The following is a 57,671-nucleotide window of genomic DNA, read 5'->3' as shown; positions in this document are numbered from 1 at the left end:
GAATGGTCCAATCGTGGCCCATATGCTGTCAAACCAGGCATCAGGGTCGCGCACGCTCAAAATGATTTTGGCATCTGGATAATGATCAGAAAGTTGGCGCCAGTATGCGGCGCCTGGCCAGTCGACTTGCGCGCGATAGCCGTGAAACATGGCATCCCAATCAGCTTGCTCGCCATGTGCGGCACGGTTCCAAGCAGGCAATTGTTCGGGATTGTCCCGCACTTCGAACATGTGGTGACAGGGTCCGAAATTCAGCTGTTCCAAAGCAAGCTTCAGCGAATTCGTCCCAGTGCGGCCGAATCCAGCGCCAATCACTTCCAAAGTCATTTTGGGTAACTCCAATTCGTGTAAATGCCATAAAATAGCACAACACACAGGTATCCCCCAAACTTCGCCCCGGTCGGGGTCAGGCGTTTTTCACAATCAGGAACACGCGCGCGGGACCGTTGGGCGATGCGATCGAGTGCAAGACGTCTGCCGCATACCGCGCTGTATCGCCTTGGTTCAACTCCATTGTGGCCGATCCCGATGTGACGCGAACCGACCCGTCCAAAACCGTCAATTGCTCTTGCGCGCCGCGCGTGTGGGGCTGGCTTTTCAATGCGCCGTCTTTGTCGAACTGAATGTCATAGACTTCATGCCCGCCCGCTTCTTCGGGGGGGGACAGGATGCGAATCCGGCAGTTTTGCCCCATATTGTCGATGCTTGGCACTTCAGAGTTTCGCAGCACTTCGATTTGGTTTGCGGTGCCGGTCTCCTCCAGCAGACCGGCGAAATCCACCTGCAAGGCCCGGGTCAGGTTCCACAGGGTTGAGATGGTAGGGCTGCTTTCCCCCCGTTCGATCTGACTAACCATTGAACGCGACACACCGCTGAGATTAGCCACGGCTTCAAGCGACAGGCCCTTGGCGCGACGTGCCTCTTTCAGGCGAGCGGGAAGGCGTGTCAGGATATCGTCTGTATTCTCCGTCATGACGGAATTTCATGCGCCTTGTATATGTGGTTGTCAATTCCATCCGTGACGGGACGTCCCATAGGACAGGGCGACGTGGTGTATGCATACTGCGCGCAAATGCACGAGGAGTGATCCATGACTGATATCGTAATTTTGGACGGTGCCCGCACCGCTATTGGAACCTTTGGCGGCGCGCTGGCTTCGACCGCTCCGATCGATCTGGCTACGGTTGTCACCGAAGCCGCGCTGGAACGCTCGGGTGTTGAAGGTGGTCAGATCGGGCATGTGGTGTTCGGCCACGTGATCAATACCGAGCCGCGGGACATGTACCTGTCGCGCGTTGCCGCGATGCAGGCGGGGATCCCAAATGGTACACCTGCGATGAACGTGAACCGGCTGTGCGGGTCGGGCGCGCAAGCGATTGTCTCGGCGATGCAGTCCCTGATGCTGGGGGATGCCGAGTTTGCCGTGGCCGGCGGGGCCGAGAGTATGTCGCGCAGCCCTTATATCGTGCCGCAGGCGCGCTGGGGTGCGAAGATGGGCGATGTCACCTCGTTGGATATGATGCTGGGCGCGCTGAATTGCCCGTTTGGCACCGGACATATGGGTGTGACGGCCGAAAACGTGGCAGACGAACACCAAATTACCCGCGAGCAGATGGATCAATTCGCCGTGACCAGTCAGACCCGCGCGGCAGCGGCGATTGAGGCGGGGTATTTCGACAGCCAGATCGCGCCCGTGCAGGTCAAGGTCAAGCGGGACATGGTTGATTTCAAGGTCGATGAACATCCCAAGGCCACCACTGCCGAGACCCTGGCCGGATTGCGACCGGTATTCCAGAAGGACGGGCGCGTGACGGCGGGCAATGCCTCGGGCATCAATGACGGGGCGGCGGCGATGGTATTGGCAACAGCGGACGCGGCCGAGAAAGCCGGGTTGAAGCCCAAGGCGCGCGTGCTGGGGTATGCCCATGCGGGTGTTCGCCCCGAGGTTATGGGCATTGGACCGGTTCCGGCGGTGCGGAACCTGATGGAAAAAACCGGCCTGTCGGTGGATAATTTCGATGTGATCGAAAGCAACGAGGCCTTCGCGGCGCAGGCTCTGGCTGTGAATCAGGAACTGGGATTGGACGCGTCGAAGGTTAACCCGAATGGTGGCGCGATTGCCTTGGGTCACCCGGTTGGGGCGACCGGCGCAATCATCACCATGAAAGCGCTGTATGAGCTGGAGCGCGTAGGTGGGGCCAAAGGTCTGGTGACTATGTGCATCGGTGGTGGGCAAGGTATTGCACTGGCTATCGAGCGGCTTTGATTTCGCACCGTGCAGGGGGGCTGTCTGCCCCCCCCATCGCGCGCAGGCGCGACCCCCCCCCGAAGGTATTATTGGCCAGAAGAAGCAGGCGGTCTGGCTCAGCTGAGCGCGTTGACAATCAGGACAAGCGCAGCACCGGCAGCGGCACCGATTGCGGCAGGTAGGGCCGCGGACCATAGGGATGACTTTTGCGGGTCGTCTTTTTGCGTCTGGGCGATCAGGGCATTTTCAACCAGACCCGGCAATCGTGGGCCAAAGCGGGCCAGAACCATGGCGGTTTTGCCGAAGTCCCGCAGCGCGGCGCGGGGACCGATGGATTGCTTTATGTAATCCTCGACCACGGGGCGGGCGGTTTCCCAAATGTTCATATGTGGGTCGAGCGAGCGTGCGACGCCTTCGACCACAACCATCGTACGCTGCAACAGGATCAGTTCGGTCCGGGTTTCCATGCCAAAGCGTTCGGTGACCTCGAACAGGTAGTTCAACAGGCGGCCCATTGAGATATGCGAGGCGTCCATGCCAAAGATCGGCTCGCCCACCGCTCGCAGCGCGCGGGCAAATTCGTCGACATCCTGATTGGCGGGGACGTAACCGGCCTCGAAATGCACCTCGGCCACTCGTTTATAGTCGCGGCGGATGAACCCGAACAGAATCTCGGCATAGACCCGGCGGGTGTATTCGTCGATGTGACCCATGATGCCGTAGTCATAGGCGATGATATCGCCATTTGCGGCGACCTTCAGGTTGCCCTGATGCATATCGGCGTGGAAATAGCCATCACGCAGGGCGTGCAGCAGGAACAGGTGCAGGACCCGCTCTGCCAGATCGCGGCGGTTGTGGCCCACCGCATCCAGTGCAGCATTGTCGCCCAGCGGTATACCATCCGCCCAGCTGAGCGTCATCACCCGGCGCGCGGACAGTGACCACACAACGGGGGGCAGCCAGAAACCGGCATCGTCCTTGGTATTGGCGGCATATTCCGAGGCAGCGGCGCTTTCCAATCGCAAGTCCAACTCACCCCGTACAACGCCGTCGAAATGTTCGATCACGTCCATTGGTCGCAGGCGGCGCGCGCCGGGGGCGAACAGGTCGACAATACGGGCGGCGAAATAGAACGCATCGACATCCTTGTGAAAGGCACGCTCGATCCCCGGGCGCAGCACTTTGACGGCGACATATTCGCCAGTGCTGACCAGCCGGGCCTTGTGAACCTGCGCAATCGACGCTGCGGCGATCGGTTCGCTGAATTCCTCAAAAACCTCATCGACAGACTGGCCGAGTTCCTTTTCCACCTCGGCCATGGCTTCGGCGCGGGAAAAGGGTGGCAGCTTGTCCTGCAACACACGCAATTGGGCGGCCAGTTCTTCGCCCACCACGTCGGGGCGGGTCGAGAGAATCTGACCGAATTTGATATAAGCCGGGCCAAGCGCCGTCAGCGCTCGGGTGGCGGGCGGCATATTGGGATCGCCCTTGTAACCCAGCCATTGAAACGGTTTGCCTAACGCATGCGCCAGAAATCGCAACGCGCGGGGGGCCTCAAAGGCGTCCAGCACTACGTTCATGGCGCCTGTGCGTTCAAAGGTGGCGCCTGTACGGATCAGGCGAATGATGTTGTGGGGGCCGCGCATAAATCAGATCTTCCAGCCGGAATGCAGCGCGGCGATGCCCATGCTGAGGTTGCGGTATTTGGCGTTTTCGAATCCAGCGGCACGAACCATGTCCAGAAAGGTTTCCTGATCGGGGAAATTGCGGATCGATTCGACCAGATATTGATAGCTGTCGTAATCATTGGCGATCAGCTTGCCCATGCGGGGAATGACGTTGAAGCTGTACAAGTCATAGAGCTTTTGCAGCCCTTCATTGGGCAACTGGCTGAATTCCAGCACCATCAGGCGGCCACCGGGCTTCAGAACTCGGAAGGCTTCATTCAACGCCTCTTGCGGGCGGGTCACGTTCCGGATGCCGAAGGAAATGGTGTAGACGTCAAACGTGTTGTCCTCGAACGGCAGGGCCATCGCATCGCCTACCACCCAGTTCAGGCTGTCGGACATCTGATCTGCCTCGGCGCGCTGGCGGCCTTCGACCAACATCGGCTCGGTCAGGTCCAGAACGGTGGCGTGGCCGTATCCCGCGCGTTTGAGAAAGCGGAAAGAGATATCGCCCGTTCCACCGGCCACATCCAGCAGACGTTGACCAGGGCGCGGGGCCAGCCAGTCCATCATCGCGTCTTTCCAGACCCGGTGGATGCCCATCGACATGACATCGTTCATCACGTCATATTTTGAGGCGACCGAGTTGAACACGCCCTGCACACGACCGGCCTTGTCGGCCTCGCGCACGGTTTCAAACCCAAAATGAGTGGTCTTGTCGCTGTTGTCGGACATAAGCCTTGCCGTTTGTCGAATTTCGTCTCTGTTATAGGGCTCTGGAACCGGGGCACAATGCGGCCCTTTGAATTAGGAGCCATCTAATGCCCGAATTGCCCGAGGTCGAGACAGTAAGACGCGGCCTGAGCCCCGCAATGGAGGGGGTCGTGATCGAACGGGCAGATGTGAATCGCCCCGATTTGCGCTGGCCGTTCCCGGACCGCATGGCCGAGCGGCTGACCGGGCAACGGGTGGATCAGCTGCGGCGGCGGTCGAAGTATATTCTGGCAGATCTCAGCAGCGGTGAAACTTTGTTGATCCATCTGGGTATGTCTGGGCGGATGACAGTATCGGGTGATCCGCTAGGGCAGTTCGTGCATGAGCATCCCATGCCCGAAAAACACGACCACGTGGTGTTTCACATGGCCAATGGCGCGCGTGTGACATTCAACGATCCGCGGCGCTTCGGCGCGATGGACCTGTTGCCCACGGCTACAGCCGAGGATCACAAGCTTTTATCCGTTCTGGGGCCAGAGCCGCTGGGCAATGATTTTCACGAACAGCACCTGATCGAAGCGCTCAAGGGCAAGAATACTCCTGTCAAATCTGCACTGTTGGATCAGGGAATCGTTGCCGGATTGGGCAATATCTATGTTTGCGAGGCCCTTTATCGCGCGGGTGTGTCGCCACGTCGCAAAGCAGGACAAATTTCTGCCGCCCGTGTCGGCGCGCTGGTTCCGATCATTCGGCGGGTACTGCAGGACGCGATCGACGCGGGTGGTTCATCCCTGCGCGATTTCCGCCAAGCCGATGGAGAACTTGGATATTTTCAACACAGCTTTGACGTTTACGGACGCGAAGGCGAACCCTGCAGAACCCAGGGATGCAGTGGGGAAATAAAGAGAATCACTCAGTCCGGTCGCTCATCCTTCTATTGTGCGCAATGCCAAAGATAACTTGATCCAGATAAATCGCGTGATAAGGAATCGTACTTGAACGGAACAACCGGAAGCTTACACCTCATGGCTTTTGAGACGATCATCGTCGAAATCGAAGACCACGTCGCCCTTATCAAGCTCGACAGACCCGATGCGCTGAATGCGCTGAATTCGCAGCTGGCGCAGGAACTGTGCATCGCATTGGAAGACGCGGATACCAACGACAAGGTGCGCTGCATCGTCATTACCGGTTCGGACAAGGCGTTCGCGGCCGGCGCGGACATCAAGGAAATGTCCGAGATGAGCTTTGTTGATGTCTACAGCTCAAATCTGTTTGGTGCTCTGAATGACCGTGTTTGCGCGATCCGCAAGCCGATCATTGCAGCCGTTGCTGGCTATGCGCTGGGCGGTGGGTGCGAGTTGGCCATGCTTTGCGATTTCATCATTGCTGCGGATACCGCCAAGTTCGGCCAGCCCGAAATCAATCTGGGCGTCATTGCAGGACTGGGTGGTTCGCAGCGCCTGACGCGTTTCGTTGGGAAGTCCAAATCGATGGACATGAACCTGACCGGCCGCTTCATGGATGCCGAAGAGGCCGAGCGTTCGGGTCTTGTCAGCCGGGTCGTACCGGCCAAGAAACTGATGGAAGAGGCGATGGGCGCCGCCCAGAAGATCGCTGAGAAATCGCAGCTGAGTGCAATGGCGGCGAAAGAAGCTGTGAACCGCAGCTATGAGTTGCCTCTCAGCGAAGGGATGCTGTTTGAACGTCGCGTGTTCCACTCGATGTTTGCGACAGAAGACCAGAAAGAAGGCATGGCGGCCTTCCTGGAAAAACGCGCGGCTCAGTTCCGCGACAAGTGAAGCGCGTAAGCGACCGAAACAGGCGGGCTTGGCCCGCCTTTTTTCATGACTGCTATGCGGCGCAAAAGAATCGGCTTGGCAAATCCTGCAAACTTGGGTAACTAGCGCCGCTATACATGCGCGTGCGGCCCGCTTGGCCCGACTCACACTCGTGATTCTGATCCGGTGCGGATAGTCCGTGACGCGCAACCATTGATAACCGTACCGAATGAAGGTCAGAAACACATGGCAAACTCGCCTCAGGCTAAAAAGCGCGCTCGTCAGAACGAAAAGCGTTTTGCTATCAACAAAGCACGTCGCTCGCGTATCCGTACTTATCTGCGCAAGGTCGAAGAAGCGATTGCTTCTGGTGACAAGGACGCAGCAACCGCAGCTCTGCGTGCCGCTCAGCCCGAACTGATGCGTGGCGTCACCAAAGGCGTCTTTCACAAGAACACCGCTTCGCGGAAAATGTCGCGCCTGTCGGCACGCGTGAAAGCACTGGGCTAATCGCTCAGGTTGACCTTGCGTCAACAAAACAAGGTTGAATTGTTCTCAAAGGCGTCACAATGCGTGGCGCCTTTTTGTTGCTGTTGCCGGAAAGTCGCGCCTTCACAAAACCGAGAGATTCTTTCTGCAAAAGACCCGAGTCAATATCAGAGTTTCGTTGCCGTACGCCTTGGCCTCTTGCTACCACTGTTACAGCGATTCACTCGCTTGGGGGGACAGGCTGTTTCGGCGATCTGACTGACGGGCATCAGGACGGTCACGAAACGAATGTTGGCAATCGGTCACGGCTGATTTGCTGATCTGCTAAAGGTCTTGGGGTAACCGAAGATCTGAGCCCTGTCTAAAAATTTGATTGCGAAGCGCAACCCGGTTACGGGGCGCCCGGATTATGGGTGCCTGATTGCTGGGCTGTGCAAACTTTCGGGACAGTCCCGCCAATCCCATGTGGTTTGGCGATGGGTATCCTATTGCGGTGAATGCTTAAGAACCGGGCAACCGGGCCAGATCAATAAGGCCGACAGGCCAATAAAGAATGGGATGCGTGAGGCGCTTGATGACACAAGAGAAATGGGGACAACTGCGTAACAAACTGCTCAAGGCGATCGGCAAGAACAACTATACCACCTGGATCGAGCCTCTTGAATTCCAAGAGCTGCAGGATGGCGTGGCCACGTTCTCGGTTCCGACCAACTTCATGGGCAATTATGTTAGTCAAAACTTTGCGGACTTGATTCTGTACGAGATGAACACCGCAGGGGAATCGGTCCAGCGCCTGGCGTTTCGCGTCGCAGCCAATTCGCCGGTGCGTCCGTCGGGTGATGTAGAACCTGCGCCGTCTGTTGTTCAGGACACGACTCAGCCGCAGTCCCTGTCACAGCGGGCCGAACCCGCGAATGATGCGCTCGAATCCCTTCAGGCTGCACCGCTGGACGCCCGTTTCACCTTTGACAGTTTTGTGGTGGGCAAACCCAACGAGCTGGCCCATGCCGCCGCGCGCCGTGTTTCTGAGGGCGGCCCCGTCACGTTCAACCCGTTGGTTCTGTATGGCGGCGTTGGTTTGGGTAAAACCCACCTGATGCACGCCATCGCGTGGGAGCTGAAAACCAAACGCCCCGAACTGAACGTGCTGTACCTGTCGGCGGAACAGTTCATGTATCGCTTTGTACAGGCGCTGCGCGAACGTCGGATGATGGACTTCAAACATCTGTTCCGTTCCGTCGATGTGCTGATGGTGGATGACGTGCAGTTCATCGCAGGCAAGGATTCAACTCAAGAAGAGTTCTTTCACACGTTCAACGCGCTGGTTGATCAGAACAAGCAGATCATCATTTCGGCTGACCGCGCGCCGGGCGAGATCAAGGATCTAGAAGATCGCGTGAAGTCGCGCCTGCAATGCGGTCTGGTCGTCGACCTGCACCCCACCGATTACGAACTGCGCCTGGGCATCTTGCAGAACAAGGTGCAGCAATACAGCAGCACCTATCCCGATCTGACCATCGCCGATGGCGTGCTGGAGTTTCTGGCCCACCGTATCTCGACCAACGTGCGCGTGCTGGAGGGTGCCCTGACCCGTCTGTTCGCCTTCGCCTCGCTGGTGGGACGCGAGATCGACATGGAGCTGACGCAGGACTGTCTGGCTGACGTGCTGCGCGCGTCCGAGCGCAAAATTACTGTCGAAGAGATTCAGCGCAAAGTGTCGGACTATTACAACATCCGTCTGTCCGACATCATCGGCCCCAAGCGCCTGCGGTCTTATGCCCGTCCGCGACAGGTGGCGATGTATCTGTGCAAGCAGTTGACCAGCCGATCCCTGCCCGAGATCGGGCGTCGCTTTGGTGGTCGCGATCACACCACCGTCATGCACGGTGTCAAACGCATTGAAGAATTGAAAGTCACCGACGGCCAGATCGCCGAAGATGTGGAAATGCTGCGCCGTTCGCTGGAAGCCTAAGGGTCATCCTATCATTCAAGAAACGCCCCGGACCCTCACGCCCGGGGCGTTTTCTTGTGCGCTTAAATCCACGGTTGAATAGGAACTGTGCCCGCCCGGCCACGCGCCCCTTGACCCTTTGGCCGTTCCGACCCAGAAAACCATAAAAAATCCTTGTGCCTCAGGGTGGAACCGCTAACGTGCCAGTCCCGCCTGTTTTCGGCACGCAAGTCAGAGGAATTGAGGGTATGAAGATCAGCATCGAACGCGGCACCCTTCTTAAGGCCGTTTCGCAGGCCCAATCTGTTGTAGAGCGCCGGAACACCATTCCCATCCTTGCCAACGTGCTGATCGAGGCCGAAGGCGATCAAGCCATGTTCCGTGCCACCGATCTGGATATCGAGGTGGTGGATAAAGCCCCGGCGCAGGTCGAAAAGGCAGGGGCCACAACCGTTGCAGCGACGACCCTGCACGAGATCGTGCGCAAACTGCCGGATGGGGCACTGGTGACGCTGACCTCTGACAGTGCGGCGGGCCGCCTGACGGTTGAAGCAGGCCGGTCGAATTTCTCGCTGGCAACGCTGCCGAAAGAGGATTTCCCGGTGATGGCGTCCTCGGAATATCAGTCGAACTTTACGGCTTCGGCAGCACTGTTGCGACGGCTGTTCGACAAATCGAAATTCGCCATCTCGACCGAAGAGACCCGGTACTACCTGAATGGTGTCTACATGCATGTGGCTGACGGGTCCGAAGGCGGCAAGGTGCTGCGCTGTGTGGCCACCGATGGCCACCGTCTGGCTCGCATTGATGCAGATTTGCCGGATGGTGCCGCAGACATGCCGGGCGTGATCGTGCCGCGCAAAACCGTGGGTGAGCTGCGCAAGCTGCTGGACGATGATGAGATGGATATCGCCGTCTCGGTCAGCGAAACCAAGGTGCGTTTCGCAACGCCCGATATCACACTGACCTCAAAAGTGATCGACGGCACCTTCCCCGACTACACCCGCGTGATTCCGCAGGGCAATACGCGTCAGCTGGAAGTGGACGCTGCTGAATTCGCGCAGGCCGTGGATCGGGTTGCTACCGTTTCGTCGGAACGCTCACGCGCTGTGAAACTGCAACTGGATGCGGACAAGCTGGTTCTGTCGGTCAACGCCCCCGATAGTGGTGCGGCTGAAGAAGAACTGGCCGTGGCCTATGGCGACGAACGGCTCGAGATCGGCTTCAACGCCAAATACCTGCTTGAGATCGCCAGCCAGGTGGATCGTGAAAACGCCGTGTTCCTGTTCAACTCGGCCGGTGATCCGACCCTGATGCGGGAAGGCAATGATCTAAGCGCAGTCTATGTTGTCATGCCGATGCGCGTCTGATCGACCCCGCGGGGTGTTTTTTAACGAAAGGGATGGGTCATGAGTTTGGCCCTGACCGAACTTACGGTCTCGCATTTCCGGTCCCACAAGCTGGCGCGGTTGTCCTTTGACGGGCGGCCGGTGGCGATACATGGGCCGAACGGGGCGGGCAAAACCAACATTCTTGAGGCAGTGTCGCTATTTTCCCCCGGTCGCGGAATGCGCCGGGCCAGCGCGGCTGAGATGACCCGGCGACCCGAAGCGCTGGGCTGGAAACTTTCCGGCCTGTTGCAAGCACAGGGCCGGAATTACGAGATCGAGACCTGGTCCGAAAGTGGCGCGGCGCGGCAGGTTCGGATCGATGGCAAAGCGTCCAATCAGATAGATCTGGGTAAACTGGCGCGGGTGGTTTGGCTGATCCCCTCGATGGACCGGCTGTGGATCGAAGGGGCTGAGGGGCGGCGCCGCTTTCTGGATCGGATTGCGCTGAGTTTCGACCCCGCCCATGCCGAGGCCTCGCTGACCTATGAAAAATCCATGCGCGAGCGCAACCGCCTGCTGAAAGAGCAGGTGCGCGATGCCCATTGGTATGCAGCGCTCGAAGGGCAGATGGCCGAGACCGGCCATAGAATTCACTCCGCGCGGCTGGCCGCGTTGGAACATCTGCGAAGGGCGCAGGAACAGGCGGAAACGGCGTTTCCGTCCGCTGATCTGGAATTGGTGCAAACCGAAGGCGCGATGCCCGAGGCAGCTGAGGATTTGCGCGAGGCCTTGAATGAAAGCCGTTTCCGCGATTTGGCGGCAGGGCGCACATTGGTCGGGCCGCATCGGTCGGACCTGTATGGTGTGTTTGCCGCCAAAGGTGTGCCAGCCAAAGATTGCTCGACCGGAGAGCAAAAGGCGCTGTTGGTGTCGCTGATCCTGTCAAACGCGCGGGCGCTGGCCGGGATGGTTGGCGCGCCTCCGATCGTGTTGCTGGATGAGGTGGCCGCCCATCTGGATGCGGGGCGGCGGGCGGCGCTGTATGATGAGATTTGCGCGCTGGGCGCCCAGGCCTGGATGACGGGCACCGGGCCTGAGCTGTTTGCGGAACTGGGCGACCGGGCCCAGACGTTGATCGTGAGTGATGGCCTTGAGGGCTCGGTCGTTTCCGCTTAGGCGGGTTCGCTGACTTTGCGTTCCCACAGGAAGCCACGCATGACCTCGTCAACCGGCGTTTGTGCCATGTGGTTGACGTAGTTCGACATGGTTTTCTGCGCCAGACCCAGCACCACGTCCAATACAGCGCGGTGCGAGTAGCCTGCATCAAAGAAGGCCTGCAGCTGTTCCTCGGACGGGTTGCCCCGGGTTTCCATCATTTGCAGGGTGAACGTGCGTAACGCCTCAAGCTTGGCATTGGGCAGCGGGGTTTCGTTGCGCAGGGCCTCGGTGATCTCGTCCGAGACCTTCATCATCTTGGCAATGCCGGTATGCGCTGGCACGCAGTAATGGCATTCGTTTTCCACGTTGATGGTCTGCCAGACGACGGTTTTTTCGTCATTGTCGAAATCTGTCTGCACGAACAGATGGTGTAGCACCTGATAGCCTTCCAAATGCTGGGGGCTTTCGGCCATCACTTTGTGCAAACCGGGCAGGCGGCCAAACGCGGCCTGAGATTTTTCCAGCAATGGTTTGGAACCTTCAGGGGCGGATTCGAGGTCGTGTGAAGGGAAGTTGGCCATTTGGGAATTCCTTTTTTCTGGCGGCTGAGTCCGAAATAGCCTTTCTTGAGCGTTCGCTCAAGTATATATTTGAGCAACCGTTCAAGAATTGGTGAAGATGATGCCCCGCAAACCTGCCTATGACCGAGATACCCTGATCGCACAGGCCCGAGATATATTCTGGCGTCACGGTTGGGCCGGAACATCGTTGAAGGACCTAGAGCGTGAGTTGAAGTTGAAGCCAGGCAGCTTTTATGCGGCGTTTGGTTCGAAAGATGCGCTTTATGCGCTGGCAATGGAACGCTATGCGCAGGATGGCGTCGCCAATATGATGGCCTTGGCGCAGCATCTGGGCCCCTTAGAGGCGCTCAAGGCCCAGCCGCGACTGGTGGTCGAGGCGTCTGTGTTGCCTACCAAGGCTTGCATGTTGTCCAAAACCTATGCCGAATTGCAGGCGCGCGGCCATGAATTGGCAGGCCAGGCCCGCACCCACATGATCGCAATGAAGACCTGTTTTGCAGACCTGTTTCAACGCGCGCAAAAGGCCGGTGAGATCGGTTCGGAACATGACCCGGAGCGTCTTGCCGCGCGGTATCAATCCGACCTTCTGGGCCTGCGATTGTCGGCCGAGCGGGATGATGTGAACGCAGCGGAAATTGCCGCAGATATCGCGGCCGACCTTGATCGGCTTTGATCCGCAAATCAAGGTCATCCAAACCACAAAATCTTGGGGGAGCGCGTGACATTCCCCACCAGAAAACGTATAAGTTACCAAAATAATATAGGTACTGACTGAATGTCCGACGACGCACAGGCACCCCAGGAATACGGTGCTGATTCCATTAAAGTTCTCAAAGGCTTAGAGGCGGTTCGCAAACGTCCGGGCATGTATATCGGCGACACGGACGATGGCTCGGGTTTGCACCACATGGTCTATGAGGTTGTCGACAATGGTATTGACGAGGCGTTGGCCGGTCATGCTGACCATGTGACAGTGAAAATTCACGCCGATTCCAGCGTTTCGGTCAGCGACAACGGGCGTGGTATTCCGGTGGATATTCACCCCGAAGAAGGTGTCTCGGCGGCTGAGGTCATCATGACGCAGCTGCACGCGGGCGGTAAGTTCGACAGCAACTCGTACAAGGTGTCGGGCGGTCTGCACGGTGTGGGCGTTTCGGTTGTGAATGCCCTGTCCAATTGGCTGGAACTGCGTGTCTGGCGAAATGGCAAAGAGCATGTCGCCCGGTTCGAAGGCGGCGAAACGGTCGAGCACCTGAAAGTAGTCGAGGAGTGTGGCGACCGCACCGGAACTGAGGTGCGGTTCCTGGCCTCGACCGACACGTTCTCGAATCTGGAATACTCGTTTGAAACGCTGGAAAAACGCCTGCGCGAGCTGGCCTTCCTGAACTCGGGCGTGCGCATCATCCTGATCGACGAGCGCCCGGCGGAACGGTTGGAAACCGAGCTGTTCTATGAGGGTGGCGTTAAGGAGTTCGTCAAGTATCTGGACCGCTCGAAATCGGCGGCGATGCCAGAGCCCATTTATATCAAAGGCGAACGCGACGATATCGGCGTGGAAATCGCTATGTGGTGGAATGACAGCTATCACGAGACGGTCCTGCCCTTCACCAACAACATCCCGCAGCGCGATGGCGGCACCCATGTTGCCGGTTTCCGGGGTGCGTTGACCCGCACGATCAACAACTATGCGCAATCCAGCGGGATCGCGAAAAAGGAAAAGGTCAGCTTTACCGGCGATGACGCGCGCGAAGGTCTGACCTGTGTGTTGTCCGTCAAAGTGCCCGATCCGAAGTTCTCGTCCCAGACCAAAGACAAGCTGGTGTCGTCCGAGGTGCGCCCAGCGGTTGAAGGTCTGATGAACGAAAAGCTGGCAGAGTGGTTCGAAGAGAACCCGAACGAGGCCAAGACCATTGTCGGCAAAATCATCGAGGCTGCTCTGGCGCGTGAGGCCGCGCGCAAGGCACGCGAACTGACCCGCCGCAAAACGGCGATGGACGTGAATTACCTAGCCGGCAAGCTGAAGGACTGCTCCGAGAAGGACCCATCAAAGACCGAAGTTTTCCTGGTCGAGGGGGACTCGGCTGGCGGATCAGCTCAAACGGGTCGGGATCGTCTGACCCAAGCGGTGTTGCCGTTGCGCGGGAAAATCCTGAACGTGGAACGGGCGCGGTTTGACCGGATGCTGTCTTCGCAGGAGATTGGCAACCTTGTCATGGCGCTGGGCACCGGTATTGGCCGCGATGAGTTCAACATCGAAAAGCTGCGCTACCACAAGATCGTCATCATGACCGATGCGGATGTTGACGGCGCGCATATCCGGACGCTGCTGCTGACCTTCTTCTATCGGCAGATGCCGGAACTGATCGAAGGCGGATACCTCTATATTGCGCAGCCGCCGCTTTACAAAGTTTCACGCGGTAAATCAGAGGTTTACCTGAAGGATCAAGCTGCATTGGATGACTACTTGATCAATCAGGGCGTTGAAGGGGCCGTGCTGAAACTGGGCTCGGGTGAAGAGATCATCGGTCAGGACCTGACTCGCGTCGTGGACGAGGCGCGTCAATTGAAACGCGTATTGGACGCATTCCCGACCCATTATCCGCGCCACATTCTGGAACAGGCCGCCGTTGCCGGTGCCTTTGTGCCGGGTGCTGTGGATGCTGACCTGCAGGGTGTGGCCGACAAAGTTGCCGCCCGTTTGGACCTGATTGCGCTGGAATACGAACGCGGCTGGCAAGGTCGGATCACGCAGGATCACGGCATCCGTCTGGCCCGTATCTTGCGCGGTGTTGAAGAGGTCCGCACGCTGGACGGCCCCATGCTGCGCTCGGGCGAGGCCCGCAAAACCGGCAGCTTTACCCAAAGCCTGCAAGAGATCTACAACACCCCCGCCACCCTCATTCGTCGCGACCGTAGCCAGATGATCCACGGCCCGCTGGACTTGTTGCGCGCCATTCTGGAAGAGGGTGAAAAGGGTCTATCGCTGCAACGCTACAAAGGGTTGGGAGAGATGAACCCCGACCAGCTATGGGAAACCACGCTGGACCCGGACGCACGGACTCTGCTGCAGGTGCGGGTGGACGATATGGTCGAGGCAGATGACCTGTTCACCAAGCTGATGGGCGACGTGGTGGAGCCGCGTCGTGAATTCATCCAACAAAACGCGCTGAGCGTCGAGAATCTGGATTTCTAAGTCTCTGTAGGTTTGCGCATAGCACTTCGCACACCCTATAAGTTTGCGTAGTTTGCCCATAGTTTTGCGCTCCGCGCTTGTCCGCCTTAGCGATGAATTCAATCAGTTTTGACGTAGTCGTTGCGTTTATGGCGCTTTGCGGGGCTCAACCCCGCAAAGGGTCTCCCTAATGCTGCGCGTTCAACGAAGGTCAGCTTGACGAGGCAAAGCGCCAAAACGTTTGCCAGACGAAATTTGAACATAGGCGCGAAGCCATCCTCATGCTAATTTTAGAGAGGATTTGTAGGGCGGGAAGCTGTTGGATCGCCAGCACACAAAAGAGATTGACCGTGTCTTAAGCGGGTTCGATACAGGGAGAGACCGGCTTGTCGCGGACAGCTGGCAGCGCTGTGTTGAAACCTATGGTATGGATCCCTCACGGCAGGAACCCGCGCATATCCTGCCTGACACCAAATTCCGTGAACATCTGGAGCAATCCGAACGTCTGATCGCAACAGCGCGCTCGGGGCTGCAATCGTTGTTTGCGCAGGTTGCAGGGCAGAACTACGTCCTGCTGCTTGCGGATGCGGATGGCGTCTGCGTCGATTTCTTTGGCGACCGGAACTTTGAGGACGAACTCAGAACTGCCGGTCTTCATCTGGGATTCAAGTGGACGGAAGAGTTGGCAGGAACGAACGGGGTAGGGTCGTGCATCGTTACAGGTCAGCCGGTGACGATCCATCAGGGGGATCATTTTTCGATCACGCATACGCCGCTGTCTTGTACGGCAGCGCCTATTTTCGATACCAAAGGTGGTCTTGCGGCTGTTCTGGATGTTTCGTTGTTGCGTGGCCCTTCGCCTAAGGCGTCGCAGAATCTGGCCATGACATTGGTGACGAATTCCGCCCGTCGCGTCGAGATGGCAAACCTGATGGCATCGACCCGGCGCGATTGGGTCCTGCGCTTTTCAGCAAGCCCCGAATTTCTTGAGGTCGATCCTGAAGCGGCGGTTGCAGTGGACGGAAGCGGCAAGATCATTGGTATGACCTCGGGGGCCCGACGCGCACTGGACCCGGACGGTTCGGGCCACCTGATCGGGTCGCAATTGCAGGACTGGCTTGAAATCAGTGTTGATGACATGCCGGAGTTCATGCGCGGCAGACCGTCCGAAGACCGCGTTCTACACCTCAAGGACGGGCGCGCGCTCTATGGTCATGCCGTTGCGCCACAGACGTCGCAGATGACGGCGGCCCTGCGCAAGCGAGAACAGGTTCTGCCCGGAGCCCTTGGCAGTTTTGCGGGGCCGGATGCGGACCTTCAGCAGCTTTTGAACAATGCTGCACGTCTTGCACCGACCAGCCTGCCGCTTTTGCTGACTGGTGAAAGCGGCACGGGCAAGACCAAACTGGCGCGTGCGATCCACATGGCCGATCCTGCGAGACAGGATTTCCACACAGTGATCTGCTGCGATACCGAGACATTCGATTTCTGCCAAACCATCGACCCCGGCACGCTGTTCCTGCGCGGTGTTGAAGACCTGAGCGAGCCTGCACAGGCCTCTCTTTTAGCAGTGCTTGAGCGGCGGGCTGATCTGAGGATCATTGCCTCATGTCGGCAGCCCCCGGCGGGATTGCAGGGCGGTCTGCGTGAAGATCTGCTGCACCGGATTGCGGGGGCCACATTTTCTCTGCCGCCTTTGCGTCACCGAGCGGATCTGGATTGGCTAATTGATCGCCTGCTTCGACGGTTTGCAAGCCAGGATATTCACCTGTCGACAGTCGCGCGCGCCGATCTGAAATCACGACTATGGAGCGGCAATATTCGTGAACTGGAACATCTGCTGCACAGCGCGGTCGCCCTGTGTCAGGACAACATCATCGACTTGACGGATTTGCCAGCCCCGGCGCTCGCCCCTGCGCAAAAGCTGGACTCAGATGATTTGGAAGCACTGCTGCGTGCTTGCGATTGGAACATGTCTCAAGTGGCGCGACGCCTTGGCGTGAACCGGTCGACAATCCTGCGCCGTGTGCGAAAGGCCGGGCTTATTCCACCTGCATAAACGCACATTCCTTCGTGTTGCGCCCTTGTTGCGCGCGCAACAAGTCTTGGTGTTTTTGGCCTAGGTCAAGCGTTGAGCCGCCAAATCGACTTGCCCGAAGGGACGCGGATTTGCCAGCCTTTTGCTCCGTGGAGATAGGGAGGATGACATGCTCGACACAACACTCTCGGATCAGGTGCAGGGGTTCCTGGATGACTTCGGTGCGGCTTTGTCCCAAGGCGATATCGATGCCGCCTGCGATATGTTCCAGGACGATTGCTATTGGCGCGATCTGGTCAGCTTTACCTGGAATATCAAAACGGTCGAAGGCAAGGCGCAGGTGGCAGATATGCTCGCGCATCAGTTGGCCACAACCAAGCCGAGCGGTTGGAAAATAGCCGAAGGTGAAGTGCCCACTGAAGACGGCGGAATAACCACCGCATGGATCGAGTTCGAAACCGAAGTGGCACGCGGCTATGGGTTAATCCGCCTCAAGGATGGCAAGATATGGACCTTGCTGACCACGATGGTCGAGCTGAAAGGTCATGAAGAGCCCAAAGGGTTCAACCGCCCACTTGGGGCCAAGCATGGTGCGGGTAAACACAGGACCACATGGGCGGAAGAACGGGCTCAAGAAGAGGCTGAACTGGGCTACAAAACACAGCCCTACTGCGTCATCATCGGCGGTGGTCAGGGTGGGATCGCCATGGGTGCGCGGCTGCGACAGCTCGGCGTCCCGACGATCATCGTTGAACGGAATGACCGGCCTGGCGACAGTTGGCGCAATCGCTACAAATCCCTCTGCCTGCATGATCCGGTCTGGTATGACCATCTGCCTTATATCAAGTTCCCGGAAAACTGGCCCGTGTTCTCGCCCAAGGACAAGATCGGCGACTGGCTTGAGATGTACACCAAAGTGATGGAGCTGAATTATTGGACGCGCACGACGGCCAAATCCGCCACCTTCGATGAAGACAAGGGCGAATGGACCATCACGGTGGACCGGGATGGCGAAGAGGTGGTGTTGCGGCCCAAGCAGCTGATCATGGCGACGGGTATGTCCGGCAAGAAACGCATGCCTGATTTTCCGGGTATGGATGTTTTCAAGGGTGAGCAGGCACATTCCTCGGAACACGACGGGCCGGCCAGATGGGCAGGCAAGAAGGTTGTCGTGGTGGGGTCCAACAACTCGGCCCATGACATCTGCGCCGCGCTTTGGGAAAACGATGCCGATGTGACAATGGTGCAGCGGTCCTCAACCCATATTGTCCGCTCGGACACCCTCATGGAAATCGGACTGGGCGATCTTTATTCTGAACGTGCGGTGCGGTCTGGCATGACGACCGAAAAGGCCGATCTGATCTTTGCATCACTGCCTTATCGCATTCTGCATGAATTCCAGATTCCGGCCTATGCCGCGATGAAAGAGCAGGACAAAGAGTTTTATGACGGTCTGGAAAAGGCCGGGTTCTGGCTGGATTGGGGCGATGACGAAAGCGGGCTGTTCATGAAATACCTGCGCCGCGGATCAGGCTATTACATCGACATTGGGGCCAGCCAGTTGATCATTGATGGTGAGATCAAGCTGAAACGCGGTCAGGTCACTGCGCTTGATGAAACTGGAGTTATCCTTGACGACGGAACGCATCTGGATGCCGATCTGGTTGTCTATGCGACCGGGTATAATTCGATGAACGGCTGGGTTGCTGACCTGATGGGTCAGGACATGGCGGATCGGCTTGGGAAGTGTTGGGGTCTGGGCTCTGACACAACCAAGGACCCGGGGCCTTGGGAAGGCGAGCAACGCAATATGTGGAAGCCGACACAGCTTCCAAACCTCTGGATGCATGGTGGAAACCTGCATCAGTCCCGACATTATTCACAGTTCCTGTCGCTGCAAATAAAGGCCCGGATGGAGGGTGTACCAACGCCGGTCTACGGCATGCAAGAAGTGCATCACCTCAGTTAAAGCATGTGCCGCGACCGAGAAGCAGACTTTGCAAATTTGTACGGATGGCCCAAAAAGTACTATGATTTGGTAAGTCATTTACGCCGCGTTTCTGAGATATTTCTCCCAAGTGCTCCATCCACGGGCTGCGTTCTGCTTTTAGGCAACACAATATGTCTGTTTGCAAGATCGCGCGTTGGATGAAGGCTTTTGAAACCTTGTTTCAATTGCCTGGAGAGTCGATTGTGTCCAACATTCAGGCGACCAAAGGATTGAATGCAATGCTCTGCAGGATTGGTGATGTTGAGGTTTGGCGAATTCTTGAAATTCATGCCCCGTTCATGAAGCCAGAAGAGTTGTTTCCAACCGCCGGACCAGATGTCAAAGCTGCTATTGAAAGCCTTGCTCCAGGCAGCATCGACCACAACTCGGGACGACTAATTTTACCCATACAAGGTTTCCTTCTGAAAACGCCCTCACATAACATTTTGGTGGATAGCTGTGTCGGCAATGATAAGACCAATCTAAATCACCAAGCTTGGCACCAACGATCAGACGACCGGTTTATAGCAGCATTGAAAGCGGCTGACCTCGGCACCGACGAAATTGACTACGTGCTGTGCACCCATCTTCACGTAGACCATATCGGTTGGAATACGCAGCTAAAAGATGGTCGTTGGGTGCCTACGTTTCCAAACGCACGCTACCTTTTGCCCAAAGACGATGAAGAAACTCAGCGTTTGCAGAACAGTATTACCTACGTCGAAAGCGTCTTGCCTGTAGTGGAAGCTGGTCAGGTGGAACTGGTGGAGGCAGGGCACAAGTTGGGCGACCATGTGACTTTGTTCCCTACGCCAGGACATACGCCGGGCCATGTTTCTGTACTCGTGAAGAGCAGGGGTGATGAGGCGTTGATTACTGGCGATGCGCTTCATACGACCGCGCAATGTAAACATCCCGACTGGCATTTCAAATTCGATTCTGACGCCGAATTGGCTGTGAAGTCGCGTAGATTGCTGCTTGAGCATTGCTCGGAAACCAGTTGCTTGGTCTTGGGGTCTCACTTCGCGTTGCCCTCAATAGGGCATGTGAAAGCCGATAACGACAGTTTTCGTTGGGACGAATGAGATTTGGCGTCCCGTAGTCGATGATGCCAGAAAGCAGAGATATTCATTAACGAGCCCTGAGCGAACAATGTCCCTGCCGGTTGGAGTGAGGAGCCGCATCAACTATCGTCGAACGTATGTCAAACAAGGGGCAACAGTTGCAACGAAGGTTGGCGGCAATTCTAGCCGCAGATGTCGTTGGGTATTCGGCGCTTATGCACAAAGACGAGCAAGCCACAATTCTAATGCTTGATCACCTGGAAAGCGACATCGTCACCCCAACGATAGCAGGCCAATCAGGTCGTGTCGTAAAGAGCATGGGCGATGGTTGGCTAGTGCAATTTGACAGCGCGGCGCAAGCTGTAACCGCAGCAATGCAGCTACAAGAACAGTTGGCTGAACACTCGTTAATGAACATGCGGATTGGTGTTCATGTGGGCGACATCACTGAAAAAGGTGACGACATCTTAGGTGATGGTGTAAACATTGCGGCACGGCTTGAGAGCATTGCGCCAACCGGTGGCATCGCAATTTCTGAACCCGTACATTTGAACCTTGAACACACTCTGGCAGACGCTTTCAAAGCAGTTGGGAAAAAGAAGCTCAAGAACATCCAGCGCAGCCTGGATGTGTGGGTTCACGATGGACCGCAACTAGGCGCATCGCAAAGCTCGCATTCTTTCACAGAGACGAGCTTGCCAAAGCTATCCATTCATCCTGTCACGTGCAGCGACCAACGAACCGAATTAAAGGAAACGGCCGCAGCTCTTACTTCAGATTTCGGTTCTTATTTTCGAACGATCAACTGGTTAAACGCGGCAATAACATCCACGGAAGCATCCGAGGGATATGTACTTCGCGGCGTGCTGCGTGGACACGGCGACCGATTGCGTCTGGAAGCCCGCCTAAATGACTCTTCTGGTCCTGAAATCTGGACTCAGAAGTTCGACGGTTCGGTCGATGCTATCTTTGATTGGCAAGACGAAGTTGTAGAAAAACTGTTGGATGCGGTTAGCGGAATCTTGATCCAGTCGCTGACCGCAAAGCTCTCCGCTTTGCCTGAAGACGAACTGACTGCCGAACAGTGCGTCTTGATGGGCATGATCACATGGTCGGAGGCCAGCATCGACAGCTATGAAGAGACGTTGTCGTACCACGCCAGGGCCATCGAAGCCAAACCAACCCTCGCTGCCGCCTACGCCGAAGCTATTTGGACAATGAATGGCGCGAGAACCTATGATCTTCGACGCGAACTGTCATCTTATTACGAGAAACTACCACACTGGATTGAGGCCAGTCGACACATGGCAGGTCAAAGCCCAACGCTTGATCTGAGTGTTGCCGTGGCGGATTACAATGTGGACGGGGATGCTGATCGACTTTCCGTGGCGCTTGAGCAAATCAGGCAACGAGCGCCATTAGATGCCCGCCTGCATTTGTTTATGGGTTGGGGATACAACTGGGCCGGGTTTCCTAAAATGGCATTAAGCTGTTTTCAGACGGCGCTTCGGTTGGGCCGATATGGAGCCGTTTTCGTAGGTGCTTCCGGAGGTGCTGCCACCTCTTGCGTTATGCTTGGTCGAGACCGCGATGCCATCGGCTACGCTGAGGCAGGTTTGCGCTTCTCAAAAAACTATGCCGCACTTCACAGCACGAGGGCTGCTGCACACGCAATGCTTGGGGAACCTGAAGAAGCGTCCGCTGCTTTGGCGCAAATGCTGCAAATGGAACCTGGTGAGACGATTTCGAAGTGGCGTAGCAACGTGGACTATGGTGGCTCTGAAGGCGCTGAACGCTACTTTGAGGCACTTCGCCGGGCAGGGTTGCCAGAATAGCGGTGCCGGAACCAAGTTGCCCTGGCAAAACCGGCAGCTTGATCGCGCATATTAGTGCCTGCAAAGCTCGAATTTGAAGGGCCGCTTTGGGCTGGGATGTCAACAAACTGACTGGTACATCGAACTCACAAATTGTGGCACCGATCTAGCAGTCAAGGTTTCCCTTAAACCGGTGGCGGCGCATTGGGGAAACAGGCCCAACGCGCCTCATTCGCTTTGGATAACTGGTCTCAGGTCTGCGACGGCACCGGGTCTTGGGTTCGGATGCAAACCCAAAGAAAATAGCGTCGAGCGAACCGGGTAGCTGACTAATGCGACGTGACATAGCTGGTTCCTTTTCTGTTTATGCGCCGAGCTTGGCTGGTCTGAAGGAACTGGGCCACAGACGCGATCCGCCTGAACCCGTAAGTCATCCGTAAGTCACTTGGGCAATCACCTATTGTCAGGCATATTGATAAGCAGCGGCACGACTATTTCGGAGACAACATGACCGCCCCTTCGTCCATCTTCGCCGACAAACTTCGAAGCCATCGAGCTCGCAACGGTAAGGATGGTCGAATGTCACAGGAACAATTGGCTGCTTTGCTGGGATTAAGTGTAGATGCGGTTAGCAAATATGAGCGTTCGCTGTCTTACATCCGAGGTGATCTGGAGCACCTTTTGATAGAAAAGCTCGGATGGACGCGGGATGAAGTTGTGGCTTGCCGTGAGGATTGGGAAAGCCGTTCAATTGGAAAGCAGGCCTCCTACCGGGTTCTTCGCGAACACGAAGTGGCGTTGGAATACGGATCTATCGAGTTTGCCGATGCCGCCGTTCAGGCCTTGGAGTTGGCAAGCGCTCATGAGTTTCCCGATGGGTTCTCCGCCTGCGATCCCATCTGGGCGGAGATTCTAAAGGATGGGGCGATGTCTGGCGTTTATGTCATGATTGGAGATGAATTAGCCGCTCATATCTCGCTCATTTTCCTGGATGAAGATTTGGAAGCTAGGTTCCGCGAGCGCCGATTGGTTGAAGCTGAATTCAGTCTGGGAGCCCTCCGACGCCCGGTTCTTCCTGGCGATTATTTTGGCTATTGCGCCGGTGTCTACATCGCGCAAGGGCATCAAAAATCTGCGCTTCATCTGCTAAATGGGTTTGTAAAAGTACTGGAAGATCTCGTGGAAAGGGAAGTTTATTTAAAAGACCTAGCTGCCATCGCTGCAAGTCCAATAGGGCATCAACTCTGCAAGGATCTGAATTTCCAATTCATCGGGCCACACTTTAACGCCGCAGGCCTCGAATTCTGGCGTCTCGCCGGGGAAAGCATACCCAATTCTCTCTTTGCTCGACGCAGCCCAGTGCTCAAGAAAGCTTATGCCGACCGTTTCAAAAAAACTTAAATTCGGTCTGGCAATTGGTCATATGCAAATGACGTCCAGCGCAAAGGTTCAATTGTGGGCGATACATAGAACTGTATTTTGGGCAGCGCTACGTCGATGAAGTTAAGAGTCGAATGTCCGGTTCGAGCTGACAGCTATCTTAGTCGATACTGTGCCTGATCCGAATATTCGATCTACGTATCAAAGCGCTAAGCAAATTCGTGGCAACCAAAACAATCTTCTGATCTCTACAACCCAATACAATACTGCGGCGCTACTCTGGTAGACCGGCCTTTAGCATAGCATCCGCCCAGAATTTGCGCAGGGCTTCAGTCTTGTAGACCATGTGGCCGGTATAGGTTTGCACTGAAAATTGAGGGTCGATTGAAAGAACTGCGTCTACTGCTTTCGTGGCATTTTCGGTGTCATCAAGATCAGCGTGGATTGCTGCCAAACGGATTTGGCACAACAAGGTGCCAGGCAGGCGGGTTTCCAAGTGCCGGTAAACTGTTCTTGCTTGCTCCAGCTGACCTAACCCGCGATAGGCATCCCCCAAATGGCTAAAATACCAGTCCGGGCTGTAGGGCGACAGCCGAATGGCTTTTCGCATGCTGTTCAGGCTTTCCTCAAATTCACCACAACTATTGTACGCAATTGCCAGCATGGCATGAGAAAGCGAGACACTGGGTTGCCGTTCGATAGCTTCATTACAAAAGGCTTTGGCTTCATCAAAACGAGATTCGTTTGTGAAAATATACCCTTGCAGTGCGTAGACATCAGCCGGGACATTTTTCATCGCCAACAATGCGTCGCAGATAGATTGGGCCTCGTCAGTTGACGCCTTCGGATCTTGATGAAACCCAAGGCGGGCACCGGCTTGTAACGCCCAGCCAAGGCCCGTTCTGAATGATAAGTTCTCGGGGTCAAGCTCAACCGCTTTCCGGTAGAGCTGAATCGCGGAGAGATTCCCTTCTTTTGTAAATTTGTATTGTTCACTGATTCCACGCATCATCAAGTCCCACGCCTCAAAGTTAGGCGCTTGATCTGCCCAAAGCCGGAGCTCTTGTCCGTGTGTAAGGTTGACCGCCAATGAGATAGAAATTTCGCGTGTGATTTCATCTTGAACGGTAAAAATGTCTTCAATCTGACGGTCGTACCGGTCGGCCCACAAATGCGACCCGGTTTGGCATTCAATAAGCTGCCCGGTGATGCGAACCCGCTGCCCCGCCTTTCGAACACTCCCTTCAAGGACGAAACGAACACCTAATTCCCGTCCGACCTGTCTTACATCGACAGACCTTCCTTTGTAGGCAAATGTCGAATTGCGCGCCATCACGATGAGGCCATTGATATGCGACAAGGCAGTGATGATGTCTTCGGTAATTCCGTCCGCGAAGTATTCCTGCTCTGGGTCGCCTGACATGTTTTGAAATGGCAGGACGGCGATTGACGGTTGGTCCGGCAACTCCAACTGCTCACCTGTCAGAACTTCGTAGAACTCAGGTGACAGGCGCGCCGGGTCGAGATCGATGCTGTAGGCGCCAATCCTATGCTCGATGTTTTTTAGATCTTGCTCACCCAGATCCTTGAAACTGCCGGAGACCTTTCCTTTGATTTGACGGTATACATCCTCGGAAATGCAGACGCCTCCGGGTTCTGCGATTGCTTCCAATCTTGCGGCTACGTTGACGCCTTCGCCAAAAACATCTGAACCTTCAGAAATCACATCTCCCAGATGAATGCCGATCCGCAATTGAATGCGTTGCACGCGGGGCACGTCAGGTTCTCGGTCCTGCATTGCTCGTTGAATGGCAATAGCGCACTCTGCCGCGTCGACCACACTGGTGCATTCGGCCAGCAAACCATCGCCCATCAACTTGACAATTCGCCCTCTGGACTCGCGTATTTGGGGTTGAACCAATTCAGAAAGTAAAAGGTTTAGGCGTAGTAGCGTGTTTTCTTCATCACGCCCCATGAGTCGTGAGAAGCCAACAACATCAGCTGCCAAAATCGCTGCAAGTTTCCGCTTCACTGTCAGCCCCCCGCGAAAGTTACGTTAGAGGCAACGACCTGCAAGGTCTACATTCGTGCGCCCTTGAACGTTTGCTGTTCCAACGCGGAGATCCTTGTTGAAGTTAGAAATACAGCCGCCAAGGCTTCGCACCGCTAAACTCAGCTTTGGCTATTAAATTCCAACGACCGCTCCAAGCTGCAATCAGCCAAATAATCGGGATACAGATAAATTTGCATTTGATGACGCAGCGGTTGGGCAAAAGAGTTACGGTAAGCGTCAGCCAGTCAATCCTGCCGCCCGCAGCCCATCCACAAGACGTTTGAAATCATCTGTTCGCCGCCACATCGACCTGAATCCACGGGCAAGGCTTTCTACTGTGTCATCATCAACCACAATACCTCGACTTGTGAACTCATCGCGACGTTCGGTGACAAATTCTCGCAATGCGTCGGAGGCGTCTCGCGCTCGTCCGAGCTGCGCGTAAGACGCGGCGACAAAGGCAGTGGCCAATGAGTTGAGCCGCGCTGCTCCCATCAAAAAACCAAGCGCTGCTTCGAAGTTGCCGTTGAAGAATTCGACCTGTCCCATAATCCAGTCGATGGCAGGCGGATGCAGCGGGTCCAGCGCCATCGCTTCCGAAACTACTTCGCGCGCCTTTTCGTGCAAGCCGAGCAGTAGGAAAGCGTAGCCGCACCATGCCATCGACTCCGCCTCGTTTTCTATCATGGAAAGTGTCTTATTGAATTGTGCCTCTGCTTCATCCCAAAGGCCAGCACAGAGATAGGAAAAACCAAGTTGGTCCTGAATGTAGACGTCCCGATTATCCAGTGCCACGCCCTTTCGGGCGATTTTCAACGTGTGGGCCGGTGCGTCAGCGTCTGCCAGCCCAAGCCACAAGTCTATTACATATGTGTCCGAAAGATACATGTAAGATCGCGCGATGGTCGGATCGAGTGCGACCGCTCGTTCCAACAAAGCTCTGGCCTTGGCCGTATCTCGTGCGTTCAAGCCGTCGCGTAGTGCCTTGCCCTTCAGCATCAGTTCATAGGCCTTCATCTGATCCGTTGGTTTCTGGGTCGAGCGGTCGACGACATCGTTTTGGACCCTACCCGGCAACACTGCGACGATACTTCGGGCCACTTCGTCTTGAACCGCCAGAACGTCCTCCAGTTCGTGGTCATATCGATCCGACCAGAGTTGAGTGCCCGTATGCGCGTCAGCGAGCTGTACCGAGATTCTCACGCGACTGCCGGCCTTCCGCACGCTGCCTTCAACCAGGTAATCTACGCCGAGAGCCTCCGCGATTTTGGCCGGATCTGTGTCCTGTGTCCGGAACCTGAAAGACGCATTTCTGGAAACAACCTTAAGTGTCCGAAAACGCGATAAGCCCACAATAATGTCTTCCGCAATCCCGTCGCTGAAGAATGCCTGCTCGGGGTCATCACTCATGTTTTGCAGGGGCAGGACCGCAATAGTGGCTTTTCCTGATTCAGGCCTGGGCGGTTCAGCGCATACTGCGTTTGACCCGCCAATGCGCCAAGCATGTACCGGTTCGGCGACGTTCTTTACTGTGTGCTGACCAGCATCCTCCCAGGCGACCGGTATACGGTTCCCGACCACACGATAGACAGCGTCAGACACCAACACACCGCCGGGCGGGGCAAGCTGCTCCAACCTCGACGCAAGGTTCACACCGGAACCAAAAACATCTCCGTCGCGCATGATAATGTCCCCAAGAGTGACACCGATGCGAAAGCGAAGCGGGTCGGAGCCTACTACTGGCACATTTTGCCATTCAACCGCGCAAGAAACGGCATCGACAGCGCTGTCGAAGCTGGCGAGCAGACCGTCACCCATCTGTTTGACAATGCGACCGTGATGCCGACCGACAAGCGGAACAGCAGTATCCTCAATGTGCGCTGAGAGGATTTCGAGCGTGCCTTTCTCGTCCCGCTCCATTCGGGCGGTAAAGCCGACAAGGTCAGCAATCAGGATGGCCGCCAGCTTTCGCTCCACCTGTTGTCCTCCTTTCTGTTTCATACTGGTCGCTACGTGTTTAGACCATGCGAAAGTGCACAGGGCCGGTTTCTGACTTTGCTCGAAGCCGGTTTCAGCGTTGGGGAACTATGCCATTCGTCTGCGCGAAAAGCTTGGAGGACAAACAGCCCAGTTGTCCTCGCCTTGAGCTGCGTTAGGTCCGTTTTGGGCTGCGAACGGCCTATCGCACCAAATCAGAAAACGCCGCCATCGACCCTTGTTAGACCTGCTTTGGTGCGAGTTCTCCCCACTCATCCGCGCTCATCCTTTTTCGCGTTAGCCCATCCTCTGAGGCGAATTGGGCTGCTTTGACGAGGAGAAAGGCCACCGTGATCGCATCTACCTCGCTGCGTTTCTCGAATTCTCCGGTAGTTTCATTGGGCCTTTCTTCTGACATTCCCATTCCCCTCTGTATCCGACGCTTTCGTGCAATTGGCTAGGGTCAGGACCCATTGATTTCCGCTTGGCTGCGTGATTCACGGTTCGAAAATCGAGCGGTGACCATGTCTGATCTTTTCTGGCTGACGGATGCGCAGATGGCGCGTCTTGAGCCTTTCTTCCCCATGTCCCACGGCAAACCACGCGTTGATGATCGACGTGTGTTGAGCGGCATTATCTTCATTAATCGCAATGGGTTGAGATGGCGCGATGCCCCTTCGGCGTATGGCCCACACAAGACACTCTATAACCGTTGGAAGCGGTGGAGCGACAAAGGCATCTTCGCCCGGATGATGGCCGGTCTGGCTACCAAACACGGTGAAGAGAAGACCGTGATGATCGATGCCACCTACCTGAAGGCCCACCGTACCGCGACCAGTTTGGGCGTCAAAAAAGGGGGCGTGGACGCCTGATCGGTCGCACCAAAGGCAGCATGAACACCAAGTTGCATGCCATCTGCGACAGCCGGGGACGCCCGCTCAACCTGTTCATCACCGCCGGTCAGGTCAGCGATTACGTTAGTGCGCGGGCACTGCTGAGCGGCCTGCCGGATGTCGATTGGCTGCTCGGGGATCGTGGCTATGATGCCGATTGGTTCCGGGAAGCGTTGAAAGACAAAGGGATGCGCGCCTGCATCCCTGGCCGGAAGCAGCGGAAGAAACCGGTTAAGTACGACAAGCGTCGTTACAAACGGCGCAACCGGATCGAGATCATGTTCGGCAGGTTGAAGGATTGGCGGCGTGTGGCAACCCGCTACGACAGGTGCCCGAAGGTCTTCCTGTCAGCAATCGCTCTCGCAACACTCGTTATCTATTGGCTATGAGTCCTGACCCTAGTTGCCAGAAAGATTGGAGATTTCCGATTTGCGGTTAAACTGAATTATGAAAGCGACCACAGGGAAGCAAATGAGGACTTGGCTGTTTAAGATACTTGGGCTCGTTGCGCTACTCGCTTTTGCAGCAATCGCTTTTGTTTGGTTGCTACTTGCTGCTCCGTTGTTCTCAGATATGCGACGCAACCTTGTGGAAAAGGCTCTTTCGGAACAAATTGGGCAGCCGCTTCTGGTCAACGACGATGTGAGCGTCGCACTTGGTCGCATTACTCACATCTATGTCGGTGGCGTTGTAATCCCCAGCGAGACACTGCCAGATACATCTCTTGCAGAATTAAAGCTCCTTGAAATGGAACTGGACGTTGCCGCCTTGGCCAACGGACGTCTGCACTTTGACAATCTTTTGGTGGACGGACTCCAGGCAAACTTTCTTACAGCCTCTGATGGCACAACAAGCTGGCGAAAACGCCGACCAATGCCAACGCCTCAAACCAACGGGTCGTTGGCAGAGGACAATCAAGACGCTGAGGCTGAAATCGAGACGTCCGAAGATGGTGGCAATGAAAGCAGTGGGATTCTTACCTTTCTCAGCGACAAGAACGTCAGTTTCACATCCATCGGTTTGAACGTTGACGACCAGGTTTCAGGTTTTTCGTTTGTGTTTGATCTTCAGTCACTCGCCCTCGAACAAGCAGCTGATGAACAAAGGACAAAGGTCTCGGGGACAGGCTCCGTCAACGGTCAAGGTTTCGAAATCGAGGGCGACTATCCCCATGACGCGCCGTTTACGACGCGGGCGAACTTTGGAGAAATGACTGTCCGCTACGATGGCGAGCCATTCGCGGAAGACGAAGGTGGCGGTTACCGGGCTGTCCTGGAGATGGATACCGGTGAATTCGGCGACTTTCTCGATGTCATGGGGTTGGAACGAGTTCTGGAAGGTAATGGCCAGTTGCAAGCTGAACTTGTGTCTCAGGACGTCCTAACAATCGAAACATTTACAACAACCGTAAGCCTTGAAGATGGACAAAAACTCGAAGCTGAAGGTTCTGTTGATGATCTCTATACAGCTCAAGGTGTCGATCTGCTTTTCAATGCGCGACTTCACCCAGAGGGACAACCGCCCCAAGCGGCGAAGAGTATTCAAGATCTCAAGTTTACAGGCTTTGAAATGCATATGGTTGGATCCCTGGCTTCCTTCGAATTCGAGAAGCTACTTTTTCAAACCAATGCATTCGACCAAGGACTGGACGTAATTGGCCCAGCATCCATCGAAAGCATTCGCCGCATGCCGGACGGCCGCCTCGCGATGTTGGACATTGCCTTGCAAGCCGGTCCAATTGAAGAGCCTGTCCTTAAAGCCGAAGGTGAAATCCTCGATCTGCTTCAGCTTCAGGACGTGAGTTTTGATGGTGTGCTCAACGGACGTGCTAAGTTGATTTTGCCGAACCTAGATGAGGGTTACGTTGATCAGTTCGGCGGCATCAAAGCCGATTTCAACATAACCAATGTGGGTGGGCCAGTTTCTCTCAACAGGTTTAACGCAACCACCTACGGCACCGATCTTTGGGCGCTGGATCTTGTACTATCTGTCAACGAGCTCAAAGGGCTAGCCGGTCTCGACTTTGACGTGGAACTGCATGTCGACAATGGCGCCCAGTTTTTGACTGCGCTCAACCTGCAACCTATCGAAATTGGCGCACTCGGCATTGATGCTGAAACCTCTAGGCAGGGCGAAGATTTTGATGCCGCAATCGAGTTCGAGGCCGAGTCTTCGCATCTCCTAGCCGCTTTGGATGCAAAGTTCCCCGAAGGTGCACCCGTCGTCCGTGGCAACGTTACGAGCGAGAGACTCGATCTCAACGACCTGAAGAACCTGACTGCCGTACTGGACCAACTAAAAAGCCTGGTAGGCGAGGCCTCAAAAGAACCTGAAGCTGAAATTCAGCCTTTGGTTTTGCCGAAGGAGACAGATGTTCAGCCTTTGGTTTTACCTAAGGAGAATGGGAAACCTGCCGATCTTCTGGATGTGCAACGTGTACTGAAAGAAGCTGATGTCGAGGTGCAGATCGACTTCAATAAGATTGTAGGCCAGCAAGGCGTAACTTCTGTTTCAAGCCAATTGTCTGCAAAAGACGGAACCATAGATTTTGGTCCTCTTCAAATGGCCTATGGCGGCGGAAACTTCAGCCTGCGGGCGGGCATGGACCTGATTGATTCACCCGATTGGCTTTCCTTGTCGGGATCGACCTCAGGATGGGAATTCGGTGAAATCCTTGATGAATTGGGAATTGGCATTGATGCCTATGGACGTTTGAGCGGTGAGTTCAACGTTTCTGGCAGTACCACCTCGGGCAAGGCCTTCCTCAACTCCATGCGCGGCAATGCGTCTTTGTCGATGTCCCAGGGCTACATCAGCACCAGCTTATTGGAGTTGGCGGGGCTGGGAATCTTCCCGTGGCTGTTTTCAGAAGAGTTCAGACAAGGTTACACCGATATCACTTGCGTGGTGGCTCCGGTTGAAATTCAGGCCGGGCGGGTCAGTTCAAACTCCACTGTCATTGAAACAGGGTCGGTTCAGTTGGTGGCCAGGGGACAAGTGGACTGGCTGAACGATAGCATTGCGATCAGAGCGGAGCCGCGGCGCGTTGGCAAACCCCTATCCCGAAGCGCTTGGCCTTTTGATGTGTCGGGCCAGCTTTCGTCGCCAAAGTTCAAGTTGGATGTGGGCGGATCCAGAAACAAGGCTCCAGAGGGCGCCGATGCTATGCCTGTCGACAGGCAACCCTGTGTGCCTGATATCAATCAATTGCAGTGATCTGACGCGACCTAGTTCTTCAGTGGTTCCGGCTGCTCCGCCTGACACGCCAGAACGGCCTCAATGGCTTTTGCGGATCCGCTTAAGTCGAGTTCGACTTCGGCTCCGCTTTCGCCAATGATCGTAACGCTTTGGCGTTTTCCAAACTCGGTTACAAATGCCGGATTGTCGAAAAAGGCGTAGCCACCGGGCACGCCATTCTTGTAGACACCTACGGCCTCACCTTCGAACTGCGCATCACCAAAATCAAATCTTACTATGCCTGTCGCACCGTCCTCGACTTGAACCCAGGCCGGATTGTAGGCGGCAAAAAAGCCGCCAGCCTGGTTTGGTGCAGCGCCAATTTCTACTGTCATATCGTCTTCAAAGGCTCTCCACGCGAGACAACCGTTGCCTTTTTCTGGATCGATGAGAATTGCCCAGTCGCCGGACTCACCCCACTGTTCCATCCCGGCTGCGTGAACAAACCCAGGCAGAAGCACTACAGTTGCGGAAAGTACCCACTTGATCATCCGGAGCCTCGCTGAGTTCTGAAGATTTCTTGTTTGATTCTAATCATTGCTCAATGTCAATCAATCCAATCCGACGACGGCGGTATTGCGTTTTTGAAGTTTCACAGATGCCCCTGACGAGTTGTTAGTCAGATATGTGAGCAAGCTCACCATCCCAATCAGCTGAAGGTATTTTGGGTTCCGGCGGATCAGCGATGTAAGACGGAGTCATTATTTGAGTTTCGTTTTCATTAAAAACATCGACAATGTTCTCACGAAGATCCGACAAGATTTTTGGCAAACTCGATCCACGAGAAGTGTACGCGTTGATTTCATAGTTGATCGCGTAATCTGCCAACTGGGTCCAAAGCACAAATGGCTCCGGGCTCTTTCTCAGCCCTTGAGTTCGGTGTGCCGCCTCAATCAGCATCGCTTTGATTTTCTTGGGAGGCTCCTCGTAGCCAATCCCCACCGTCGTGTGCACCAGTAGCCCCCGACCATCCACTTTGCGTGAGTAGTTCACAACTTCGGAATTGAGCAGTTGGGCATTTGGAATGCTGATCATCTCGTTCTTGATCGATTTGATGAGTGTTTCCATCAGTTTGATCTCTGTTACGTCGCCGATCTTGTCACCGACCTGAATTCGATCACCCACATTAGTGCTGCGTCTGTAGATGACAAACAGACCGGCCATCATATTTGAAACAACTGTGTTGGATCCCAGCGAAACCATGATGCCGGCAAGAATAGTCAAACCTTGGAAGGCGCGAGAGTCGGAACCAGGAATGTAAGGGTATGCAAACACCAACGCGATAACGATGAACAAAGCCCTGCACAGCATTTTTGTTGGTGCAATCCAATGATCCTCGAAGTCCTTTAGCTCAAAGGCTCCGCTCTCAATGTTTTCGAAGAAAAGATCGAGGCCTCGAATTCCCAGCCGAGTCACAACGGCTATAATCGCAAGCATGATCAGATTGGGAATGTACCCGACAATGGCCAAAACCACAGTGACCAGCGGTTCACTGACATATTTCAACAGGATTTGGGCTATGCCCTGTGTTTCCGCGAAAGAAAGCAGAACTAAGGAAAGGTAGTAATAGAAGAAAAAGAGGAAGAAGACCCACATCAAAACGTGGAATGCGTAAACGATGATGGAGGCAATAGCCTTGCTTCTTAGAATCGATTTTGTGGCTTCCTCAAAACCTTCTGCTCTCTTTTCCAAGTTGCTTCTGATGTAGTCCAACAGCTTTCGTCGTTTGGCGAAGAACGCATATGAAACCAGAGCAAAAATGACTGTCCATGCAACGGCAGCAATTGCACTGTCGACTAGGCCCTCGTTGGATCGCGCTTCACGATATTGCAGGATCGCGGTTTCAATAGCCTCGGCTTGTAATGCGGCCAAACTCTCGACGTCCATCTGTTCATATTCGGCATCCGCTTGGGTCGTCGTTGTAATCATCTGGCCATCGGCTCTAATGAGTTTCCCGAACTCAGAGTCCATGATTTCAACATTTATGCTCGAACTCTGAGAAGCGTCGCCAACCTCAGAAAGGCGCTCAGCAACCTTGTCGGCACGCTCAGTTGCAGGAAGGGCACTCGAACCACGAACGACGAACAGTTCCTCCCCATCTACAATCACTGGAGCAACAAATTCAGGATCTTCTCTTTCTTCAGTCGGAACAAGCGGTTCTTCTGACTGGGCGAACGCGACACTGCTGGCAAACAAAACAGTCGTGAACCAAACTACAAAAGCTCTCATGAATTTGCTCCCTCTACGGGTATCAGGTGAACATCGCGCTGTGGGAAAGGTATCGAAATCCCCTCTACGTCAAACCGCTCCTTTGCTTGCCCCGTCAGGTCCCAATAGACGGTCCAGTAATTGTCAGATTTGGACCACGGGCGACAGAAGATATTGACAGAGTTGTCTCCCAGCTCGCCGACGAAAACCTCGGGCTCGGGTGTCTTCAAACAGAGCTCGTGTTTTGAAACCAGTTCTTTGAGAACATCGATTGCTTGCGCCGCGTTGTCTGAATAAGCGATGCCAAAAACCAGATCGACCCGGCGTTCCTCCGAGGCACTTACGTTTGTAATCACGTCTCCCCAGATCTTACTGTTCGGGACGATAATGATTTGGTTGTCGAACGTACGAATTTTGGTTGAAACCACAGACATCTCATCCACAAAGCCGGATGATCCTCCGACTTGAATGTAATCGCCAGTATCAAACGGCTTCAAAACCATAATCATCAGACCACTTGCGAGATTGCCTAGGGTTTCCTGAAGCGCGAATCCCAGGATGAACGACAAGCCACCAAGAACGGCAAAAAGCGGAGTGACGTTCACCCCGAACAAGGCCAAGACAACGAGTATCCCAAGAACAAACACAGCCCAGAAAACTGCTGTGGCGATGAATCTCTTCAGCATCCTCGAAATTGTCGGAATTTTTTCTAAACCGCGTTCGGTGACACGGCGCACCATTCGGGCGACAAACATCATGGCCCACACGGCTAGCAAAACACCGAAAATAGCCATCAAAAGGCCCACGCCCCCTTCCCAGGAGAACAACCAGGCCCAAGCATTTTGAATTAGTGTCTGAAAGTCAGTTGTTTTGAGCGCCCCTGCCTTTAATGCAAGGATGTAGTTGGAATGGGGTTGCAGGTCTTCTGCCTTGGCCCCTTTCAGTGTCCACGCCTCAAGCACCAACCGATAGTTGTTCAAAAGCGCCGATCCTGAGTCACTTAGGGACGCCAATTGTGACCGGAGGTAGTTTTCTTGCTCCCCACTTGCTGTCCGAAGACCGAGATTAATCTGGGCGACCTCTTCGAGTTGCGAGCGCACAATACCTTGCCAAGTGCCTGCGACCTCGGAAAGCTCATCTGCTGTCAACGGAACAAGCAGGATCTCCAAATCTTCGCCCGAAATGGATGTATCAATGACCTCATCAAGAAGTTCGTCTTGCTCTACTTCGATAGCTTCCTGCGCATCCGTCGTTTCTTGGGCGTTGGCAGAAAAAGCGCCTGTGAGAGTCACCATGCAAAGAAATAGCCAAATTGGCCCGATATTGAATAGTCGTCTCATTTATCCGTCCCCCTCTTTAATCGCTAAAGAGAACATACAGGGGTGCCATGAATCCACTTTTATATTCAAAATCGAATATTCTGTTGTGACAAATACCGTCTGAAAAAACAGCTTCACATCCACTTGGTTCGGAAGGATGGTTGTTCAAAAAAGCGGACTACCAATTCATTGCAAATCGTCGATTGTCTTTGCCCCCTAAAATTGGGCCACTACTTTGGCGGCTGGCGTAGAAAGATAAGTGACTGGGCCTACGTCCCAGCCGCCAGGTCTTCCAACGACCCACCATCACGCAGAAAGTCGCTCCAGATCCACGCCATGCGATCCACAAACCACATCTTGCCGCCCGAGGTCACAACAATGCCAAGGAATGTGAATCCTAAGTCGTACGCCCAAAGACCGTATGCAAACGGCAGCAAACCCAATCCGCTGACATAGGCAAGTGCTTTGGCCATTCTAATATGATGAGCCGCAATCTTGTCTTGGTATCGCAGCCAGACACGCTCGCCCAATACACCTTGGGCTGACCAGCTCTCGAAGGTCTTGGGTCGGGAGAACGCACGCGGATTGATCCAGACCCAGACCAAAACCACGCCGACGGCAACCCATGCCCAACCACCAATCCACGCCCGACTCCAGATCGCCAACGCCATAAGGGGTAATGGTGTCAGCACGCGGGTCCAGACTGACCAAGGGTTTGCATGCCGCAACCAAACCTCGTCCTTCATACCCATGAGGCGTTCGGAAAGTCGAACTATGTCCATCGGGTCACTCCAGAAACTGCAAACCCATTATTGAGATTGAATCCATCCACTACTGATCACTACCGCTTTCAAGTCTCGTCCTTTAATTAAGATCAGGCACTCGCGATTACATGGCGAATATCCGGATCGATCCTGACAAGGCTTGAAAAACATATCTGGCCCGAACCTTGCTTGAGTGTATTCTTGTCACATTTGGAGCTTTGGGGGGCTGAAGTGACTGATACAGCAGACTTTGAGATAATGGAACGCCAAGGATGGGCGGATCCGTCTATTGCTAAAGGGTATGCCGACGGCTTTGAAATGGCGACGCGCCTGGTTGCTAGAAAGCTTGCAGACGAAGTCGCTGCTGGGCCGAATTGCAATGCTCTTGATCTGTGCACCGGACACGGTGTCGTGGCAGCAGAGCTTGTGGCCTGCGGCTCAGATGTAACGGGCTTGGATTTCTCTGAGCCGATGATTGAGCTTGCCCAATCAGCTGTGCCAACCGCGCGGTTCGTTCAGGGTGATGCAATGGCAATGGAGTTTCCAAATCACACCTTTGATGCGGTCACAATCGGGTTCGGCGTCCCACATTTTCCAGACCCCGAACGCGGTCTGAGAGAAGTAAACAGAGTGCTGAAACCGGGCGGTAGAGTTGCCTTCTCGATTTGGCGTGGCAAAGGATCAGATGGCGCGTTTGGCTGGCTGTTCGATGCTGTTGAACGCCTCGCCGACCCATCCATCTCTCTGCCTGCGGGCCCGGATGCGCACATGCTCGTAGACAGCGGAATTGCCAAGCCAATGGTCGAAAATGCAGGTTTCCGCAATGTGCGGCTTATCGATGTTGCAAGCGAATTGTGCGTTTCAGATCCTAAGATGCTTTTTGATGTTTTTGATGGGGGTGCAGTGCGTGCGGCATCGCTCCTCAAGCGTCAGCCGAAAGAACGGCGTGATGCAATACGCGCGGATTTGGCAACGCGCGTTCAGGCGGAAGTAAAAAAAGACCTTCGAGGTTATTTTGTGCCTGCCCCTTCAGTTGTTATCACTGCTTCGTCCCAAGCCTGAGCTGCTTCGCTGTAGATCGATTTCGCCGGATGATACTTGGAGGGATCGTCCATTGATGCCGCATGGACGTAGATGCAGTCACCCATCCGTTCACTTCTACGGATCAGCGGTGAGCCGCAGTTCGGGCAAAACCTGCTAAAGGTCGACAACCCTGATCCTCCTGCCATTTCAAATGTTTTGAGCGCATCACCAATCGAAACAGATTTGGCCACAAGTGGCACCATCTCTGAATGTCCCGAGCCGGTAAGCTGCTGGCAATCTCGGCAGTGACATCGAAACATCGGAAGATCAGAGCGAAATCCAGAGTATCGCACCAGCCCACATTTGCAGCCGCCTTCGATCTTATCACTCATGTCTTCTCCTCCACCAGGAAAGGATAGAGCGGCCAGTCCTTTGTGTCAGCTTGAACCTGCCGCTCCGAGGTAACAAGGACCGGCTATAGGTTAGAACGGTACAGCCACGCTTGTTCAGAATCTCCGGCGGTTCGCGCCTAACTATGCCTAGCCGATACCGCAAATGCAGAAAGCGTCCGAACGGACAAGTAAACGCCTCGGTTTTGCAGAAGATCTGATCATTGTTATTGTGGCTGCGGAGTAATACCGGTGTTCGAGGGGTGCAAAATGGCGCGGAGACTTCCAGGCGAGGGTGACAAGAAATTTTTGGTTTATGCAGGTACAGGTACGGACCTGATTTTTAATCACGGTATCGAGCTTCCGGGTTTTGCGTCGTTTCCCTTGCTGGAGAAGCCTGACACCCGGGCTGTTCTGGCCGGACAAATGCAAGCGCTCGTGCAATTGGCCGGCGATATGGGTGTTGGGTGCATTCTCGACGCACCGACATGGATGGCCAATGCCGACCGTGCTGCACCTTTGGGCTACGATGCTGAACGTCTTCGTGAGGTAAACAAGGATGGTGTCGCACTGATGGAGGAGGTGCGCACGGCTTCTGGTCGGGATGACGTTTTGGTTTCCGCCTGCGTTGGTCCAAGATACGATCCTTACGCTGATGTCCCGCCCATGACAGTTGAACAGGCGCGTAGTTACCACGGTGCGCAACTTGCTGTTCTGAAAGAAACCAGTGTTGATCTGGTGACCGCGTACACGTTCAACCGCCTAAGCGAGGCTGCTGGCTGTGTTCTGGCTGCAAGAGATATTGATTTACCGATCATTTTGTCATTGGTCGTCGAAACCGATGGCTGTTTGGCTGACGGCACCAAGCTTGTTGATGCCATAGACCAGATCGAAGCAGAAACAGACGGCGCGGCTCTGTTCTACATGGTCAACTGCGCACACCCGACGCACTTTGCCGACGCGCTCAACGCGCATCCAAGGCTCAAAGGTGTTGTTGCCAATGCATCAAGTTGTTCGCACGCAGAACTGGATGAGGCCGATACCTTGGATGAAGGAGATCTCGTGCAGCTCGGCCAAGAAATTGCGGATGTCCTGCGGAAGAACCCGTCTATCAGGGTGTTTGGCGGTTGCTGCGGTACGGATATGCGACACCTAAGGGAAATGGCTTTGGAGGTAGATCGCGGATAGCGCTGCTGTTTTATTTACGGCGGCGTATCACCGTATGGTTGAAGCTTGATGATAGGCTTTAACGGGAAAAACAGTGATTCGAGAAGTAATTCCGATGAAATGCTGGCGAAGCGTCATGACAGGTGCTTGACTTTGCTTTTATAGACCGTGGACCAAACGTGTTCTACCGTCTCGATCACGCAACTCAATTTGAGAAGCTCAACTGACACCTTCAGGATGGAGACTGACGATGTTTGCTGGGAGGATGACAAGCTTTCGCACTCACATGAAAGAAGCCGGAATCGACGTTGCTCTCATCACCGATGACGACAACGTTTATTATCTGACGGGCTATTATGACTACCTGCATATGGAGTTCGGGCGTCCAACCATCCTGATTGTGCACCGATCAGGCGAAAGCCTGCTGATCACGCCGACAATAGACCTGAACGCGGCACGTTCGGCGGCTCATGTTGATCGTATCGCGGCCTGGAATGACGGTATGGGCGAAGAGTGGAGATGGGAACTGCCTAAAGCGGTCAAAATGGCAAAGCGCGTCGGGATCGAGCCTGATCACATGCCGCCTGTTGTGCGGACATATCTGGAAACGTTGGTCCCGGTGGAAAACCTGGTCAGCGCCACACCGATATTGGCTGAAATGCGAATGATAAAATCCGCCCAGGAACTTCAATTGGCCCGGCATGCCGGGCAAGTTGCAAGCGCTATGATGGAAGCCGGACGCGACGCCATTGCAGACGGAGTGCCGGAGTTCGAAGTTGCGATTGCCACGTCCCAGGCTGGAACACGAAAGGCCGCCGAGCTTTTAGTGGCGCATTACGATGACGCGGACATGTCGCCCAACACTCATTTTCTGCAAATAATGGCGTCGGGCGACACCATCACCAAAACCCATCATCGCGCCTCAACCCGGATCATGAAACGAGGCGAGCCGGTGTTTTTGTGCTTTTGCGGCATGACCAATTTTCACCGTTTCAAACTGGGTTTTGACCGCACCTTTTGGATTGGTGAGGTGGCGGACAAACAACAAGAGAATATCTATGAGGTTGCCGTGGCAAGTCAGGCCGCCGCACTGGCAGAGCTGCGCCCAGGTGTGACCGCCGAAAGTGTGCATACCGCCTATGCCGAGGTTATCCAGGGGGCGGGTTTTGAATACCCGTTCCGGTGTGGTCGCGCGACCGGCTATAGCTTTTTGGAGAAACCACAGCTCGTCACCGGCGACACGACAGTGTTGCAGCCAGGGATGGTTTTCGCTGTTGATGGTTCAGTGTCAGTCGATACATTTCGTGCGCAGGTTGGCGACAGTTTCATAATCACCGAAAATGGTTGGGAGGCAATAACGGAACATCCAAAGTCCTTGGATGCCGTTATCCTTTGACCTTCTGACCAACGCAGTCTTTTGAATGCATTGGCGTGGCGAGCGCCTGAAATGGCGAGCCGGGTCTTAGGGTTTTGTAAGTTTTGATCCACGATCTCGCGATTGCGTTGCATCTTTAGGCATCCGCAACGCGATTAGGTGCGCGAAGTTGGAAGCACCTCCGGCACCTTCGATAGCGCAGTTTCAGAGGTAAATAAGCCACTTTGGGACCCGGCAATTGGAATGTATAACTGGCAGTGCATTGGAGAAGAAGGCGTGGCGGAAAACTTGCGTTAACAGCCATTGTTCGATTGGGGGTAGATGGAAAATGAGTGATGATTCTGAAACCTACCGAGGAATCTGTTATTGCGGCGCATGTAGTGTTTCTACTGCCGGTGAGCCGATGGTCATGGCTTATTGTCATTGCCACTCTTGCAGAAAATGGCATTCGGCGCCGGTCAATGCGTGGTGCCTCTGGTCGGCAGACAATGTCTCGTTGTCAGGACCGACGGTTCACTCGGACAAAAATGATGAAAGCCATCGTGTTTCCTGCGGCAAATGCGGGGGTGCATTGGTGAATATCAAACCCGGAAAGGACATTGTAGCGGTCTACGCAATGTCGCTGGCCGAATCCGGTTTGAGCTTCGAGCCGGCCTTTCACATCTTCTACGGCGAGCGTGTTTTCGACATGGCTGATGGCCTGCCGAAGTGGAAGACGGTTCCGACATCGTTTGGAGGGGATGGTGCCGCTGTGACCGAACCGGACAAAACCGGTTGGATTTCCTTGAACACGCGAGCCGAAGGTTGAAACGCAAACTCACTTCGATCTTGGCGGCTGACATTGTCGGCTTCTCGCGGCTTGTGGAAGCCGCCGAGGAAGCCACGCTGGCCCGTCAGAAAGAACTGCGCGTGTCCGTGTTTGATCCCGGTGTTGCGCAGGCAGGTGGTAAGATCATCAAGTCAACGGGCGACGGATTTCTGGCCGAGTTTTCTAGTGTAGTGGAAGCGGTTCGCTTCGCGATATCTGCACAAGAAGCCGTTCGCGCAGAGGAGGAATCCACGCCTCAGGATCGGCAGATCAGTTACCGCATGGGCCTTCACATAGGCGATGTGGTTGTTGATGACGGCGATATCTATGGTGACGGTGTGAATCTCGCAGCTCGCTTAGAGGGCGCAGCCCCGACGGGCGGGATTTGCATCTCCGCTGCCGTTCGTGACCAGATCGTTGGCGTAATGGACGTGCTATTTGCGGATGTCGGTGAACTGACATTAAAAAACATCTCGCGCCCGATCCGCGCCTTTGTTTGGCCCCCCGACCAAGATGGTGCGCAGAACGGTGTCAGCACACCACCCATCGGTGGTACATCCAGGAAACCGACCATAGCCCTCGCGGCATTCGAAGCCCTTGGCAGCAATGATGATGCCAAGATGCTGGCAGAGGCCTGCAATCACACGGTAGAGGCGGCGCTTGCCAATCTGACCGGATTGGATCTGATCGCTCTCGATGCGGACCCGGATCATATCGCAACCGCAGTGTTTCAGGCGTCCGGCAACCAGGTCCGTACCACCCTAAAGCTACGCGAGACGAGCACGTCAGCAACCTATCTGACCCAGCGGATGAACGGTGATCTTTCCGACCCCTTCTTGGCGGAAGATCTGTTGTCAGGTGAAATCGCAACAACGATCCGATACGGAATTCTGCAACGAATTGCTGAGCACGCGGCTGAGACAGAGACAAACGATCCCGAGGCAATGCTGAACCTCGCAGGGCATTACATGATGGGATCGCAGCCCGAAGAATGGGACGCGGCGGGCCGTCTGCTGGACAGGATCCTGACGGTCCAGCCACGCAATTTTATGGCCGTTGGGATGAAGGCGAACACGTTGATCGGCGAATTGGTATGGGGTTACCGTCCGATAAACACGGAGGATATCGAAGCGGCCGACGCCGGGTTGAGCAAGGCTGTATCGTTGAATGACCAAAGCGACTACTTGCACCTGATCCGGGGGATTTTTCACTACGGTATTACCGGCGATTTGGAAGCGGCGGTGCGGTGTGTTGAACGCGGGTTCGAAATCAGTCCGCAGTTCGCCCAGGGGCATATGGTACTGGGCTGGATTCAGAACCTGATGGGCCAACCAGAGTTAGCGCTGAAGTCCATCAAAAAGGGCTCGTTTTCTCTTGCCAAGAACCGGATATATCACCGTGTCCCACAAGCGTTGGCCCAGACTTATCTGGTTATGGGCGACTTCGAGAATGCCATCGCCAACGCCAACCGAGCGCTACAAAATTCGCCGGGGCTGCCGGTCGCACAAATGTACCTTGCCAGCGCAGCCGGTCAGGCTGGTCTACCTGATGAAGGAGAAAGGGCGCGGGATGCCCTAATTGCGTCAGATCCGGACTTCCGAGTTAGCGGCGTGCGCAGGTTCCATTTTCAGGACCCAACACGTTGGGACGCAATCCTGGATGGACTTCGTTTGGTGGGGCTGCCCGAGTAAGCTCTCTCAGGAAATTCTGTGTTGTAGTGTGCTAACATCAATCCCCGAGGGGGACATTATGCACAACAAAGTATTGGCCGTTTTAGTTTTACTCGTGAGTTCAGGGCAGGCAATCGCCCTCGATTGTGGTGACAAAACAAACTCGTGCAAGATTGAAACCGGAGAATATCATATCGTTCTTCCGAACGATTGGCAGGGTGGACCTGCTGTGATGCACCTGCACGGTTATGGCGGTACAGGTGAGAAGATTGTAGGGAACTCGGCGTTCGTTGAAGAATTCACCAAGCGGGGATACGCATTTATCGCGCCAACAGCTCTCCCATGGTTGGATGGTAAACCCACCGACTGGTCTGTTCGAGACGGTTGGAACACCTACCCTCGCTCAGACGTAAGATTTCTCCGTGAGGTTTTGGCTGACGCTGCCCTTCGTGCAAACGTGAATGTGGGCCGGGTGTTGCTGACAGGATTTTCCAGAGGCGGATCAATGGTCTGGGAAGTTGCTTGTCTTGCACCGGAAATAGCGCTTGGTTACGCGCCGGCTTCCGGTGGTTTCTGGCTCCCGGCAACCGAAGATTGTCTAAAGCCGGTACACTTGCTCCATACCCACGGGTTTGCCGACAAAGTTGTTCCGCTTGAAGGTCGCGCAATACACAGCGAGGAGTTTGACGTTACCATCAAGCAGGCAGATATCTGGCAAGGCCTGTCGGTGTGGCGGCAAGAAAACAAATGCCCACCCAATGCTGCACATCACGAAATGACCGAGGGTCTGTGGCGCAAACGCTGGAACTGCAAATACGGTAGTCTCGAAATCATTCTGCATGACGGAGGGCACGGTTACCCGACAGGATGGAGCTCCACAGCGCTTGACTGGTTTGAAAGTCTGGGAAACTGACGCATCATCAATTTCAAAAAAATTGGTTTTGCTACGGTGAGACTTAGAAGAGCTTGTGGATCGGTCGGCTGGCCAAAAGGCACGTCTTCTAGATTTTAGTTAGAAACGCAGAGCGGATAGCCGTTTTCATGGCATCCAATGGCCCGGTTTCCTGTGAACCGGCTGCCGCCATCACCAACTTCGAGGTGGACGTTCTGCTGAAACCAAGGGTCTCGCCCACTATCGATAGACCGGCATGAAGTGAGGAACGCCCCAGTAGGCCGACCGCTATCCCTGCTTCGACCGCCGCGATTACACCAGCGACACTCTGGCTGGAATAGACAATGCGGTATGGTTTTGCGCGGTGCTCTAGCGAAGCGATTGCCGCGTCGCGCCACCAACAGGCGTGATCGAATACAGCCACCGGCAAAGTTTCATCGACTGAAAACTCCCGATGTGCGGATGAGACCCAACATGTTGGATCCTCAAACAACAGCTCTTCATGAGGCTCTGGGCTTTCAACTTCATAAACTGCAAGGTCCAACGACCCCTTGTCGATGGCGTCAGGGAAACCGGTGCTCAAAGCGCAGGTCACCTCCAACTCGACCTGTGGGTGGTGGCGGGTGAATGCTGCGATAATCTGAGCCAGTTTGGCTCGACCGTGATCATCTGGAACGCCAATGCGCAGTTTGCCCGTCACGGCCGTTTGGGAAATGTCCTGCAATGCCACGTCCAGACGTGTTGTCACTTCATGTGCAACGGGCAACAGCAGACGACCTGCATCGCTTAGGACGACCCCGCGCCCGTGCCGCTTAAATACGGGTTGGCCGAGGATGGATTCGAGGCGTTTGATTTGAAGGCTTGTGGCGGATTGGGACCTATGGATACGTGCGGCGCCATCCGTGACGCTGCCTGCCTCGGCGACGGCAACAAAGGTGCGCAACAAATCGCTATCCAGATTTACCATTTGAATTACCAATATCAGTGATTGAAACTATTCGTTTCACACATGTTTGTTCAACTCCTATTTTTCAAGATCAAAGGAGTATCCTATGACCGATCAGACAATTGTCCGCCGGCAATCAGGTAAGACTTATGTGGTCTGGGGCGTGTGCCTATTGCTGTTGGTCAGCATCGGTTTCGCCTGGCCGGAACACATTGCGGATGCCACTAGGTTTGTCCTCTGGGGCCTCGTTGTCGTTGCCCCGATAGTTATTCCGGGCATCCTTCTGGCGGCCTGGATCATCGCCAGCGGAGCAGACACCCACATTGCTGGCGTGTTCGAAGGCAGGACACTCCGAACAGTGGTGGCCGCATCATTGATCGGGGCCATCACGCCAATTTGTGGTGTCACCGTACTGCCATTGATGGCAGGGTTATTGGCTGCTGGCGTGCCGCTTGCCCCGATCATGGCGTTTTGGTTGTCATCCCCGATCACAGACCCTGCGATGCTCGCAACGACCGCTGCCACTCTGGGATTGAGCTTTGCAATTGGCAAAACGCTCGCAGCGTTCGGATTGGGTGTGTTCGGAGGGGCAGTTACCAGCTTATTTGCCAAAGCACCTTGGTCATTGTACGCGCTTCGCAACAATGGTCTGGCACGCCAACTCAGCACAGCGCGGCGTTGCAATGACCAAACCTTCGACCCATGGGTTTGGAGAACTCAAGCACGTCGGCATTCATTCAGAAAACAATTCTGGGCAACGGCACGGCTTATCTTAATCTGCCTGATTCCTGCCTTTGCGGCCGAATACGCGTTGAATGCTGCACTGACCCCAGGGGTACTTGCGGCTTATGTTGGCGAGGATCAATGGTGGGCTATACCCGCAGCGGTTTTTTTGGGTGCACCAGCCTATATCGATGGTTACGCCGCGCTCCCACTTACGCGTGGGCTAATTGACAACGGCATGTCTAAAGGTGCCGCCATGGCCTTTTTGGTTTCAGGTGGTGTGGTCAGTATCTGGGGCGCAATGGCCATCGCCCCGGTTCTCAAACTTAAGCCATTCTTGCTCTATCTTTTGCTTGCTATTTTGGGATCTCTCGCCGCGGGATACGCTTTTGGGTGGATCGCCTGACCGCGCACGAGAACTTGAGCAGGCATCGGCAAAGCACTATTCAAATCCGTAATTCGGCCATAGAACCGCTGCCGAGGAAAACGAAGGCTTTTGGCTCGTTCGGCTAAATCGAATAGAATGCACGTCACGGCCTTCCGCAGAATTTGGGCTTCAGAAACTGGATTCCAGTTCCGCAATTTACCACAAGCGCTGACGAGCATCGTCCTTCAGATAAGGGTTGAATTTTGCCGCCCAGAATGCACCTATGATTGAGAGATAGCCCTTTAAAGCTGAAGAAGGAGCGCGACAGCTGCCATCAATTGAGAGCGTTTTTCGAACCGCGCAAATTTATGGGCAAATCGTGCAAGCTTATGCGCAAATACCGCGCAGAATTATGGGCGAACACAGCCGAATTTCCTGCATGTCTTCAATGAAGACAATGCAGCGTTATGAGAACACCTACACTCTTGTAGGTGCGCCCATAGCTTTGCATTTCGCCCAAAGAATTGCATTTTTGGCCCAAAACTTTGGGCGCTTAAACCCCAACTTTCTTAGTTCGAGGCTCCATATCTTCGGGTCTCATTCTTTGCTTATTTCGCGCCATCGCCGAATTGCTGGGGAAGGTTTTCGGATGGCCGCTTCCAGCCCAAACCGGACATTCGATACTGGGATTCGCAACTCCCGAGATGCGGGAAGAGGTAACCATTTCGTTTTCTGCAATTGAATACGACAAGCCAGTGCGACTTTTTTCGGCAATCAAACCTGCGGTAAAACAAATGCGTATAGGCGTGACTTTTTGCCATCATCGGTCAAGATGTAAAGAACGCCACCACTTTCATCCAAAGCTATCCCCTCAGGATTCTTCACTTCCTTTACTTCATCCTTTTTGGAGTAAATTAAATCGATAGTTTTGACCGTCAGAACTTCAGGATCAAAAACGAATATTCGGCGCCCTTCATCGCTGAGTATCCATAAAGACTTGGTCTTGCCGGACCAGGCGATCCCGCTGATGTCTAGTTCATCATCGTCGGTGCGAGATGAAACAAAACCAGCCTCAGCCGCTAATGGAACTACTCCAACAATCTCATCAATTTTCGAGGAAATGACGAGCAGCAGTCTTGGTTGACCCTCAATGACTATGAATACTTGCCCAGAGTCTTGATCTACAGTGATCCCTTCCGGTCCCTTGTTCAAAGGGTTCTCAGCAAGCATTTCAGCAACTTTGCTGTAGCCCCTGAGTGAAGAAATTGGAGTAGAATTGACTTTGATTGGGTCTGTGGGTTGGACCGTTACGATGGATCGGTCAGTTTCTTGTAACAGCAATACAGACCCATCCTTTCTTCCAGCGACACCTTCCAAGTCTGTGCCCAGATATTCTGGAAGTTTGAACGAACTCTTTAGCTCTCCATCTACTCCTAGAAGGTGCAGCTTCGATGCTTCATCGCTCACTGCCCACAAGAATCCATGAACACTGGAAAGCGACAATCCGGATGGCTCAGAAAAGCCCGCTGATTTATCTGCCACTTTGTAAGACTCAATAAGTTCCAACATATCAGTCTGCGCTCTCACTGGGCTCGTTAACGCAAAAATGTTGGCGACCACAGCAAGGCTCGCGCAAATTACCTTTGCAACTCTTCGTTTGCGCCGATCATTTGGCTGGTTCATTCGAGTAAAACCTGCGTTCGTTTGGACTTAGTTCATACTCGATCAAAAATCGATGTTGTCCAACCTAACACAGTATTTGGCGGAAGTATGATGTCTGATCCAGCAAGGCTTTACCGGAACTAAATTCATAAGGTTGAATTGGTCTATGGGAGTGCGGCTTAGTCGTGAGGTGTTGAGCGATTAAGCCAAGTTACTCACTACAGAGCGACTATTCGACGATTCAGCGGGAGGAAAAGACTGTTGAGTAAGCTATTTTCGATTGTATCGGTCCTTTTGGCGGTGCTTTTGCCTAGTGTTAGCTATTCTCAGATTGATCCCGCTTCCTTGCTTGCAGGAACATCCGAGTCAGAGATAGTAATTGAACGAAGCTGGACTCAGTTCCGCGGCAAGCAGGAACTCTACTTTTTCACACTGGACGTCATCGTAACGATCATTTTGACCGCTGTGATTGTCTATCATCCCGTACGACGTAAAGCGCGCCGAAGTGTCAGCGATCTGGTTATGCCCAGATTGTTTTTCCTGTACGCGCTGATCGGAATGGCCGTAGGGTTCCTCGTTGTTCAACATGGGTCAATGATTGGTTTCGTTATCTTTGGCATCGGCGCGTTGCTCAGGTTCCGCTCCAATCTGGATGACCCGGTCGATACAGTCGAAATGATTATCGTAACGGTTCTTGGTCTTGCAGTCGGTTTGGGCTTGCCGCTGATGGCCACTCTGGTGGCGATTGTGTGTTGGTGTTTCATTTGGCTAGGCGGACGCAACAGGGGTGTCGAAGTTTCCCTGAAGGCTTCAGACGAAGAGCACTCATTGAACGTCAGCGGCGCCATTGAAGCTATGGCCGCAGACGCTGGATGGAAGCTGGTCAGAAAACACCACGTCCCCGGAAAATCTCGCGTTTCATTGCTTTTCATCACCTCGGGTGGACTTTCAGAAGCCCGGATAGAAGAGATGATAAACGACTTGGTTCCTGAAAAAGTTGAACTGAAACTCAACCTCTAGTCATTTGACAAGGTCCAAACGTTTCAACACCGCGTTCGGGGATCTGATCTCTTTCGGAAGCGACTTGAAGTTTGCCGACCTTTCGAAATCTGGTCCTCGATATACTGCTATCCCAAATTCTCCGTTTGGCTGAAACGTAACATGAGTGAAGCTGTGAGGTGATCTGGCTTTTGAGCCGATAAGCCGTCGGGGACCACCTCCCAAACAAGCTTGGGAGACGTAAGCAACACCGTCTTTCCAACCTGGATAGAAGGCATGATGGTGGCCTGACAGATGCAGAACGACACCGCTTTCCAAATAGATCTTTTCAAGTGTTGGGTCGCCGATGATTTCGCGTTCGCGCTGGATCGCGAATGGCCAAAGTGGGAGGTGACTGAAAGTGACAATCGGGTCTCCGTCTGCACCCAGTTTCTGTAGGCGGTCCTGCTGGTCACCGGATAAAGGTCCTAGGGTCGTTGCATCCAGAGACGCAAACGTAATGCCCTGCATCTCAAATGCGTAGAAGAACGGGTAGTCATCTGAAAGCAGGAAGTCGACGTCTGGTTTTCTCGGAGTCCATTCCTCTGCGTATATTTTTCTTTCCCGCTCGAACCCACGGTACGCAGAGGCATCATGGTTTCCTGGCGTGACCGCAAATGGAATGCCGGCAGCGGCTAAAGGATCTGATACGGCCTCGTGAAACGCCTTCCACATATCCCTGACCTGTTTGTCGGACAAGTTGGGAATGCGCTGCCCTGCAACCATATCTCCGGTCGAAATAACCAGATCTGGATCAATCTCGACTATCCGCTCAATCGCTTTGTCGACGCGGGCATCGTATCTTACCGAACCATAGCTTCCATTCAGATCCGATATGACGATGACATCCAATGCCGCCGCTTTGCAGGCGACCAGAGCGGTCCAAATGAATGCCGCAAAGAGCGTAGAAAGCTTACGGGTCACTACAGTTCACGGCCTCCACTTCGGTGTCGTTTCTCAAAAAGAATGCGACAGGATCCAAGTCGAACATCAAATCACCATTAGAACAATTGTCCCGGAGGATGGATGTTGCCAGCGCGGTGTTTTTCACAACTTGGGCAATCTGACTGTCTGACAACCCAAAGCTTTGCGACAACCAGCCGTAGACGGGACCTTGAGATTGAAGGTCATTATTCAAAGCGACCAAGCGCCGATACGTACTTGGAGAGAAGTGCCGCATTTTCTCTAGCATTTGAGTAGATTTTGCGAAATTGGCATACTCGACCCGCCCACCAGCATCGTTGTCGTTTAGATTGCTGCGACGGATCAATAATGCGTCGGCGGGAACGTCTCCATCGTTTGGTTCATGGTGCTTGGCCTTCCTATGCTTCAGGTCTCCGTCTTCGACCCAATACCAATAGGGTGTGAAGTCTATGTTTCCCACACGGTCCTGCTGGCTAAAGATGAAGTCGAGTAGAACAATTTCGGTGAGTTCTTGCATCCAAAATGCCATCTGTTGGTCACTGACATCGGGGCCGAGATCCTTGTTGATCATCCGGTCTTTTCGGCCTTCTTTAACGCCCTCTGCAATGGCTTCTGGCAAGGGTTTTGAAGAACGCAAAGCCAAGAAAGCGGGGGTTTCCTGAAAATCGCGGTTTTGACCTTTCCCCCAGCCAGACTTACGAGTGCCGTTGATTTCCGAGCCGTATCGCTGCCCAGGACTATCAAGCAGTACACCGTAAATTTGCGTTCGATCCGCGGTGAATAGATCGTCGGTTGGCTGGTATGATTTCGGGTCAGCATCCGCAGCTGCGAAGACGCGCCAGCCTTCGTGGTTCATGCGCCCGCCATGAGATCCACCAGAAATCGCAAGGCCAGGCTCGGCGACCTCGGAAAAATGCGCCTGGGCGTCCATGCTACGCCAAACAGCGACTGGAACTCTGACAGTTGCGTCGAAATATCTGGAGAAATGATAGTAAAGCAGTGAAGACGTGGAAAACGTTCCACTGGTGCCTTTTTGGTTCATGGTGGACTTGAATTTAGCCACCCTGTCCTTGGCCAGATCTTTTGCCGCCTTCCCCTCCTTGCAAGCGTTTCTCTCGAATTCAGAACGGTTCCCCACGTAAGGTCCTTCCGAAATATCGTAGACGGCCATTCCTGGGCTGGTGCTCCAGGTTTTTGGGCAAATAGCAATTTCGGAGGCATAGAAATCGATCTCGCAATAGGCCGCTTCTTCCTCAAGATTGCTTTTCTTATACTCGCCCGTTGGAACTTTATTGATCCGAATACAGCGTTCAGTAACACCGTTGGGACTATTAAATGTCGTGGCTTCACCTAGAACATCGTCGTTCGCCCACAAGACGGCGGGTGCAATGAAAGCAAGTGACCCCAGAAGGATGAACTTCATTTGGATAGTCCTCCCAATATCATTTGGGGCAAATCGTTGCCTGTTGTTCGGTGGAGATTTTCAACTTGGGGTCGACGCTGAAGTTGGAGAATTTTGAGTCAATCCACTGGTCGCACCCGCCTGAACAAGGGGCCCCGTTTCGGGCATCATTCCAATATTCCTTGGCCCTTTCTTCTGTCCAACCACAAAACTGAACGAGCGCCATTGCCGACAATGCCCCCGAGGAATGAACGCCCCACATGCAGTGCACCAATACAGGGCCTTTTCCAGGGTTTTCAATCACCTCGTGTATGGAAGCCATGACAGCACCGGGTCGGGAGGATCTGGCACTTTGATAGTCAAAGGATCCGTTTCCACAACTTGTGCGACCGTACTCAGTGTTTTTGCCAAAGTCGGCATAAAACCCGGTTGAAAACCCTTCACCGCACAAAGTTTCGCGTTGTCCTTCACTCAGGCCCGTTCGGTCCTTGTCGCCGCCTTTGAAACCAGAGCGATACAATACTCCGCTTAAGACTGGGCGAAAAAAAGCGACACCATCAACTCCTCCGTCGCCACCCTTTGAAAGCATTTGACTGTTGCTTGGGCCACCGTTTCGACTGGTCACATCAGAATTCGCCGCGGTTGCAAGAACACCAATGAATATGAGGGACGTCAAAAACCGCATGCGTATTCCTTTCTGTTTTCAGCCAGCGATGCTCACGCTTTTCTTGCCGGGAGTCCCGCGGAGAGGCTCGTTCACGGTAACCATGTAAGGTGGGCGGTTGGCTTCCCGTCCTAAAGTTTCAAATTGGCCACACCAGATTGATGAGAAAGACGACTACGAAGTAGGCCAGAACAACTTTCCAGTTCCATTGGTGTTTGTTTTCTTCGTTGATCACCCCGGCAGATTTCAATACGAGGTTTGTGACTATCAAAGCTGCAACAGTCACCACAGCGTGTGCAAGATCGAAGTGCATTTCTCAGCCTCCTTCACTTTTATAAACTAATCCGGACAAAATTCAGCAGTCGGAGGAAGGAAGCATGGTGACATCTGAATACCGACCCTCAGATGTAGTAATGCGCGCGCAAGCGCCTGTATTCCGGTTGAACCAGTACGAGGTCAGACCTTCGCTTCGGATGAGTTCAAATCCGAGACTTTGGATGCCCATTTCAGCCTGACCGGCGCGCGCACCTTCAAAAGACGAAAGGTCGCTTGAACTGCCGACGGTTGGCGACCCAGTATCCACTGATCCCCCGTTATCGTCACATGCCGCCAAAGCAAGGGCACAAACTGCACCTCCAAGCAGCGATAGATTGGTTCTCATTTCTTCTCTCCCTTTCTGGTCTCCAGCAATCCAAAAATCCAGTGCAACTCACGCGTGGACTTACTCGATTCCAAATATGACGTTGTAGTCAACTTGCGCATTTCCCCGGTTAATAACTTCAACGACATGGTCACCAGATTGCCAAAGCTGGCCCCGGTATTCTTTGTCCGCCGACATCAACTCCAGAAGCTCCGAGCCATCAGGGTTGCGAATGACGTAGTCCAACGATCCGTTTCGTGGCGCGACGCGCACATACAGAAACTGTTCGTTCTGCGCGCCAAGGACATATTGTTGAGAGGCGCCGGGCGCGAGTTGGCCGACGAGTTCGACACCGGTGGACCCGGCATCGAATTTGACACGCTGGCTACCGGTAGACCCGGCGGCACCGTCCATGGCTCCACCGCCATCATCCATGGCTTCGACAACCGACATCTCGCCGATGCTTCCATCCTTGTAAGCGATGCAGCGCCAAAGTGTTCCACCTGCATCACGCAGCATAACGAGCGTACCAGCTTCCGAGAACTGAGAGCTTTCAATCGTTCCGGATTGACCGTCTGGTCCACCAACCTGCCGCAAATGGTCGATACAAGCATCGTCGGCTTCTGACATTGCAAAAGCAGCTGTGCTCGCGATTGCGAACATGGATGTGAGGAGCTTGAGTAAAACGAGTTTCATCAGATGGTTCCCTGTTGGCTTGTCCTTACTGTTTTGTTCCGTACAAAGCGGAACCTCACTTCGCTTCTCGTAACTTTGACAGAAATTCATCGCATGCCTGTGCGCTGCCGACGATCTCGCCCGTCGTTTCAATTCCTTGCAATGACGCCATTTCGGAATTCACGCGATTGAGGATCTGATCCGCTTGCTCGGCGGTGATAAGGTTCTCGGCTTGTGCTCCTTTCAATGTGGTGCAGACACCAGCGGACAAGCCTGTCGCAACGCCGACACCCATCGCGGCCCCACCACCCAAGGTCATCGCCCCAACCACGCCGAGGACGAGCCCGATCACAATTCCCAAGATCACTTTTCCCATTTTTTCCTCCCTTTTGGTGAGACAGAGTTCCGCCTTCATTTCTGGTGTAAACTGCGAGCCCATCTGCAAATGAAAACCAGCGCCAAAATGTTGAGCATCGGCGCAATCGCTGCAAACCACGGCTTGGCGGACTCCGAAATTAAGTCCGCTACAAGTATCCAAGGTAGTCCCAACGGCAGTAGGAACACTCCGGACAAAGGGTCTCGTTCCTGTCCCAACCAGCCAAATGTGCCCGTCAAGAATGCAACCAACGCCAACAGGTACAGGACCGCGAATACGATGATGGTGGTTCTACAAACCAAGTCGAGCCTCAGCAGATCAAGCCAGTACTGCGCAGCCGTATTCAGCTGCGCACCAAACAGATCACAATGCGCCTTCGTCGCCCAGGAACTCGATACCAGCTGTCGCGCCATCACTGTAAGCAATGCAATTCCAAGGAGCACGATCCTCGCCAACGCCTACAGTGACCTGTGTTCCCGCCTCGCTAAACGCGGATGAGAGCACCACGACTTGCGAATTGTTTGTCGTATTGGCTACATCTCGCAAACACGCCTGCTGAGCCGGCGTGAGCTCGGCGGACGCGCTTGATGTACTCGTATCGTCGCAGGCCGCAAGCAGTGCGAAACATGTCGCGCCCGCAATCATCACCATCTTGTTAGACATTTTCTTCTCCCTCTGGTTCCCTTGAAATTAGTGAAATTGGATGCGCTTGTTTGAAGCTCTCGCGTCTGAGTACCCGACAGAACATGCTTCCATCCTGTGAATACCTTTCCCAAAACTTGCTGCGGCGGGCTTGGTCGGCGGAACGATATTTCGTTGACTGCCAAGACCGCCAACAACGCGTGATGGCCGAATGACGTCGCTGGCAAGAGCTAGAGCAAACTCTGAAAAGAGGGCGAGTACGTTAAGTCTGAGCATCGCGTCCTCCCAGCGCTCAATCATTGTAAAGTGCCTTCCGACCGCCAGCACTCACTCCAGCAGTCGGAAGGGCTCGGCACATCGAGCAGCAACGACAACAACGGAGGTAAAATGAAAGTTGTGTCGAATTCGCATGTTTGAATCTATTTTTTCATAAATCAACATTTTTTCCGCGCGTAAATTTCTCTACGCTCTCGTATGATAAGCGTTTGCTTTCAAAAAAGGTAAAAGGGAGCATCCTTAGGGGCGAGTGGGTTCTCCTTAACGGCGAAGCGTTTGAGACCGCACAGAAAGTAAGAAAGGAGTGAAATATGGGATTTGGCGAAGCAGTAAAAACGTGTTTCTCAAAATACTTCCAGTTCTCCGGTCGGGCTTTACGCTCAGAATACTGGTGGTTCTTCTTGTTCGTGGTTCTAGCGAGCGCTGCTTTAGCTGTGCTGGATACGATCATATTCGGGACCAACCCCGAAACAGGGCAAGGATCTCGGGTTCTGTCCTCTGTTTTCCAACTGGCTGTTCTCATACCTATGCTGGCCGCCGGTTGGCGGAGACTGCATGATACAGGACGACCTGGCTGGTATTTGCTGCTGCCGATGGCGCTCAGCATTACAACGCTCTTTGTTATGCTGGGTGGGGTGGCGTTCTTCTCGGTATTGGAGCAAGGGACCGAGAACCCTGACGCATTGCGAGGACCTGCGGCAGTCCTGGGCGTGTCCGGTATTGTTGTTGTCTCAATTCTTCAATTGGTTCTGTCCATTCTGATGATCTGGTGGTTGACGCGCCCTTCGGAAGAAGGCGCAAACGAATACGGCGAACCTGTTTCCTGACCTGGCTGCCCGGGCAATTGGCCGGACTCTCTGCTGAATAGCAGTGCGAACCGTAACACTATGGAGAGAGAAAATGAGTTTCAAAACGATTTCCACTGGGACGCTGATGGTGGTTATGGCGACTACAGCATCAGCGGAGTGGTCGTTTAGTTCCGGGCCCAATCCCAATGCATTTATTCAATCTGGAAACATGACGCTGGAACTACAGTGTAACCGTATCCGCTTTGCACCGGCTGGATATGAGGACAGCCAGGACATTGTGGAGAAGCAGGGGCTTTCCATTCGATTTTTGAAGAACGGCACCACCGAAGTTGGAGCATTTCAGGTTGGCGCAGAAAACGCTGCCTTGCAGATCGTCGACAACTATCCCGTCGAGGTCAGTTTCAATAGTCAGCAGGACTATGGTTTTGTACTGGACCAGCTTGCGGCCAATGCATCCGTTAATCTGTCTATGATTGATCAAGATGTCAGCTACGGAATCTTTGACTTACAAGGTTCCGGCGTGGCAATTCGGTCCCTTCGTTCCGCGTGCAACTCGGATGCTAGCCAGGGGACCTCCTACGAAGCACCCGAAGGCATCGTCTATTGTGGTGGTGGAGCGAAAAAACGCGTGATCGAACCCGTAATTTTGGACAATTCGGAGGGAGAGTGGGACGCGCGAGTAACGGTTAACGGCGCGTCGATCAGAGCCATGACAGCCTACAGCTACTTCGGAAACTCTGAGCCACCGGCCGGATTTGTCGTCGCCCTTCTTGGTGAAGACAGGTCCGAATTTCTGATTTTTAACGAAGGCTCGGCAAACTGGCTGGAATACGGGGACTACAGGTATGAACAATGCAACTGAAGCCACCTTCCAACCGGCTTCCCAATTGGCAAGCTACTTGAAACGTTTGGTATCTGCGATCCTGCTGGGTTCGGGCCTGGTTTGGACCTCACCAGTTGTCGCGGCTGACGTTTCGCGACTTCCAACCGGTTTGCGAGCAAAGGTTGATCTGGCGGCGCAGGCATGCGCGGAGTTCAACGACGGTCAGTTTGACTTAGATTGGGGTGCGGTTGAAAGGGTCGATCTCGACGGAGACCTACAACGCGACTGGGTTTTGAATGAGTCTGGTTTTGCGTGTTCGAGCGCCGCATCTCTTTACTGCGGAACTGGCGGATGCATGTCGCACTTCTTGATTGAAGAGGAGGTTCAATCCTTGCTCAACCAGGGCTGGACGGTTGTTGATTTTGGGCGTCAACGCGTTGTTGTTGCGGATATTCATGGATCCAATTGCGACGGAATAAACCCAACGCCTTGCGTCACCGCCAGTGTTTGGGATGCGGACGCTAAGACGTGGCGCTCATCTGCTGGCGATTGGGAATAAGTTGCACTTGAAAATTGCAGATAAGCCACAGGAGCTGGTTTGTTCGATGGGTTCTCTGTGGCACGCAAACTTATGGGCAAATTGTACAAAGTTATGCGCAAATACCGCGCAGAGTTATGGGCAAGCTTCCAAGATTTTCTTCAATGAAATCAATGTTGGGAATGCAGCGTTATGAGCGCACCTACAGTCTCTGAAGGGATTCAATAAAGGTTTCTTGTTGTTGCGAACTTGCCTGCTGGTTGGGACGCTACAGAAACACCTTACTGCATGGACATCGCAATCCGGGTCGTAACTAAACGTGAGCAGTGTTGCTGGGGTTCATGCTCAATGTGACTTCTGGAATCCCAGTTTTGGGTTCTCAGGCAGTTTGAACATTCTGCGCAGAAAGCAGACTCTGCAAAGTTCAACCAAAGACGTATTTTCGGTAATGATCAAGCAATCAATATGCGGCGCTAAAACCCGCATTTTTGATAGATTTCTGTTTCGGCTGCCATCATATTTGTGACCCCGGTTTTTTCGTCCCAGGGTCACATTTAGATACGCGAGTACTATTCGGCTGGCATCGTTGATGTTTCGGGATCAACAGTTGATGCAATGCCAGCCGCTTCGCGGCGCCCATCGTTCCAGATCGCTTTTATCAAAGCAATGCACATCAGCGCCATGACGATAGAGAAAGGTAATGCGCCGATTACCATAGCGGTCTGAATGGCCCCGGTTCCACCTGAGATCAGAAGGCCTCCAACCACCAATGCCAGCGCAGCGCCCCAGAACATGATATGCGGACGTGCCTTGGGCCCCTCGTCACCAGCCGCGTTGATCGTATTCACGATTAACACGGCCGAGTCAGCCGAAGTGACAAGGAAGGTCATCAGCAAAATCACGATCACAACCGCCATGGCCCAGGCCAGGAACTCGGCTATGGGCGCGAGCATGTAGGTGGTCATGGCAAAGATCTTGTCACCATTGGCCGCATCCAGGATCACACCGTTTGCGCCACCGTTCAGTTCAAGGTCGATAGCGGTGCCGCCGGCCCATGCAAACCAGACAAAGCACATCAGCGACGGTACGATCATCGCACCCAGCACGAACTCACGGATGGACCGCCCCCGCGAGATGCGCGCCAAGAACAATCCGACGAAAGGTGCAAACGCGATCCACCAGGCCCAATAAAACACCGGCCACCAGCCCTGCCATTGTGCCAGCAGGAAAGATTCAGACCCTTCTACGCCATCCGAGGCGTAAACGTTGAAGCTGAGCCAGGGCAGAGCAACCAGATAGTCCCAGATGCCGACAAAGAATGCCTTGGCGCCAAAGAACGTAGCCCCGAACAGGATGAAGAAACCCAGAAGGAAGATCGATAGCGCCATATTAATGTTCGACAGCCACTTGATGCCCTTACCCACACCAGACAGAGCTGACAGTGTCGAAGCCCCCATGATGACCAGCAACGCGACGATGATGCCCAGCGTTGTGGCTGAACCGTCTGTATTTGCCAGGCCGCCGATGCCGATACGCGTCAGGCCCGCAACGAACTGCTCAACACCAAAGCCAAGCGTCTGTGCCACACCCAAGATGGTTGCAACGACGGCGACGATATCGATCAGGTGGCCAAGGTTGCCCGAAAGCGCCTTACCAAAAAGCGGCGTCAGGGATGAGCGGATCGTCAGCGGAAGCCCACGGCGATAGCTGAAGAATGCCAATGCAAGACCTGCAATCGCGTAGCACGCCCAAGCGCCCAATCCCCAATGCAGATAGGACCACACGTAGGCAGTGCGCACATTGTCCGCATCTAGGGCTGTAGTGACCCCCTGAATAACCGAAGGATTGTTCTTGAAGTGGGCCACGGGTTCCGCCACCGCCCAGGTCAACATCCCAACTCCGATACCTGCACCGAACATCATCGAGAACCATGAGAAATTCGAGAACTCCGGCTTTTCGCCTTCTACACCCAGGTTCAGACGTCCTGCGGCTGGCCAGATGGCCAAACCAATA

General features: G+C 54.2%; 49 protein-coding genes (2 of these 49 cut by a window edge). 27 read left to right on the top strand and 22 right to left on the bottom strand.

Translation table 11 applies throughout. The features are described 5' to 3' along the window. Together ACR0B8_RS15035 and ACR0B8_RS15030 are read right to left on the bottom strand one after the other, a co-directional pair. Nucleotides 1–327 carry the 5' portion of a sulfotransferase family protein gene (locus ACR0B8_RS15035; RefSeq protein WP_480658893.1) on the bottom strand. It extends 306 nt beyond the left edge of the window, so the window shows 327 of its 633 coding nt (coding positions 1–327); its start codon is at nt 325–327; the stop codon falls past the left edge of the window. Nucleotides 328–406: 79 nt separating this feature from the next. After that, nucleotides 407–973, bottom strand: a complete 567-nt coding sequence (locus ACR0B8_RS15030) for a helix-turn-helix domain-containing protein (RefSeq protein ID WP_170351922.1) — start codon at nt 971–973, stop codon at nt 407–409. 117 nt (nt 974–1,090) lie between these two features. On the opposite strand from ACR0B8_RS15030, the gene ACR0B8_RS15025 reads away from it, so the two are divergent. After that, nucleotides 1,091–2,266 (top strand): acetyl-CoA C-acyltransferase family protein, encoded by a 1,176-nt coding sequence (locus ACR0B8_RS15025; protein WP_480658895.1) that lies wholly within the window; start codon nt 1,091–1,093, stop codon nt 2,264–2,266. Nucleotides 2,267–2,364: 98 nt separating this feature from the next. On the opposite strand, the gene ubiB is transcribed toward ACR0B8_RS15025, so the two are convergent. Next, entirely contained in the window at nt 2,365–3,894 is a 1,530-nt protein-coding gene (gene ubiB, locus ACR0B8_RS15020; RefSeq protein ID WP_480658897.1) for a 2-polyprenylphenol 6-hydroxylase, read from the bottom strand. A 3-nt stretch (nt 3,895–3,897) separates the two neighbouring features. Continuing rightward, complete coding sequence (gene ubiE / locus ACR0B8_RS15015) at nt 3,898–4,650, bottom strand: bifunctional demethylmenaquinone methyltransferase/2-methoxy-6-polyprenyl-1,4-benzoquinol methylase UbiE (RefSeq protein ID WP_480658899.1); 753 nt, start codon at nt 4,648–4,650, stop codon at nt 3,898–3,900. Between the two features lie 86 nt (nt 4,651–4,736). Between ubiE and mutM the strand changes: the two genes are divergently transcribed. The 6 genes from mutM to recF all read left to right on the top strand — a co-directional run bounded on the left by mutM (nt 4,737) and on the right by recF (nt 11,357). Beyond that, nucleotides 4,737–5,588: a bifunctional DNA-formamidopyrimidine glycosylase/DNA-(apurinic or apyrimidinic site) lyase gene (gene mutM, locus ACR0B8_RS15010; RefSeq protein ID WP_170361911.1), complete on the top strand. Its 852-nt coding sequence runs from the start codon at nt 4,737–4,739 to the stop codon at nt 5,586–5,588. A gap of 66 nt (nt 5,589–5,654) precedes the next feature. Beyond that, on the top strand, nt 5,655–6,431 hold the full coding sequence (locus ACR0B8_RS15005; RefSeq protein WP_170361912.1) for an enoyl-CoA hydratase: 777 nt from the start codon (nt 5,655–5,657) through the stop codon (nt 6,429–6,431). 225 nt (nt 6,432–6,656) lie between these two features. Then, nucleotides 6,657–6,920 (top strand): 30S ribosomal protein S20, encoded by a 264-nt coding sequence (gene rpsT, locus ACR0B8_RS15000; protein ID WP_170351928.1) that lies wholly within the window; start codon nt 6,657–6,659, stop codon nt 6,918–6,920. A gap of 553 nt (nt 6,921–7,473) precedes the next feature. Further along, a complete protein-coding gene (gene dnaA, locus ACR0B8_RS14995) occupies nt 7,474–8,871 on the top strand; it encodes a chromosomal replication initiator protein DnaA (protein WP_170361913.1) in 1,398 nt (465 codons plus the stop codon). Nucleotides 8,872–9,098: 227 nt separating this feature from the next. Further along, entirely contained in the window at nt 9,099–10,220 is a 1,122-nt protein-coding gene (dnaN, locus tag ACR0B8_RS14990) for a DNA polymerase III subunit beta (protein ID WP_170361914.1), read from the top strand. 39 nt (nt 10,221–10,259) lie between these two features. Next, the gene (recF, locus tag ACR0B8_RS14985; protein ID WP_170361915.1) at nt 10,260–11,357 is read left to right on the top strand and encodes a DNA replication/repair protein RecF; all 1,098 of its coding nucleotides are present in this window, start codon (nt 10,260–10,262) and stop codon (nt 11,355–11,357) included. Here the strand turns inward: recF and ACR0B8_RS14980 are convergent. Then, nucleotides 11,354–11,920, bottom strand: a complete 567-nt coding sequence (locus ACR0B8_RS14980; RefSeq protein WP_170351932.1) for a carboxymuconolactone decarboxylase family protein — start codon at nt 11,918–11,920, stop codon at nt 11,354–11,356. The genes recF and ACR0B8_RS14980 overlap by 4 nt on opposite strands. 100 nt (nt 11,921–12,020) lie before the next feature. On the opposite strand from ACR0B8_RS14980, the gene ACR0B8_RS14975 reads away from it, so the two are divergent. From ACR0B8_RS14975 to ACR0B8_RS14945, 7 genes are all read left to right on the top strand, one after another. Continuing rightward, nucleotides 12,021–12,593, top strand: coding sequence for a TetR/AcrR family transcriptional regulator (locus ACR0B8_RS14975; protein ID WP_226689712.1), 573 nt, complete (start codon nt 12,021–12,023; stop codon nt 12,591–12,593). Nucleotides 12,594–12,695: 102 nt separating this feature from the next. Further along, nucleotides 12,696–15,113 (top strand): DNA topoisomerase (ATP-hydrolyzing) subunit B, encoded by a 2,418-nt coding sequence (gene gyrB / locus ACR0B8_RS14970; protein WP_170351934.1) that lies wholly within the window; start codon nt 12,696–12,698, stop codon nt 15,111–15,113. 295 nt (nt 15,114–15,408) lie between these two features. Beyond that, nucleotides 15,409–17,151, top strand: coding sequence for a sigma-54-dependent Fis family transcriptional regulator (locus ACR0B8_RS14965; protein ID WP_226689758.1), 1,743 nt, complete (start codon nt 15,409–15,411; stop codon nt 17,149–17,151). 148 nt (nt 17,152–17,299) lie between these two features. Next, nucleotides 17,300–19,099: an NAD(P)/FAD-dependent oxidoreductase gene (locus ACR0B8_RS14960; RefSeq protein WP_226689713.1), complete on the top strand. Its 1,800-nt coding sequence runs from the start codon at nt 17,300–17,302 to the stop codon at nt 19,097–19,099. A gap of 179 nt (nt 19,100–19,278) precedes the next feature. After that, nucleotides 19,279–20,205 (top strand): MBL fold metallo-hydrolase, encoded by a 927-nt coding sequence (locus ACR0B8_RS14955; RefSeq protein WP_226689714.1) that lies wholly within the window; start codon nt 19,279–19,281, stop codon nt 20,203–20,205. A 116-nt stretch (nt 20,206–20,321) separates the two neighbouring features. Then, the gene (locus ACR0B8_RS14950) at nt 20,322–22,019 is read left to right on the top strand and encodes an adenylate/guanylate cyclase domain-containing protein (RefSeq protein ID WP_480658902.1); all 1,698 of its coding nucleotides are present in this window, start codon (nt 20,322–20,324) and stop codon (nt 22,017–22,019) included. Nucleotides 22,020–22,577: 558 nt separating this feature from the next. Further along, nucleotides 22,578–23,399, top strand: coding sequence for a helix-turn-helix domain-containing protein (locus ACR0B8_RS14945; protein WP_170361919.1), 822 nt, complete (start codon nt 22,578–22,580; stop codon nt 23,397–23,399). A 253-nt stretch (nt 23,400–23,652) separates the two neighbouring features. Here the strand turns inward: ACR0B8_RS14945 and ACR0B8_RS14940 are convergent, their stop codons facing one another. Then, nucleotides 23,653–25,410 carry an adenylate/guanylate cyclase domain-containing protein gene (locus ACR0B8_RS14940; RefSeq protein ID WP_480658904.1) on the bottom strand — a complete coding sequence of 586 codons (1,758 nt, stop codon included), beginning with the start codon at nt 25,408–25,410 and terminating at the stop codon, nt 23,653–23,655. Between the two features lie 258 nt (nt 25,411–25,668). After that, on the bottom strand, nt 25,669–27,408 hold the full coding sequence (locus ACR0B8_RS14935; RefSeq protein ID WP_480658906.1) for an adenylate/guanylate cyclase domain-containing protein: 1,740 nt from the start codon (nt 27,406–27,408) through the stop codon (nt 25,669–25,671). A 524-nt stretch (nt 27,409–27,932) separates the two neighbouring features. Here ACR0B8_RS14935 and ACR0B8_RS14930 point away from each other — a divergent pair. Together ACR0B8_RS14930 and ACR0B8_RS14925 are read left to right on the top strand one after the other, a co-directional pair. Continuing rightward, nucleotides 27,933–28,690, top strand: a protein-coding gene (locus tag ACR0B8_RS14930; RefSeq protein ID WP_226689719.1) for an IS5 family transposase whose coding sequence is annotated in 2 segments (ribosomal slippage) — nt 27,933–28,269 and nt 28,269–28,690 — 759 coding nt in all. Because the reading frame shifts where the segments join, the coding sequence is not laid out codon by codon here. A gap of 82 nt (nt 28,691–28,772) precedes the next feature. Beyond that, nucleotides 28,773–31,517, top strand: a complete 2,745-nt coding sequence (locus ACR0B8_RS14925) for an AsmA family protein (protein WP_480658908.1) — start codon at nt 28,773–28,775, stop codon at nt 31,515–31,517. Between the two features lie 11 nt (nt 31,518–31,528). Here the strand turns inward: ACR0B8_RS14925 and ACR0B8_RS14920 are convergent, their stop codons facing one another. The 4 genes from ACR0B8_RS14920 to ACR0B8_RS14905 form a co-directional block, all read right to left on the bottom strand. Further along, entirely contained in the window at nt 31,529–32,029 is a 501-nt protein-coding gene (locus tag ACR0B8_RS14920; RefSeq protein WP_170361923.1) for a hypothetical protein, read from the bottom strand. 124 nt (nt 32,030–32,153) lie between these two features. Further along, on the bottom strand, nt 32,154–33,767 hold the full coding sequence (locus ACR0B8_RS14915; protein ID WP_170361924.1) for a mechanosensitive ion channel family protein: 1,614 nt from the start codon (nt 33,765–33,767) through the stop codon (nt 32,154–32,156). Further along, entirely contained in the window at nt 33,764–35,086 is a 1,323-nt protein-coding gene (locus tag ACR0B8_RS14910; RefSeq protein WP_170361925.1) for a mechanosensitive ion channel family protein, read from the bottom strand. The genes ACR0B8_RS14915 and ACR0B8_RS14910 overlap by 4 nt, the downstream gene beginning before the upstream one ends. Before the next feature lie 248 nt (nt 35,087–35,334). Next, nucleotides 35,335–35,847, bottom strand: coding sequence for a DUF6653 family protein (locus ACR0B8_RS14905; protein WP_170361926.1), 513 nt, complete (start codon nt 35,845–35,847; stop codon nt 35,335–35,337). A gap of 213 nt (nt 35,848–36,060) precedes the next feature. Here ACR0B8_RS14905 and ACR0B8_RS14900 point away from each other — a divergent pair, with 213 nt between their 5' ends. Then, nucleotides 36,061–36,891, top strand: coding sequence for a class I SAM-dependent methyltransferase (locus ACR0B8_RS14900; protein WP_480686156.1), 831 nt, complete (start codon nt 36,061–36,063; stop codon nt 36,889–36,891). On the opposite strand, the gene ACR0B8_RS14895 is transcribed toward ACR0B8_RS14900, so the two are convergent. Then, a complete protein-coding gene (locus tag ACR0B8_RS14895; RefSeq protein ID WP_480658912.1) occupies nt 36,840–37,244 on the bottom strand; it encodes a GFA family protein in 405 nt (134 codons plus the stop codon). The two genes, ACR0B8_RS14900 and ACR0B8_RS14895, sit on opposite strands and share 52 nt — an antisense overlap. 267 nt (nt 37,245–37,511) lie before the next feature. Between ACR0B8_RS14895 and ACR0B8_RS14890 the strand changes: the two genes are divergently transcribed. The 5 genes from ACR0B8_RS14890 (at nt 37,512) to ACR0B8_RS14870 (ending at nt 43,174) form a co-directional block, all read left to right on the top strand. Then, on the top strand, nt 37,512–38,429 hold the full coding sequence (locus ACR0B8_RS14890; protein WP_480686155.1) for a homocysteine S-methyltransferase family protein: 918 nt from the start codon (nt 37,512–37,514) through the stop codon (nt 38,427–38,429). Between the two features lie 229 nt (nt 38,430–38,658). Beyond that, complete coding sequence (locus ACR0B8_RS14885; RefSeq protein WP_480658916.1) at nt 38,659–39,804, top strand: M24 family metallopeptidase; 1,146 nt, start codon at nt 38,659–38,661, stop codon at nt 39,802–39,804. A 307-nt stretch (nt 39,805–40,111) separates the two neighbouring features. Continuing rightward, nucleotides 40,112–40,591 (top strand): GFA family protein, encoded by a 480-nt coding sequence (locus tag ACR0B8_RS14880; protein WP_170361929.1) that lies wholly within the window; start codon nt 40,112–40,114, stop codon nt 40,589–40,591. Beyond that, nucleotides 40,588–42,282 (top strand): adenylate/guanylate cyclase domain-containing protein, encoded by a 1,695-nt coding sequence (locus ACR0B8_RS14875; RefSeq protein ID WP_170361930.1) that lies wholly within the window; start codon nt 40,588–40,590, stop codon nt 42,280–42,282. The genes ACR0B8_RS14880 and ACR0B8_RS14875 overlap by 4 nt, the downstream gene beginning before the upstream one ends. Before the next feature lie 58 nt (nt 42,283–42,340). Beyond that, nucleotides 42,341–43,174 (top strand): CE1 family esterase, encoded by an 834-nt coding sequence (locus tag ACR0B8_RS14870; RefSeq protein WP_226689725.1) that lies wholly within the window; start codon nt 42,341–42,343, stop codon nt 43,172–43,174. Nucleotides 43,175–43,262: 88 nt separating this feature from the next. Here ACR0B8_RS14870 and ACR0B8_RS14865 read toward each other — a convergent pair whose 3' ends face one another. Next, on the bottom strand, nt 43,263–44,120 hold the full coding sequence (locus ACR0B8_RS14865) for a LysR substrate-binding domain-containing protein (protein WP_170361932.1): 858 nt from the start codon (nt 44,118–44,120) through the stop codon (nt 43,263–43,265). A gap of 85 nt (nt 44,121–44,205) precedes the next feature. Between ACR0B8_RS14865 and ACR0B8_RS14860 the strand changes: the two genes are divergently transcribed. After that, complete coding sequence (locus tag ACR0B8_RS14860) at nt 44,206–45,228, top strand: permease (RefSeq protein ID WP_480658919.1); 1,023 nt, start codon at nt 44,206–44,208, stop codon at nt 45,226–45,228. Nucleotides 45,229–45,963: 735 nt separating this feature from the next. On the opposite strand, the gene ACR0B8_RS14855 is transcribed toward ACR0B8_RS14860, so the two are convergent. Then, nucleotides 45,964–46,758, bottom strand: a complete 795-nt coding sequence (locus ACR0B8_RS14855; RefSeq protein ID WP_226689727.1) for an SdiA-regulated domain-containing protein — start codon at nt 46,756–46,758, stop codon at nt 45,964–45,966. 354 nt (nt 46,759–47,112) lie between these two features. Between ACR0B8_RS14855 and ACR0B8_RS14850 the strand changes: the two genes are divergently transcribed. Continuing rightward, entirely contained in the window at nt 47,113–47,871 is a 759-nt protein-coding gene (locus ACR0B8_RS14850) for a DUF4956 domain-containing protein (RefSeq protein ID WP_170361935.1), read from the top strand. Here ACR0B8_RS14850 and ACR0B8_RS14845 read toward each other — a convergent pair whose 3' ends face one another. The 7 genes from ACR0B8_RS14845 to ACR0B8_RS14815 all read right to left on the bottom strand — a co-directional run bounded on the left by ACR0B8_RS14845 (nt 47,872) and on the right by ACR0B8_RS14815 (nt 53,233). Next, a complete protein-coding gene (locus tag ACR0B8_RS14845; protein WP_226689728.1) occupies nt 47,872–48,813 on the bottom strand; it encodes a metallophosphoesterase family protein in 942 nt (313 codons plus the stop codon). Further along, the gene (locus ACR0B8_RS14840; protein WP_226689729.1) at nt 48,803–50,236 is read right to left on the bottom strand and encodes a hypothetical protein; all 1,434 of its coding nucleotides are present in this window, start codon (nt 50,234–50,236) and stop codon (nt 48,803–48,805) included. Before ACR0B8_RS14840 ends, ACR0B8_RS14845 begins: the two co-directional genes overlap by 11 nt. Nucleotides 50,237–50,255: 19 nt before the next feature. After that, on the bottom strand, nt 50,256–50,900 hold the full coding sequence (locus ACR0B8_RS14835) for a protein-tyrosine phosphatase family protein (protein ID WP_170552483.1): 645 nt from the start codon (nt 50,898–50,900) through the stop codon (nt 50,256–50,258). Between the two features lie 118 nt (nt 50,901–51,018). Beyond that, nucleotides 51,019–51,192, bottom strand: coding sequence for a hypothetical protein (locus ACR0B8_RS14830; protein WP_170399849.1), 174 nt, complete (start codon nt 51,190–51,192; stop codon nt 51,019–51,021). Between the two features lie 408 nt (nt 51,193–51,600). Continuing rightward, nucleotides 51,601–52,215 (bottom strand): hypothetical protein, encoded by a 615-nt coding sequence (locus tag ACR0B8_RS14825; RefSeq protein ID WP_170578549.1) that lies wholly within the window; start codon nt 52,213–52,215, stop codon nt 51,601–51,603. A 55-nt stretch (nt 52,216–52,270) separates the two neighbouring features. Beyond that, nucleotides 52,271–52,690 (bottom strand): hypothetical protein, encoded by a 420-nt coding sequence (locus tag ACR0B8_RS14820; protein ID WP_480658923.1) that lies wholly within the window; start codon nt 52,688–52,690, stop codon nt 52,271–52,273. Nucleotides 52,691–52,933: 243 nt separating this feature from the next. Continuing rightward, nucleotides 52,934–53,233, bottom strand: a complete 300-nt coding sequence (locus ACR0B8_RS14815; RefSeq protein ID WP_170337109.1) for a hypothetical protein — start codon at nt 53,231–53,233, stop codon at nt 52,934–52,936. A 566-nt stretch (nt 53,234–53,799) separates the two neighbouring features. On the opposite strand from ACR0B8_RS14815, the gene ACR0B8_RS14810 reads away from it, so the two are divergent. The 3 genes from ACR0B8_RS14810 to ACR0B8_RS14800 all read left to right on the top strand — a co-directional run bounded on the left by ACR0B8_RS14810 (nt 53,800) and on the right by ACR0B8_RS14800 (nt 55,679). After that, nucleotides 53,800–54,315: a DUF805 domain-containing protein gene (locus ACR0B8_RS14810; protein WP_226689731.1), complete on the top strand. Its 516-nt coding sequence runs from the start codon at nt 53,800–53,802 to the stop codon at nt 54,313–54,315. Nucleotides 54,316–54,388: 73 nt separating this feature from the next. Further along, nucleotides 54,389–55,159, top strand: a complete 771-nt coding sequence (locus ACR0B8_RS14805) for a hypothetical protein (protein WP_170361943.1) — start codon at nt 54,389–54,391, stop codon at nt 55,157–55,159. Beyond that, entirely contained in the window at nt 55,143–55,679 is a 537-nt protein-coding gene (locus ACR0B8_RS14800; protein ID WP_170361944.1) for a hypothetical protein, read from the top strand. The genes ACR0B8_RS14805 and ACR0B8_RS14800 overlap by 17 nt, the downstream gene beginning before the upstream one ends. Before the next feature lie 548 nt (nt 55,680–56,227). On the opposite strand, the gene ACR0B8_RS14795 is transcribed toward ACR0B8_RS14800, so the two are convergent. Next, on the bottom strand, nt 56,228–57,671 hold the 3' portion of the coding sequence (locus ACR0B8_RS14795) for a BCCT family transporter (protein ID WP_170352056.1). 236 nt of this gene lie beyond the right edge of the window; only the last 1,444 of its 1,680 coding nucleotides appear in the window; its start codon lies off the right edge, out of view; it ends in the stop codon at nt 56,228–56,230.

Source organism: Ruegeria sp. BH6 (assembly GCF_056538105.1).
This window is presented reverse-complemented; position numbering and strand designations above follow the sequence as displayed.

What these genes read in the sequence shown, in the direction of transcription:
- ACR0B8_RS14955 (WP_226689714.1), top strand. Translation starts at nt 19,279, where the DNA reads ATGAAGGCTTTTGAAACCTTGTTTCAATTGCCTGGAGAGTCGATTGTG.
- dnaN (WP_170361914.1), top strand. Translation starts at nt 9,099, where the DNA reads ATGAAGATCAGCATCGAACGCGGCACCCTTCTTAAGGCCGTTTCGCAG.
- ACR0B8_RS15030 (WP_170351922.1), bottom strand. Translation starts at nt 973, where the DNA reads ATGACGGAGAATACAGACGATATCCTGACACGCCTTCCCGCTCGCCTG.
- recF (WP_170361915.1), top strand. Translation starts at nt 10,260, where the DNA reads ATGAGTTTGGCCCTGACCGAACTTACGGTCTCGCATTTCCGGTCCCAC.
- gyrB (WP_170351934.1), top strand. Translation starts at nt 12,696, where the DNA reads ATGTCCGACGACGCACAGGCACCCCAGGAATACGGTGCTGATTCCATT.
- ACR0B8_RS14945 (WP_170361919.1), top strand. Translation starts at nt 22,578, where the DNA reads ATGTCACAGGAACAATTGGCTGCTTTGCTGGGATTAAGTGTAGATGCG.
- ACR0B8_RS14920 (WP_170361923.1), bottom strand. Translation starts at nt 32,029, where the DNA reads ATGATCAAGTGGGTACTTTCCGCAACTGTAGTGCTTCTGCCTGGGTTT.
- ACR0B8_RS15005 (WP_170361912.1), top strand. Translation starts at nt 5,655, where the DNA reads ATGGCTTTTGAGACGATCATCGTCGAAATCGAAGACCACGTCGCCCTT.
- mutM (WP_170361911.1), top strand. Translation starts at nt 4,737, where the DNA reads ATGCCCGAATTGCCCGAGGTCGAGACAGTAAGACGCGGCCTGAGCCCC.
- ACR0B8_RS14800 (WP_170361944.1), top strand. Translation starts at nt 55,143, where the DNA reads ATGAACAATGCAACTGAAGCCACCTTCCAACCGGCTTCCCAATTGGCA.
- ACR0B8_RS14915 (WP_170361924.1), bottom strand. Translation starts at nt 33,767, where the DNA reads ATGAGAGCTTTTGTAGTTTGGTTCACGACTGTTTTGTTTGCCAGCAGT.
- ACR0B8_RS14835 (WP_170552483.1), bottom strand. Translation starts at nt 50,900, where the DNA reads ATGCGGTTTTTGACGTCCCTCATATTCATTGGTGTTCTTGCAACCGCG.
- ACR0B8_RS14840 (WP_226689729.1), bottom strand. Translation starts at nt 50,236, where the DNA reads ATGAAGTTCATCCTTCTGGGGTCACTTGCTTTCATTGCACCCGCCGTC.
- rpsT (WP_170351928.1), top strand. Translation starts at nt 6,657, where the DNA reads ATGGCAAACTCGCCTCAGGCTAAAAAGCGCGCTCGTCAGAACGAAAAG.
- ACR0B8_RS14890 (WP_480686155.1), top strand. Translation starts at nt 37,512, where the DNA reads ATGGCGCGGAGACTTCCAGGCGAGGGTGACAAGAAATTTTTGGTTTAT.
- dnaA (WP_170361913.1), top strand. Translation starts at nt 7,474, where the DNA reads ATGACACAAGAGAAATGGGGACAACTGCGTAACAAACTGCTCAAGGCG.
- ACR0B8_RS14825 (WP_170578549.1), bottom strand. Translation starts at nt 52,215, where the DNA reads ATGAAACTCGTTTTACTCAAGCTCCTCACATCCATGTTCGCAATCGCG.
- ACR0B8_RS14960 (WP_226689713.1), top strand. Translation starts at nt 17,300, where the DNA reads ATGCTCGACACAACACTCTCGGATCAGGTGCAGGGGTTCCTGGATGAC.
- ACR0B8_RS14805 (WP_170361943.1), top strand. Translation starts at nt 54,389, where the DNA reads ATGAGTTTCAAAACGATTTCCACTGGGACGCTGATGGTGGTTATGGCG.
- ACR0B8_RS14865 (WP_170361932.1), bottom strand. Translation starts at nt 44,120, where the DNA reads ATGGTAAATCTGGATAGCGATTTGTTGCGCACCTTTGTTGCCGTCGCC.
- ACR0B8_RS14855 (WP_226689727.1), bottom strand. Translation starts at nt 46,758, where the DNA reads ATGTTGGAACTTATTGAGTCTTACAAAGTGGCAGATAAATCAGCGGGC.
- ACR0B8_RS14885 (WP_480658916.1), top strand. Translation starts at nt 38,659, where the DNA reads ATGTTTGCTGGGAGGATGACAAGCTTTCGCACTCACATGAAAGAAGCC.
- ACR0B8_RS14910 (WP_170361925.1), bottom strand. Translation starts at nt 35,086, where the DNA reads ATGAGACGACTATTCAATATCGGGCCAATTTGGCTATTTCTTTGCATG.
- ACR0B8_RS14880 (WP_170361929.1), top strand. Translation starts at nt 40,112, where the DNA reads ATGAGTGATGATTCTGAAACCTACCGAGGAATCTGTTATTGCGGCGCA.
- ACR0B8_RS14810 (WP_226689731.1), top strand. Translation starts at nt 53,800, where the DNA reads ATGGGATTTGGCGAAGCAGTAAAAACGTGTTTCTCAAAATACTTCCAG.
- ACR0B8_RS14925 (WP_480658908.1), top strand. Translation starts at nt 28,773, where the DNA reads ATGAGGACTTGGCTGTTTAAGATACTTGGGCTCGTTGCGCTACTCGCT.
- ACR0B8_RS15025 (WP_480658895.1), top strand. Translation starts at nt 1,091, where the DNA reads ATGACTGATATCGTAATTTTGGACGGTGCCCGCACCGCTATTGGAACC.
- ACR0B8_RS14815 (WP_170337109.1), bottom strand. Translation starts at nt 53,233, where the DNA reads ATGTCTAACAAGATGGTGATGATTGCGGGCGCGACATGTTTCGCACTG.
- ACR0B8_RS14980 (WP_170351932.1), bottom strand. Translation starts at nt 11,920, where the DNA reads ATGGCCAACTTCCCTTCACACGACCTCGAATCCGCCCCTGAAGGTTCC.
- ACR0B8_RS14905 (WP_170361926.1), bottom strand. Translation starts at nt 35,847, where the DNA reads ATGGACATAGTTCGACTTTCCGAACGCCTCATGGGTATGAAGGACGAG.
- ubiE (WP_480658899.1), bottom strand. Translation starts at nt 4,650, where the DNA reads ATGTCCGACAACAGCGACAAGACCACTCATTTTGGGTTTGAAACCGTG.
- ACR0B8_RS14950 (WP_480658902.1), top strand. Translation starts at nt 20,322, where the DNA reads ATGTCAAACAAGGGGCAACAGTTGCAACGAAGGTTGGCGGCAATTCTA.
- ACR0B8_RS14870 (WP_226689725.1), top strand. Translation starts at nt 42,341, where the DNA reads ATGCACAACAAAGTATTGGCCGTTTTAGTTTTACTCGTGAGTTCAGGG.
- ACR0B8_RS14860 (WP_480658919.1), top strand. Translation starts at nt 44,206, where the DNA reads ATGACCGATCAGACAATTGTCCGCCGGCAATCAGGTAAGACTTATGTG.
- ACR0B8_RS14830 (WP_170399849.1), bottom strand. Translation starts at nt 51,192, where the DNA reads ATGCACTTCGATCTTGCACACGCTGTGGTGACTGTTGCAGCTTTGATA.
- ACR0B8_RS14895 (WP_480658912.1), bottom strand. Translation starts at nt 37,244, where the DNA reads ATGAGTGATAAGATCGAAGGCGGCTGCAAATGTGGGCTGGTGCGATAC.
- ubiB (WP_480658897.1), bottom strand. Translation starts at nt 3,894, where the DNA reads ATGCGCGGCCCCCACAACATCATTCGCCTGATCCGTACAGGCGCCACC.
- ACR0B8_RS14975 (WP_226689712.1), top strand. Translation starts at nt 12,021, where the DNA reads ATGCCCCGCAAACCTGCCTATGACCGAGATACCCTGATCGCACAGGCC.